Origin of the sequence: Marinobacter sp., from assembly GCF_041687235.1 — a bacterium.
Lineage (GTDB): Bacteria > Pseudomonadota > Gammaproteobacteria > Pseudomonadales > Oleiphilaceae > Marinobacter.
In genome coordinates, this window is sequence record NZ_JAWLCH010000010.1 from 55,750 (window position 1) to 113,420 (window position 57,671).

Annotated in this window: 47 protein-coding genes and 1 tRNA gene (2 of these 48 only partly in view); 32 read left to right on the plus strand and 16 right to left on the minus strand. The window is 57.5% G+C overall.

Annotation, left to right across the window (positions count from 1 at the left end):
- Together ACESMK_RS14225 and ACESMK_RS14230 are read right to left on the minus strand one after the other, a co-directional pair.
- A protein-coding gene (locus ACESMK_RS14225) for a putative bifunctional diguanylate cyclase/phosphodiesterase (protein WP_373000020.1) crosses the window boundary here: on the minus strand, nucleotides 1-1,226 show its 5' portion. 631 nt of this gene lie to the left of the window's left edge; only the first 1,226 of its 1,857 coding nucleotides appear in the window; its start codon is at nucleotides 1,224-1,226; its stop codon lies beyond the left edge, outside the window.
- 127 nt (nucleotides 1,227-1,353) lie between these two features.
- Nucleotides 1,354-2,859: an amidase gene (locus tag ACESMK_RS14230; protein WP_373000023.1), complete on the minus strand. Its 1,506-nt coding sequence runs from the start codon at nucleotides 2,857-2,859 to the stop codon at nucleotides 1,354-1,356.
- 172 nt (nucleotides 2,860-3,031) lie between these two features.
- Between ACESMK_RS14230 and ACESMK_RS14235 the strand changes: the two genes are divergently transcribed.
- Nucleotides 3,032-3,640, plus strand: a complete 609-nt coding sequence (locus ACESMK_RS14235; protein ID WP_373000026.1) for a methyltransferase family protein — start codon at nucleotides 3,032-3,034, stop codon at nucleotides 3,638-3,640.
- A 21-nt stretch (nucleotides 3,641-3,661) separates the two neighbouring features.
- Here the strand turns inward: ACESMK_RS14235 and djlA are convergent, their stop codons facing one another.
- Together djlA and ACESMK_RS14245 are read right to left on the minus strand one after the other, a co-directional pair.
- On the minus strand, nucleotides 3,662-4,441 hold the full coding sequence (gene djlA, locus ACESMK_RS14240; RefSeq protein ID WP_373000029.1) for a co-chaperone DjlA: 780 nt from the start codon (nucleotides 4,439-4,441) through the stop codon (nucleotides 3,662-3,664).
- A gap of 49 nt (nucleotides 4,442-4,490) precedes the next feature.
- A complete protein-coding gene (locus tag ACESMK_RS14245) occupies nucleotides 4,491-7,316 on the minus strand; it encodes an HD domain-containing phosphohydrolase (protein ID WP_373000032.1) in 2,826 nt (941 codons plus the stop codon).
- Between the two features lie 115 nt (nucleotides 7,317-7,431).
- On the opposite strand from ACESMK_RS14245, the gene alkB reads away from it, so the two are divergent.
- Complete coding sequence (gene alkB, locus ACESMK_RS14250; RefSeq protein WP_373000035.1) at nucleotides 7,432-8,082, plus strand: DNA oxidative demethylase AlkB; 651 nt, start codon at nucleotides 7,432-7,434, stop codon at nucleotides 8,080-8,082.
- A 3-nt stretch (nucleotides 8,083-8,085) separates the two neighbouring features.
- Here the strand turns inward: alkB and ACESMK_RS14255 are convergent, their stop codons facing one another.
- The gene (locus ACESMK_RS14255) at nucleotides 8,086-9,366 is read right to left on the minus strand and encodes an MgtC/SapB family protein (RefSeq protein ID WP_373000038.1); all 1,281 of its coding nucleotides are present in this window, start codon (nucleotides 9,364-9,366) and stop codon (nucleotides 8,086-8,088) included.
- Nucleotides 9,367-9,701: 335 nt separating this feature from the next.
- Here ACESMK_RS14255 and ACESMK_RS14260 point away from each other — a divergent pair, with 335 nt between their 5' ends.
- Nucleotides 9,702-11,189 (plus strand): SulP family inorganic anion transporter, encoded by a 1,488-nt coding sequence (locus ACESMK_RS14260; protein ID WP_373000041.1) that lies wholly within the window; start codon nucleotides 9,702-9,704, stop codon nucleotides 11,187-11,189.
- Nucleotides 11,190-11,191: 2 nt separating this feature from the next.
- Nucleotides 11,192-12,118 (plus strand): universal stress protein, encoded by a 927-nt coding sequence (locus ACESMK_RS14265; protein ID WP_373000044.1) that lies wholly within the window; start codon nucleotides 11,192-11,194, stop codon nucleotides 12,116-12,118.
- Here ACESMK_RS14265 and ACESMK_RS14270 read toward each other — a convergent pair.
- Genes ACESMK_RS14270 through ACESMK_RS14280 form a run of 3 tightly spaced genes read right to left on the minus strand, consistent with a single transcriptional unit; the run spans nucleotide 12,115 to nucleotide 14,439 of the window.
- Entirely contained in the window at nucleotides 12,115-13,308 is a 1,194-nt protein-coding gene (locus ACESMK_RS14270; RefSeq protein WP_373000047.1) for an NAD(P)/FAD-dependent oxidoreductase, read from the minus strand. The two genes, ACESMK_RS14265 and ACESMK_RS14270, sit on opposite strands and share 4 nt — an antisense overlap.
- Nucleotides 13,309-13,351: 43 nt before the next feature.
- Nucleotides 13,352-14,158 carry a PhzF family phenazine biosynthesis protein gene (locus ACESMK_RS14275; RefSeq protein ID WP_373000050.1) on the minus strand — a complete coding sequence of 269 codons (807 nt, stop codon included), beginning with the start codon at nucleotides 14,156-14,158 and terminating at the stop codon, nucleotides 13,352-13,354.
- On the minus strand, nucleotides 14,155-14,439 hold the full coding sequence (locus tag ACESMK_RS14280) for a hypothetical protein (RefSeq protein ID WP_373000053.1): 285 nt from the start codon (nucleotides 14,437-14,439) through the stop codon (nucleotides 14,155-14,157). Before ACESMK_RS14280 ends, ACESMK_RS14275 begins: the two co-directional genes overlap by 4 nt.
- Before the next feature lie 213 nt (nucleotides 14,440-14,652).
- On the opposite strand from ACESMK_RS14280, the gene ACESMK_RS14285 reads away from it, so the two are divergent.
- Nucleotides 14,653-16,068, plus strand: a complete 1,416-nt coding sequence (locus ACESMK_RS14285) for a PLP-dependent aminotransferase family protein (RefSeq protein ID WP_064227338.1) — start codon at nucleotides 14,653-14,655, stop codon at nucleotides 16,066-16,068.
- Nucleotides 16,069-16,074: 6 nt separating this feature from the next.
- Here ACESMK_RS14285 and ACESMK_RS14290 read toward each other — a convergent pair whose 3' ends face one another.
- Together ACESMK_RS14290 and ACESMK_RS14295 are read right to left on the minus strand one after the other, a co-directional pair.
- A complete protein-coding gene (locus tag ACESMK_RS14290; protein WP_373000056.1) occupies nucleotides 16,075-16,731 on the minus strand; it encodes a response regulator transcription factor in 657 nt (218 codons plus the stop codon).
- Nucleotides 16,724-18,226, minus strand: a complete 1,503-nt coding sequence (locus ACESMK_RS14295) for a sensor histidine kinase (RefSeq protein ID WP_373000060.1) — start codon at nucleotides 18,224-18,226, stop codon at nucleotides 16,724-16,726. Before ACESMK_RS14295 ends, ACESMK_RS14290 begins: the two co-directional genes overlap by 8 nt.
- A 152-nt stretch (nucleotides 18,227-18,378) precedes the next feature.
- Between ACESMK_RS14295 and ACESMK_RS14300 the strand changes: the two genes are divergently transcribed.
- The 6 genes from ACESMK_RS14300 (at nucleotide 18,379) to ACESMK_RS14325 (ending at nucleotide 25,467) form a co-directional block, all read left to right on the plus strand.
- A complete protein-coding gene (locus ACESMK_RS14300; RefSeq protein ID WP_373000063.1) occupies nucleotides 18,379-20,007 on the plus strand; it encodes an acyl-CoA synthetase in 1,629 nt (542 codons plus the stop codon).
- Between the two features lie 95 nt (nucleotides 20,008-20,102).
- Nucleotides 20,103-21,479, plus strand: a complete 1,377-nt coding sequence (locus ACESMK_RS14305) for a solute carrier family 23 protein (protein ID WP_373000066.1) — start codon at nucleotides 20,103-20,105, stop codon at nucleotides 21,477-21,479.
- A 256-nt stretch (nucleotides 21,480-21,735) separates the two neighbouring features.
- Nucleotides 21,736-22,569 (plus strand): metal-dependent hydrolase, encoded by an 834-nt coding sequence (locus tag ACESMK_RS14310; protein ID WP_373000069.1) that lies wholly within the window; start codon nucleotides 21,736-21,738, stop codon nucleotides 22,567-22,569.
- Nucleotides 22,570-22,679: 110 nt separating this feature from the next.
- Complete coding sequence (locus ACESMK_RS14315; protein ID WP_373000072.1) at nucleotides 22,680-23,630, plus strand: DegV family protein; 951 nt, start codon at nucleotides 22,680-22,682, stop codon at nucleotides 23,628-23,630.
- Between the two features lie 139 nt (nucleotides 23,631-23,769).
- Nucleotides 23,770-24,804 (plus strand): hypothetical protein, encoded by a 1,035-nt coding sequence (locus ACESMK_RS14320; protein ID WP_373000074.1) that lies wholly within the window; start codon nucleotides 23,770-23,772, stop codon nucleotides 24,802-24,804.
- 24 nt (nucleotides 24,805-24,828) lie between these two features.
- Complete coding sequence (locus ACESMK_RS14325) at nucleotides 24,829-25,467, plus strand: LysE family translocator (RefSeq protein WP_373000076.1); 639 nt, start codon at nucleotides 24,829-24,831, stop codon at nucleotides 25,465-25,467.
- Between the two features lie 73 nt (nucleotides 25,468-25,540).
- Here the strand turns inward: ACESMK_RS14325 and fdxA are convergent, their stop codons facing one another.
- Nucleotides 25,541-25,864 carry a ferredoxin FdxA gene (gene fdxA / locus ACESMK_RS14330; protein WP_088828887.1) on the minus strand — a complete coding sequence of 108 codons (324 nt, stop codon included), beginning with the start codon at nucleotides 25,862-25,864 and terminating at the stop codon, nucleotides 25,541-25,543.
- A gap of 149 nt (nucleotides 25,865-26,013) precedes the next feature.
- Nucleotides 26,014-28,644, minus strand: a complete 2,631-nt coding sequence (mutS, locus tag ACESMK_RS14335) for a DNA mismatch repair protein MutS (protein ID WP_373000079.1) — start codon at nucleotides 28,642-28,644, stop codon at nucleotides 26,014-26,016.
- An 82-nt stretch (nucleotides 28,645-28,726) separates the two neighbouring features.
- On the opposite strand from mutS, the gene pncC reads away from it, so the two are divergent.
- Entirely contained in the window at nucleotides 28,727-29,227 is a 501-nt protein-coding gene (gene pncC / locus ACESMK_RS14340) for a nicotinamide-nucleotide amidase (protein WP_373000082.1), read from the plus strand.
- A gap of 164 nt (nucleotides 29,228-29,391) precedes the next feature.
- Complete coding sequence (gene recA / locus ACESMK_RS14345; RefSeq protein WP_104323213.1) at nucleotides 29,392-30,438, plus strand: recombinase RecA; 1,047 nt, start codon at nucleotides 29,392-29,394, stop codon at nucleotides 30,436-30,438.
- On the opposite strand, the gene ACESMK_RS14350 is transcribed toward recA, so the two are convergent.
- Nucleotides 30,435-30,695, minus strand: a complete 261-nt coding sequence (locus ACESMK_RS14350; protein WP_373000085.1) for a hypothetical protein — start codon at nucleotides 30,693-30,695, stop codon at nucleotides 30,435-30,437. The genes recA and ACESMK_RS14350 overlap by 4 nt on opposite strands.
- Nucleotides 30,696-30,928: 233 nt before the next feature.
- On the opposite strand from ACESMK_RS14350, the gene ACESMK_RS14355 reads away from it, so the two are divergent.
- Nucleotides 30,929-31,399 carry a flavodoxin family protein gene (locus ACESMK_RS14355; protein ID WP_373000088.1) on the plus strand — a complete coding sequence of 157 codons (471 nt, stop codon included), beginning with the start codon at nucleotides 30,929-30,931 and terminating at the stop codon, nucleotides 31,397-31,399.
- Nucleotides 31,400-31,413: 14 nt separating this feature from the next.
- Here ACESMK_RS14355 and ACESMK_RS14360 read toward each other — a convergent pair whose 3' ends face one another.
- Complete coding sequence (locus ACESMK_RS14360; protein WP_373000091.1) at nucleotides 31,414-31,791, minus strand: PilZ domain-containing protein; 378 nt, start codon at nucleotides 31,789-31,791, stop codon at nucleotides 31,414-31,416.
- Nucleotides 31,792-32,008: 217 nt separating this feature from the next.
- Here ACESMK_RS14360 and ACESMK_RS14365 point away from each other — a divergent pair, with 217 nt between their 5' ends.
- The 3 genes from ACESMK_RS14365 to ACESMK_RS14375 are packed head-to-tail and all read left to right on the plus strand — an operon-like array spanning nucleotide 32,009 to nucleotide 36,711.
- Nucleotides 32,009-34,417 (plus strand): AAA family ATPase, encoded by a 2,409-nt coding sequence (locus ACESMK_RS14365; protein WP_373000094.1) that lies wholly within the window; start codon nucleotides 32,009-32,011, stop codon nucleotides 34,415-34,417.
- A 39-nt stretch (nucleotides 34,418-34,456) separates the two neighbouring features.
- The gene (gene fixJ / locus ACESMK_RS14370) at nucleotides 34,457-35,083 is read left to right on the plus strand and encodes a response regulator FixJ (RefSeq protein ID WP_373000097.1); all 627 of its coding nucleotides are present in this window, start codon (nucleotides 34,457-34,459) and stop codon (nucleotides 35,081-35,083) included.
- Nucleotides 35,084-35,127: 44 nt separating this feature from the next.
- Entirely contained in the window at nucleotides 35,128-36,711 is a 1,584-nt protein-coding gene (locus ACESMK_RS14375) for a response regulator (RefSeq protein WP_373000100.1), read from the plus strand.
- Here the strand turns inward: ACESMK_RS14375 and ACESMK_RS14380 are convergent.
- Complete coding sequence (locus ACESMK_RS14380; RefSeq protein WP_373000103.1) at nucleotides 36,708-37,583, minus strand: MaoC/PaaZ C-terminal domain-containing protein; 876 nt, start codon at nucleotides 37,581-37,583, stop codon at nucleotides 36,708-36,710. The genes ACESMK_RS14375 and ACESMK_RS14380 overlap by 4 nt on opposite strands.
- Nucleotides 37,584-37,865: 282 nt before the next feature.
- Here ACESMK_RS14380 and ACESMK_RS14385 point away from each other — a divergent pair, with 282 nt between their 5' ends.
- Nucleotides 37,866-38,897, plus strand: coding sequence for an AraC family transcriptional regulator (locus ACESMK_RS14385; protein ID WP_373000106.1), 1,032 nt, complete (start codon nucleotides 37,866-37,868; stop codon nucleotides 38,895-38,897).
- A gap of 138 nt (nucleotides 38,898-39,035) precedes the next feature.
- Nucleotides 39,036-39,112 (plus strand) — tRNA-Asp (locus ACESMK_RS14390).
- Between the two features lie 209 nt (nucleotides 39,113-39,321).
- Here ACESMK_RS14390 and ACESMK_RS14395 read toward each other — a convergent pair.
- Complete coding sequence (locus ACESMK_RS14395; protein WP_373000109.1) at nucleotides 39,322-40,371, minus strand: AraC family transcriptional regulator; 1,050 nt, start codon at nucleotides 40,369-40,371, stop codon at nucleotides 39,322-39,324.
- Between the two features lie 153 nt (nucleotides 40,372-40,524).
- Here ACESMK_RS14395 and ACESMK_RS14400 point away from each other — a divergent pair, with 153 nt between their 5' ends.
- The 13 genes from ACESMK_RS14400 to ACESMK_RS14460 form a co-directional block, all read left to right on the plus strand.
- Nucleotides 40,525-42,594 (plus strand): FAD-dependent oxidoreductase, encoded by a 2,070-nt coding sequence (locus tag ACESMK_RS14400; protein ID WP_373000112.1) that lies wholly within the window; start codon nucleotides 40,525-40,527, stop codon nucleotides 42,592-42,594.
- Between the two features lie 204 nt (nucleotides 42,595-42,798).
- Nucleotides 42,799-44,046 (plus strand): DNA repair protein, encoded by a 1,248-nt coding sequence (locus ACESMK_RS14405; RefSeq protein WP_373000115.1) that lies wholly within the window; start codon nucleotides 42,799-42,801, stop codon nucleotides 44,044-44,046.
- Nucleotides 44,047-44,163: 117 nt separating this feature from the next.
- On the plus strand, nucleotides 44,164-45,048 hold the full coding sequence (locus tag ACESMK_RS14410; protein ID WP_064227361.1) for an NAD(+) kinase: 885 nt from the start codon (nucleotides 44,164-44,166) through the stop codon (nucleotides 45,046-45,048).
- Between the two features lie 2 nt (nucleotides 45,049-45,050).
- The gene (locus ACESMK_RS14415) at nucleotides 45,051-46,064 is read left to right on the plus strand and encodes a metallophosphoesterase (protein WP_373000118.1); all 1,014 of its coding nucleotides are present in this window, start codon (nucleotides 45,051-45,053) and stop codon (nucleotides 46,062-46,064) included.
- Between the two features lie 42 nt (nucleotides 46,065-46,106).
- Nucleotides 46,107-46,967, plus strand: coding sequence for a rhomboid family intramembrane serine protease (locus tag ACESMK_RS14420; protein WP_373000121.1), 861 nt, complete (start codon nucleotides 46,107-46,109; stop codon nucleotides 46,965-46,967).
- A 165-nt stretch (nucleotides 46,968-47,132) separates the two neighbouring features.
- A complete protein-coding gene (locus ACESMK_RS14425) occupies nucleotides 47,133-47,423 on the plus strand; it encodes a YeaC family protein (protein ID WP_373000124.1) in 291 nt (96 codons plus the stop codon).
- Nucleotides 47,420-48,259: a DUF2797 domain-containing protein gene (locus tag ACESMK_RS14430; protein ID WP_373000127.1), complete on the plus strand. Its 840-nt coding sequence runs from the start codon at nucleotides 47,420-47,422 to the stop codon at nucleotides 48,257-48,259. Before ACESMK_RS14425 ends, ACESMK_RS14430 begins: the two co-directional genes overlap by 4 nt.
- A gap of 82 nt (nucleotides 48,260-48,341) precedes the next feature.
- Complete coding sequence (gene pepN / locus ACESMK_RS14435) at nucleotides 48,342-50,984, plus strand: aminopeptidase N (RefSeq protein ID WP_373000130.1); 2,643 nt, start codon at nucleotides 48,342-48,344, stop codon at nucleotides 50,982-50,984.
- Nucleotides 50,985-51,120: 136 nt separating this feature from the next.
- Nucleotides 51,121-52,509, plus strand: coding sequence for a DUF1329 domain-containing protein (locus ACESMK_RS14440; protein WP_373000133.1), 1,389 nt, complete (start codon nucleotides 51,121-51,123; stop codon nucleotides 52,507-52,509).
- Nucleotides 52,510-52,655: 146 nt separating this feature from the next.
- Nucleotides 52,656-53,804 carry a WD40/YVTN/BNR-like repeat-containing protein gene (locus ACESMK_RS14445; RefSeq protein ID WP_373000136.1) on the plus strand — a complete coding sequence of 383 codons (1,149 nt, stop codon included), beginning with the start codon at nucleotides 52,656-52,658 and terminating at the stop codon, nucleotides 53,802-53,804.
- Nucleotides 53,805-53,850: 46 nt separating this feature from the next.
- Nucleotides 53,851-56,235, plus strand: a complete 2,385-nt coding sequence (locus ACESMK_RS14450) for an efflux RND transporter permease subunit (protein ID WP_373000139.1) — start codon at nucleotides 53,851-53,853, stop codon at nucleotides 56,233-56,235.
- Between the two features lie 186 nt (nucleotides 56,236-56,421).
- Nucleotides 56,422-57,405 (plus strand): TAXI family TRAP transporter solute-binding subunit, encoded by a 984-nt coding sequence (locus ACESMK_RS14455; protein ID WP_373000142.1) that lies wholly within the window; start codon nucleotides 56,422-56,424, stop codon nucleotides 57,403-57,405.
- 82 nt (nucleotides 57,406-57,487) lie between these two features.
- On the plus strand, nucleotides 57,488-57,671 hold the beginning of the coding sequence (locus ACESMK_RS14460; protein ID WP_373000145.1) for a TRAP transporter permease. It continues 2,420 nt past the right edge of the window; 184 of the gene's 2,604 nt are visible here — the first part of the coding sequence; it begins with the start codon at nucleotides 57,488-57,490; its stop codon lies off the right edge, out of view.

Below are 57,671 nucleotides of genomic sequence, written 5' to 3' on the forward strand. Positions count from 1 at the left end.
TGTGGGTGCTGCCACCGAACCAGGGCCTCGGCGCTTTCCAGCTGTTCTCCTGTTCGATCCATGATCGGCTGATAGAACACGTCCAGGCCATTGGTTTTCAGTGTTTCCCGCAGTTCGCTTTCCAGGGCAAATCGGGAGCGGGCTGTCATCTGGATTTCTGAATCAAACAGGGTGGAGCGGTCCCGGCCTTGTCTTTTGGCATGGTACATCGCGGCTTCCGCGCCCCGGAGCAGTTCTTCCGGTTCATGGCAGTCACCCGGGAAGTGGCAAATGCCCATACTGGCACTGACGTTCAGATCCTGATCGGATACCCGGATGGGCTGGCGGATCCGGCTCTGGATTTCCCGGGTCACTTCATCGAGGAAGCCAGGCAGGGTGTAATTGCGGATGACCAGTGCAAATTCGTCTCCGCCGATGCGGGCCAGAAAGTCTTTGCCCGCCAGTTGAATCTCTTTCAGCCTGAGGCCAATATCGGCAATGACCTGATCCCCTGCCTGGGGTCCAAGGCCGTCGTTGATGGTTTTCAGGCGGTCAACATCAATCCACAGCAGTGCCAGACTGCCGGTACCCCGTCGTTTGATCTTGCGCACGAGGTGACCGAGCCGGTCGCGAAGGGAATCAATATTGGCAAGGCCGGTGAGGGAGTCGTAACGGCTGACGTACTCCAGGGCCCGCTTGGATCTCAGCCAGGCTTCGTGAGTGTTCATCAGGCTGATGGTGTCAGCGATGGCAACGGCCAGGGAGATGTCCGGGACCGACCACGACCGGCGCACGTCCGATTCCAGACAGATAACACCGCTGAGCCGTTCGCCGTCGAAAATCGGCGCATCCAGCATGGCGTGAATGTTCTGAACAGACAGATATTCGCTATCGAATGAACGGGTGCGGATATCGTTACGGGCGTCTTCCACGGCAATGACCCGTTCTTCCGTAATGGCCCGGAAGTACTCGGGGTGGTCCGAACGGAACAGGTTGAACTCTGACCCTTTCTGCGGCACGCAGCTGTTGCTGCCTGGCTGATCTTCGTCGTGCAGCCACTCGCAGCTGATTCGGTCCCGTTCCGGAGGAAACAGCCAGACGCTTGCCCGCTTCAACCCCAATAGCCGGGTACACAGCTCCATAAGGGCTGACAGTTTCCGGGGGCGGGGCATCTCGATAAAGCTGACGTTGTGGCTCAGCTCCATCAGCGCCTTGTGGTGGGTCACGAGGACTTCACTGTCACGCATGGCCGGGCTCAATGTGTTGTCCCTTTGCTTGAAATACGAACGGCCTGGGCTCTCGGTTCGGCGGAGAAGTCAGGTTATTTCTGAGCTTCCTATAGAATATGGCAGCTGTTTTTATAAGTGTCCAACCTCAGACCGTATTAGCCAGTGAATTGCCGGTGATACGGTTTTCGCTGTCACGGTCCTGGCGATCGAGATCGCGGGCCAGCGGCCAAGGATGGGCGGCTTCCAGGGTGTAAGCAATATCCAGAAGGGTGCGTTCGCCCCCGTGACGCCCCATGAACTGCACGGATACCGGCAGTTGGTCGGGCGTGTGCCCCATGGGAATCGAGATTGCCGGTGCGCCGGTGGCGTTGGCCAGCGGCGTGAAGCTCACATACTGCCGCAGTCGATCGAACAGGGTGTCGAAGGGCACGTCAGGGCTGAGGTGACCAAGGGGTGGCGTTGTGTGACCCAGCACTGGCGTGAGTACCGCATCAAAACCGGCCATGGCGTGTGCATAATCGTGCCAGGACCGCTTCAGCCGCCAGAGTGCGGTGGGCAGGCGCCAGAACTGCCGCCGAAACCTCTGGTCGAGCCCGTTGGTCAGTCCGTCTGTCTGGCGTTTGTCGAACGCTGGATGAAGCAGTTTTTTGCCATTGGCCCTGATGCCGAAGGCCAGCAATGCCCAGTAGAGGGCGAAATCATCCGGGAACGCGCTGTGTACCGGAACGGGAACAGGCTCGATGTGGTGGCCCTGTTTTTCCAGCCTGAGCGCGGTTTCCTCAACCGTCTGGCGGGTAATGTCATCAGTTTTGTGGCCATTAATGGAGTCCAGCACCAGACCGATTTTCAGGGGACGACCCGACGGGCCCTCGATTTTGCCGACCGGCGGCAGCTTTGGATTCCGGTAATAAGTCTCGGCGTGATCGAGAAAGTTGGCGGTATCCCTTACCGAGCGAGTCAATACACCTTCGCTGATAATGTTGATGGGGAGGGAAGCGGCCGCCTCGTTGTCGATCAACCGTCCTCGCGTGGGTTTCAGGCCTACCAGACCGCAGCAAGCCGCGGGGATCCGGATGGAGCCCCCGCCATCATTGGCATGGGCAATTGGAACCACGCCCGCTGCCACCAGGGCCGCTGAACCGCCCGAGGAGGCACCTGATGAGTAAGCCAGATTCCAGGGGTTACGTGTAGCTGGCCCATGGGCAGGTTCGGTGGTGGCGTTGAACCCGAATTCGGGCAGGGTGCTTTTGCCCAGGCAAAGAAAACCCTGGGCCAGCATCTGTCGGGCAAACGGACTGGTCTCGGTTGCCGGTGCTTCCGGCACGGCCAGAGAGCCATGGCGGGTAGTCAGGCCTGCCACGTTGGTGTTGTCTTTTATGTAGGTTGGTACGCCCCGGAAAAAAGGCGACGGAACGGAGCCCTCTTTTGAATCCAGCACCGAAGCTGCATGGATGGCTTCGTCATAGCTTTCTGCGGCTACACCATGGATCAGGGGCTGGGCAGCACGTGCCCTGGCAATGGCTGCCCTGGTGAGTTCCGTAATGGAGATATCCCGATTACGAATCTTCTCGGCCAGGGCTGTGGCGTCATCCCGCCCCATGGCGTCGTTGCTGAACACATGGCAAGACTGTGGAGTTTCAGGGGCGGACATAAACTCATTCTCCGAAAAAAAACACTCAAATACTCTAATGCATTTAAAAACGTGATGACATGTCATTTCAGGTAGGGTGGGCACCTGATCGTCACAACTCCCGGCGCAGACTCTTTTCACAGAGGTTTTCAGATAATAAGCTGTCGACCTTAACCCGTTGTAAGCGATCCTGATGGAATCTATTGAACCCCTGGTACGGCACTTTCTCGGAATTTTCTTCCTGATGATCGGTCTGCAGTTTGCCGGCCGAAGCCTCGGTCTGTTCCAGCGCATGCAGTTTTCTCACATCAACTACGGTCGTCGTGGAAGCGCACCCTGGTGGCATCGGCATATCTTCAACGTGTTCCGGGCGCTCATCCTGGGCATTTGCGTGGTGCGGATTTTTGCGGATATCGACGGCTGGCTGGGCGTTTTCGGCCTGCTTTACGAGTGGCCGGTCTTGCTGGCCGGCATGCTATTGCTGATTGCCTCGTTCACCTCGGTGAATTATCTGCAGGCTTACATGCATGAGGACTGGCGTTCCGGTATTGATCCCCGCAAGGATCAGCGCAAACTGCTGACAAGCGGTCCTTTCGCCCGCTCCCGGAACCCGCTGTTTCTGGCTGTGATGGCTGGGCAACTGGGGTTTTTCCTGGCTCTGCCCAGTGTGTTTTCGCTGGTGTGCCTGGTGGCGGGAGTGCTGGTGATTACCCGCCAGGCCCGGGAGGAAGAGAAGGCGCTGGCGGATAAATTCGGGGAGGAATACGAGCGTTACCGGGTGAGGGTTCCACGCTGGTTCTGATCCGGAAGAGGGGGCTGCGTGTTATGCGGAATTTTTTCGCGCTTCCTTGATGACATCGTAGGCATGACTGATCTCCCGGGTACGCTCCTCCGCCATTTCCCGCATGCTTTCGGGTAGTCCCCGACCCGCAAGCTTGTCCGGGTGGTTCTCGCTCATCAGTTTGCGATAGGCCTTCTTGAGGTCCGCATCACTGGCCGAGGGTGATACGCCGAGTACTTTGTAGGCATCGCTGATCTGGTCTTCTGAAGAGGGTTGGCCAGCCCCGGCCCGATGGGTGTGAGCGCCCCGCAGCATGGCTTCCAACTGGTCAACCTGGCTCTCGGGCAGGCCCAGACCGCGGGCGATCCGCACCAGCATTTCGTGTTCTGCGGGGTGTACAACGCCATCGGCAGCCACGGCCGATACCTGAACCTGAAGAAACATCTGCAGGAAGGCCGGTTGTCGGCCACTGCCCTGCAGGAACCGGTTCAGTTCGGCGTCCAGATCAAAGTCCGGTTCCTTGCCCCGGTTGAAGGCGGCCTTCGCTTTGGCTTTCTGTTCCTCATTGAGGCGGAAGCGTACAAACATGGCTTCCGCCATCTGGATTTCATCCCGGGATATAACGCCGTCTGCCTTGCACAGGGCTCCCATGACCGCAAACACGGATTCGATAAACCCGGACTGGATGCTCTGAAGCTTACCAAGCAGTCGGCGCTTCAGACGGTTGAAGAGAAAGGCGCCAATCGCCGCACCCACCAGAAAACCCGGAAATTTGCCAAAGGCGTAGCCAATCAGCCCGCCAACGATGATTGCAAACAGCATTACTTGGTCCTTAACAGGAATGAATCAGCCGATAGAATATACGTGTTTTTCACTCCGGGTTCATGAACAGGCTTTCATCGACCTGGTCAACCTGGCCGGGTTGCAAGTGCTCCCGGGCGTAGCGTTTGTAAGTGCCGGAGCGGACAAACAGCTCGAACACTGCGCGGTCGATGTGCCCGTCCTCGACCATCCGGGCCATGATTGCGAGCGATTCGGTCAGAGTTTTGCCTTCCTTGTAGGGGCGGTCGACGGCGGTCAAAGCCTCGAACACATCGGCAACCGCCATGATCCTTTCGGGAATCCCCATCTCGGCCGCCGTCAGGCCGTAGGGATAACCCTGGCCGTCCATGCGTTCGTGATGTGTTCCCGCAAGCTTCGGCACATTGGCCAACCGGTCGGGCAGGGGCAGGGCGTCCAGCATGCAGATGGTCTGGACTATGTGTTCGTTAATCTTGAAGCGCTCCTCATCCGTCAGCGTACCTTTGGCTACGGTGAGGTTGTGCAGCTCACCCCGGTTATAGGCGTACTCTGGCAATTTCATGTCGAAGCCCCAGCGATTCCGGGGGTCGTCTTTGCGGACCGGGGGAATGTGTTCGCCCCAGGGCCTCAGATGTTCCGGTTTGTCGGCAAGCAGCTGTTCAGTCGCCGGCAGTGGCGGCTCCGGGCTATCCTGCAGGGCATTTCTCTCGTCCGGCGAGAGTCCGAGCCGGTCACTGAAATGCCGCGACCAGGTTTGCTGGCCGATGCGGTGGATCGTCTCGATGTCTTTTTCGGCCATGAACTCAGTGCCCTGGTTGGCCGTTGCAATCAAACGGAATTCCTCCTGCAGGCGGGCCCGGGTGGACTGGCGTTCCTCATCAGCGGCCGTCTCATCGTCGCCTGCCAGGAGTCGGGACAGGTAACGGATGTCTGCGTCCCGATGCAGGACTTCGAACCGGGTACGGACTTCGTGGATGCGGTTGTGAATGGTTTCCAGCTTGACCGCCTTGTCGACCACATACTCCGGGCTGGTGATCTTCCCACAGTCGTGGAGCCAGGCGGCCAGATGGAATTCCTGGAGCTGCTCTTCGGTCATGGTGAACGAGTCGAAGGCACGGTCGTTGCTGGCGATGGCTTCATCAACCAGCATCTGGGCAAGCTTTGGCACCCGCTCGCAATGGCCACCCGTGTAGGGTGATTTGGCGTCGATGGCATTGGCCACCAGCCGGATGATGCCCTCCAGCAGCGCCTGCTGGCTCTCAATCAGTTCCCGGGTTTCGATGGCTACGGCGGCAGAGCCGGCAATTTCATCCACGAAGATGATAAGGTCATCGCTCAGTTGGGTGTGATCACCCAGCTCCATCTCTATTGCCAGGACACCGATCAGCTGTTTGCGGCGGTTGCGGAGAACCGCGAATACCGGATGTCCGTCGATGTGCTGCCGCAGTAGGCGGATGATGGCACCATCATCAGACTCCGCCGGTACCCCAGAGATGGTTTCGGGCAGCTCAAGAGCCTGTCTCACGGCCAGCGAGAGTTGCTCCTTCTGGCGGGTAAACAGGTAAATGCCGCCACGTTCCTGGCCGACGATGTGAATGATCTGTTTAAGAATATCCCGCAAAAGGTGGTTCAGGTCCTGGCCGCGGTTGAGCACTGATGCGATGCTCTGGAAGCTGCGGATGGTTCTCGCCATGTCGTCCAGCGCCACACTCAACTGGCGGGCTTCGCGGATGTGGGAATCGGACCTTACCGGGGTATCAAACCGGAACCGTGATAGCCGGCTGACCTGATTGGTCAGGTGTTCCAGGGGGCGGCCTACCTGGCGGCCCAGGAACCAGCCAATGACGAGCAACAGCAGGGCGATGAGTCCGGCGATCACCGTTTGCCTCGCCAGCGCCGCCCAGACCTCTGCCAGCAGCTCGTCCGAGGGTATCGCCACCGCGATTGTAAGCCCCTCCTGCTGCAGCGCGCTCAGGGGCTCCGACATTCCATACCAGTCTGCTCCGTCGACACTGAAGCGGTTAACGGCGCTGCCTTCAACGTAGTCACCGGTCTGATCAAGTGCACCAACGATGGCTGGGTCTGGCGTTGTGCGGTTGCCGGAGTCGGCGAGGACTTCCCGATCCTGGTTAACGATGGCAATCCGGGTATTGGGGGTCTGGCGAAGTTCTGCCAGTTGGCTGCTCAAATCGGTCACCGTTACATCGATACCGAAAACGGTACCGGGCCCGCCGGTTTCTTCCGATGCGCGGCGGGACAGCGTTATTCCGGTTTCCTGGGTGGTAAAGAAAGCGTAGGGTGCCGACAGTTCAGTGGAATCCGAGGCCTTGGCCGCGTTGAACCAGGGGCGCGTTCGCGGGTCGAAGTCGTACTCGGGTACCGGTCTTTGCCCGATCATCTGCATGTCGGCGTTGTAGAAACGCCATTGGCCGGGTATTTCACCTCTGCCGTGGGAAATCGTCTGTAGCAAAAACCGGGTTTCTTCCGGGGCGTCCGGAAACTGAAGGGTTCCGGAACTGCGAACCTTCCGCAGGAGAATAAAGTCTCCGTTCGGATAACCGGCATAGACGGCGCTGACGATATCGCTGCTGGCAAGTATGTCTGCCATCACCGGAAGCCGGTCAAGGCGTTGCGGCAGTGTCTGTGCGGCGGCGAGGCTGTCATGGCTGAGCACAGCCAGGGCCGTGGACGGTGGCGCTGTGATGGCGTGAATCCGGTCATCAACGCTGAGTGCCAATTGGCGGGCGGTGGCGCTTGCGGCCGATACTTTGGCTGCCTCCATGCCTCGGAAACTCTGGCCGATCAGCACGATGGTCAGAACCAGCATGGCGAGCGTGATGGCCGATGCAATCAGAAGGGCCAGCGAAACCTGGGCCGACTGGCGTTTTCGATGCATGGATGATCCTTGCGGGTGTAGATTGGCGTAAGACAACAGGGGGAGACCCCTGCCTAGTCAAAGACTAGACGCTGACGTTCAATTTTTCCGTTTTTTTCATGAGAAATCGCAAGTTATGACTCAAGACCTGTTCGGCGAATTGCCACCTCAACAGACCGTTGAGCCTCTGATGGAGGGTGCCGTTGTACTGCGCCAGTTTGCGCTTGCCGATGCGGGGGCGTTGCTGGAAGCCATTGGCCGGGTGACCTCTGAGGCGCCACTCCGGTACATGAAAACGCCTGGTGGCCATGCGATGTCTGCCGCCATGAGCTGTTGCGGGAAGCTGGGTTGGGTCACGGATACCCGAGGGTACCGATATCAGTCGGACGACCCGGAATCCGGCCGGGCGTGGCCCGCCATGCCCTCAATCTTCCGTGAACTGGCCAGGAGGGCAGCGGAAACCGCGGGCTTTGAAGGATTTGAGCCAGATGCCTGCCTGATCAACCGTTACCAGCCCGGCGCAAAAATGGGGCTGCACCAGGACAAGGATGAACAGGATTTCAGTCAGCCGATCGTCTCGGTGTCCCTCGGCCTGCCAATCGTGTTCCAGTTTGGCGGACTTAAACGCAGCGAACGCCCCATCCGGGTTCCGCTTGCCCACGGTGACGTGGTGGTGTGGGGCGGCCCGTCACGGATGCGATATCACGGTGTCCTTACTCTGAAAGCCGGGGAACACCCGATGACTGGTGCGTGCCGTTACAATCTGACGTTCCGGCGCGCCCGATAGAACTCATTGCAACCAGGCGACCAGCAGGCCGGCTGCCAGCGAGAGCACCATAGGGCCGCCGACCAGTAGCCCGGTCTGACGATTACCAACAAACCCCGCAAGAGCCGATTTGACCAGATTGTTGGTGGCGGCGGCGATTACTATTCCGATCACGGCCGTTTCCATGGCCAGGCTGTTGTTGGACATGCGGGTGAGGGACAGGGTAATGGCGTCCACATCCGCAATACCGGAGGTCGCCGCCAGGACATAAATACCCGCATCGCCCAGCCAGCTACCCAGGAACTCGCCCAGTAACAATATCGCTGTCAGCAGCACGCCAAAGACCAGAGCAGAGGTAAGGTCCAGTGGATTCTGGCTCAGAGTCGGCTGGCTGACTTGCAGGTGTTTCTCGTTTCTGCGCCAGATAATCAGCGCGGGCACGTAGAGCAGAAGCGTCATCACGATGACGGGCCAGATAAGATTTGGCAGCAAGTCCCTGTTAATCACCAGGCAGTAAACGAGAATCCGGGGAAACATGGTGCCGCAGGCAATCAGGATGCCGGCGGCGAACTGGGCATTGAGCTCCGGATTCTTTGAGGCCTGACGAGCAAAGTGCAGGGTGAGGGCAGTAGATGAGCTCAGCCCGGCGAACAGGCTGGTAAACAGGATGCCCTTGCGGGTGCCGGCTACCCGTATGGCGAAATAGCCAACAAAGGAAATGGAGGCGATCATCACTACCATCCACCAGATTTCCCGGGGATTCAGAACGCCGCCAGGCCCCATCTTCTCGTTTGGCAGCAACGGCAGCATGACCACGGAGATCAGCAGCAGCTTGAGAGCGGCATCCAGTTCATGTTCCTTCAGCTTGTTGACCCAGCCGTGGATTTCCTGTTTGTTGTCCAGGATAAAGGCAGTAACAACCGCGGCAGCGATGGCAATGACCGGATCCACCGCGACCGCGACGGCGCCGAAACAGAAGGTCAGCACCATACCGACCATACCGGTGATGCTGAAATTGCGGATGTGCTCCAGCCGTTCGCTGTAGGCCACAATGGCCATGGCTACCACACTGATCAAGAGCACGGGAAACGCCCACTCGGTGATTTCCTTGGCCAGTACGGCAGAAATGCCCCCCAGAAGCCCCACCAGAGCAAAGGTCCGGATGCCGGCAATCCGCTCTCCGGATTTCTGTTCCCGGGCATCCCATCCTCGCTCCAGGCCAATAATGGCGCCGAGAAGAAGAGCGACAGCAAGGTTAAGCGTGATCTGGTTTCCGGACAGAAACTGGGAGGCAACATCATCCATGGGTGGGTCAAAGCTCCTCTCATCAAATGGATCATCTGATGATAGCAGGAGAGGCAGTCGATCGTTAGACGTCTAAGAAGTTACCCCTAAGCGCCTTACTTTCCGGCGAGGGGTCTGGTAAGCTTCGCGACCCTGAAATTCGCAGTTACCTGATTTTCATCAACCGTGCAGCAAACCAAAACCGTGACGATCCTTCCGCCCTAGCGCTCAGATTCCTCTCCCTCTGGTTAACTCCCTGAGAAATATGCCTGTAGCCAATGTTTGTCATATTGGGTGCAATCGACGGTTTTGTCTCAGCTTTTCTTATTTCTACAGCAATCCGGAAACCCGACATTATGGTGAATTCCCTAAAAGCCAACTGGCTTTCGAATATCCGTGGCGATGTGCTCGCTGGTATCGTTGTGGCACTGGCACTGATCCCGGAGGCCATCGCCTTCTCGATCATTGCCGGTGTCGATCCCAAAGTGGGTCTTTACGCCTCGTTCTGTATCGCGGTGATCATTGCCTTTGTGGGCGGCCGTCCCGGTATGATTTCGGCCGCCACGGGCGCCATGGCCCTGTTGATGGTGACGCTGGTGAAAGAGCATGGTCTCGAGTACCTCCTTGCTGCGACGCTGCTGACCGGTGTTATTCAGATTGCCGCGGGCTATCTCAAGCTCGGCGGCCTGATGCGGTTCGTTTCGCGCTCGGTGGTAACCGGTTTTGTAAACGCCCTGGCCATCCTTATTTTTATGGCTCAGTTGCCCGAACTGACCAACGTTACCTGGCACGTCTACGCCATGACAGCGGCCGGCCTGGGGATTATCTACCTCTTCCCGCTGCTGCCCCGGATCGGCAAGATCCTGCCTTCACCCCTGGTGTGCATTGTGGTTCTGACCGGCGTTGCCATGTACCTGAACCTCGATATCCGCACGGTCGGTGATATGGGCGAATTGCCCGATACGCTGCCGATCTTCCTGTGGCCGGATGTGCCCCTGAACCTGGAAACCCTGATGATCATCCTGCCTTACTCCGTGGGGCTGGCCGTTGTGGGGCTGCTGGAATCGATGATGACCGCAACCATCGTCGATGACCTGACCGACACCACCAGTGACCGCAACCGTGAGTGCAAGGGTCAGGGCATTGCCAACATCGGCTCCGGCCTGCTTGGTGGTATGGCGGGCTGCGCGATGATCGGGCAGTCCATTATCAATATCAAATCTGGCGGCCGTACCCGGCTGTCGACACTGACGGCCGGTGTGTTCCTGCTGATTATGGTATTGGTGCTGGACAAGTGGCTGGTCCAGATCCCCATGGCGGCCCTTGTTGCTGTGATGATCATGGTGTCGATTGGCACCTTCAGTTGGGGCTCGATCAAGAACCTGCGGGAACATCCGCTTTCAACCAACATCGTGATGGTTGTGACGGTGATTGTAGTGGTTGCCACCCATAACCTGGCGTTTGGCGTACTGGCCGGCGTTCTCCTGGCGGCCCTGTTTTTTGCCAACAAAGTTGGCCATTACATGCTGGTGACTTCCGAGCTGGATGAAGCAACCGATACCCGCACCTACACAGTTGTGGGCCAGGTGTTTTTCAGTTCCTCGGAAAAATTCACGGAATCCTTTGATTTCAAAGAAGCAGTCGATAATGTGGTCATTGACCTTACACGGGCGCACTTCTGGGACATTACCGCGGTTGGTGCCCTGGACAAGGCCGTGATCAAGTTCCGCCGTGAGGGTTCGGAAGTTGAGGTTATCGGGCTGAACGAAGCCAGTGCCACGATCGTTGACCGCTTCGGTGTGCACGACAAGCCGGACGCCGTTGACCAGCTGATGGGGCACTGAACATGACACAGACCAAGGAATCCAACAACGATCGCAGTCAGAATAACAATCACAAGGATCATGAAGGCGAGGTTGAGATGTTACGAGTAGTTGCCTGTATTGATGGCTCCCAGGCGGCGCCAGCGGTTTGCGATTACGCAGCCTGGGCCAGCAAGCACATGGAAACGCCCATGATGCTGCTGCACGTGCTGGACGAGGAACGTTATCCGGCGGAGCCGGATCTGGCTGGCAACATTGGTCTGGGCAGCCGTGAACAGCTGCTCGAAGACCTGGCAGAGCTGGACCGCAAACGCGCCAAGCTGGCACTTGAGCATGGCCACCACATGCTGGACGAAGCGGAAAAGCGGGTCAGCGAAGCCGGTGTCAGTGACGTGGTGCAGCGTCAGCGCCATGGTGACCTGACCGAGTCACTGCTGGCGCTGGAGAACCAGACTCGCCTGCTGGTGATGGGCTTGCACGGCGAGAGCAGCTCCGAGCGTGACACCCACATTGGCAGCCAGCTGGAGACGGTGATCCGCAGCATGCATCGCCCGATTCTCCTGGTCCCGGACGAGTTCACCCAGCCCCGCAGTGCCATGCTGGCCTTTGATGGCAGCGCAACGGCCTTCAAAGGGGTTGAATTGCTGGCCGGAAGTCCGGTTCTGAAAGGCATGCCGTTGCATCTGGTGATGGTTGGGCCGGACACCAGCGACCGCTGGGAGCAGCTCAGGAAAGCCGAAAAAATGCTGGCAGGGCTGGAATCCGAAATCACTCTGGCGATCCGTGCCGGCGATGTGGAACCCGCGTTGCACGCCTACCAGGAAGAACACGATATCGACATCCTGGTGATGGGCGCCTATGGGCACTCCCGCATCCGCCAGTTCCTCGTGGGCAGTACAACCACTACGATGCTGAAAACCGCCAAAAAGCCCCTGGTGGTGCTTCGCTAGGCGTCGTTCCCCGCAGCAACACCGGATGCCCAGGCCCATTGGAAATTATGGCCGCCGAGGTGTCCGGTGACATCGACCACCTCGCCAATGAAATACAGATTTGGTTGCTCCAGAACCGCCATGGTTTTGGAGGAGAGCTGGCGGGTGTCGACACCTCCGAGCGTGACCTCCGCTGTGCGGTACCCTTCGGTGCCAGCCGGCTTGATCGACCATTGGCCAAGAATATCAGCAACCTGCTCAATATCGCTGTTCTTGTAGCCCTGCAAAGGACCGGTCCAGCCCTGCAGCTCGTTGAAGGCCTGGGCAAACCGTTTGGGCAGGTGCTGGGTCAGGTAGTTTGCAATGGTCGATTGCGGGCGGGTTTTCCGGAGGTTCAGCAGGTCATCCTTGATGCGGCAGGCCGGCAGCAGATTGATTGCCAGGCTGTCGCCCGGCTCCCAGAAACTGGAAATCTGGAGCATGGCCGGGCCACTGAGCCCGCGATGGGTGACCAGCATCGGTTCCCGGAAGTGCTGGCCATGGCACTGCACGTCAACGGGGCAACTGACACCGGACAAAGGCGCGAGCTGTTCTTTCAATTCCGGCTGCAGGGTGAAGGGCACCAGGCCCGCGCGGGTGGGAAGTATGTCCAGCCCGAACTGCTCGGCTACCCGGTAACCAAAGGCGGTGGCGCCCATGGTGGGAATCGACAGGCCACCGGTGGCGATCACCAGGGATTCACAGCTGAGATCCCCGGATCCGACGCGCAAACGGTAGCCGCTGTCGGTTTCGGAAATGCGGTCGACCGCTGTCTTCATTCTCACTTCCGCCCCCGCCCACTCGCATTCGGTCAGTAGCATGTTGAGGATGTCCTTGGCGCTGTCCTTGCAGAACAACTGGCCGGGGGCTTTTTCCTCATGCTCAATGCCGTGGCGGTCCACCAGTTCCAGAAAATCCTGGGGCGTGTAGCGCTTGAGCGCGGAAATGCAGTAGTGCGGGTTATCCGACAGGAAGTTGGCGGGCGTGCTGTTCAGATTGGTGAAGTTGCAGCGCCCGCCGCCGGACATGAGGATTTTCTTGCCGGGTTTGTTGGCGTGATCCAGCACCAGCACGCGGCGACCCCGGTACCCGGCGGTTGCTGCACACATCAGGCCCGCTGCGCCGGCGCCGATGATGATTACGTCGTACTGTGATGCTGAACCTGCCGCCATGGTACCCGCCTAAGGAAAGAAAACGGCGGGCAGTATACCAGTCTCAGGGCAGGTAGACGGAGCCTTCCATGTAGAACGCCGCCTGGCCGGCGATGTCTACCCGGTCGCCTTTCAGTTCGCAGCGCAGCACACCGCCTCGGGCCGAAACTTGCCGGGCGTCCAGGTGTGTCTTGTCCAGTTTTTCTGACCAATAGGGCACCAGCACACTGTGAATGGAACCGGTAACCGGGTCTTCATCAATGCCGGCGCCCGGGGCGAAATAACGGCTGACAAAATCGCAGTCGGTGCCAGGTGCGGTGATGATCAGCCCCTGGTTGCCCAGTTGCTTGAGCTTGCGCATATCCGGTTGAGCTGACCGCACAGCGTCCTCATCCCTCAGAACCACCATGTAATTGGTGTCGTTTGGAACGAAAAACGCAGTATCAGGCGCGTTATCCAGGGCTTCCCGAATCAGTGCCGGCGTGCTCTGTTCCTCGAAAGCCAGATTCGGGAAATCCAGTACCAGCCAGCCGTCTGCTGCCTGCCGGACGGAGAGCGGACCACTTTTGGAGCGAAAGCGGATTCGCTCATCATCCCAGCCAAGTTTGTTGAAAATAACCCAGGCACTGGCCAGGGTGGCATGGCCACACAGTGGCACCTCTGTGCCCGGGGTAAACCAGCGGATATGGAAATCGGCGTCCTCGTCGTCCGGAAGACGCACGAGAAAGGCCGTTTCTGAGAGGTTGTTCTCCATGGCAAGCGAGAGCATGACATTGTCCGGTAGCCATTGCTCCAGGGGCATGACCGCGGCCGGGTTGCCACCGAAAATCCTGCTGGTAAAAGCATCAACCTGGTAGAGGGGCTGTGTCATGGTCTTTTCTCCTTGAATGATCGTCTAGCGTAATGATGCGCCCGGTGCCGGGCAAACATCTCCAGTTCTGAAGCGCTATAAAAGTGCAGTTCCGGCAATGGGGCCGAATGCGTCAGTACCCAGTGTTCCCGAGTCGGTTCGTTGATCAAAAACCCCAGGTCTTCGAGCCATCGACGGGTGACGTCCATGCCTTTGAAGAGCGGTGTCGCGCAGGCCTGCAAAGCGAACAGGTCTTTACGGGTTGCTACAGGTGCAGATAGATGCGTGTTGGCGATGCCCATGGTGAAACTCCTTCTTCTGTTTTGACTCCGTTTATTGTCGGCCCCCGCTGACAGTCATTACAGATTCAGATAATCTCATTTTGAACCGGTACAGGATGTGGTTTTTGGGATCTGTGCTGGTCGTATTCGACAGCATCTGTACTGCATGGAAAAGCGCGGTGTCTGGTGCAATAGAGTGGTGACTCCGGAGGTAACAGTGACGAGGGACGGGCAATGGGCATTCTTTACAATCAGGTGGCGGATCAGCTTCAGGAGTTGATTCGGGACGGTGTCTACCGCGACGGTGATCGATTACCGGGCGTGCGAATGCTGAGCCGGCAGTTTGGCGTGAGTATTTCCACCATCCTGCAAGCGCACCAGACCCTGGAAGCACGGGGTTTTTTGCAGGCCCGGGAGCGCAGTGGCTACTTCGTAAGGTTGCCGACCGTGGATGCACCCGAACCGGTGATGCGCCGGCATCGCAGTCGTCCGGTGCCGGTCAGCGCCCGGGAAATGACCCTGGACCTTTGCGCCGACGAGCAGAAGCGCATGGTGCCTCTGGCCACAGCGATTCCCCATCCGGATTACCTTCCGCTCCGGCAGATCCAGCACAGCACGCTCTGGGCTGCACGCCGGGGCCTGGAAACACTGGACTACGCCTTTCCCGGAAAAGAATCGTTCCGGCGGCAAATTGCCCAGCGGATGGCGACCCTCGGGGTTCCGGTAACGCCGGATGACGTGCTCGCCACCAACGGTGCCCAGGAGGCTATCATCCTGGCGCTGCGGGCGGTAACCCAGCCCGGTGACATAGTAGCGGTGGAATCGCCGTCCTTCCCCGGCATTCTTCAGGCCCTGGAAGTGGTCGGGCTGAAGGTCATTGAAATTCCGACGCATCCTTCCGAAGGTCTGAGCCTCGAAGGCTTGCAACTGGCCCTCGAGCAGTGGCCCCTGAAAGCCTGTGTGGTGGTGACCAATCACAGCAATCCCATGGGTGCGCAGATGTCTGACGAGCGCAAGAAGCAGCTGGTCTCCATGCTGGCGGCGGCTGCTGTGCCGCTGATTGAGGACGATATTTATGGGGATCTGCACCACTCCGGGGACCGGCCGCGCCCGGCGAAGGCCTTTGACCGGGCTGATAACGTGATTTACTGCAGCTCCTTCTCGAAGACTATCTCGCCAGGCCTGAGGCTGGGCTGGATGGTGCCGGGGCGGCATATGGCCAGCGCCAGGCAGCACAAGTATTTCGTCAACCTGGCGACCTCTTCGATTCCCCAGATGGCGGTGGCGCATTTTCTGGAGCAGGGCGGTTACGATCGCTATCTGCGGTCGGCGCGCCAGCACTATCGCGAGTCCACCGAGCGAATGCGTACAGCCGTGGCCCGGGCATTTCCGGAAGGTACCGCTGTGAGTCGACCCCAGGGCGGATTTGTCCTCTGGGTGCAGTTGCCGGACGGCGTTTCCGGTACGGAGGTTTACCACAGGGCCAGGGCGGAGGATATCAACGTGGCACCGGGGCTGATGTTCTCCACCGCCGACAAATACGAAAATTGCCTGAGGCTGAACAGCGCCAACCCCTGGAGTGAACGTATAGAGCAGGCTGTGGCCAGACTGGGAGTGTTGGCTCACGATGTTCAGGCTGCGGCGGGTTAGGGCCGTTCAGCTCTTTTCCCTACGCAGGTCCAGCGGGTCGAGCAGCCCGGCGGCAATGGCTGTGCCGGTAACATCCGGCAGGCGATCGGCGCCCAGGCGTTTCATCACCCGGGCCCGGTACAGATCAATCGTCTTGACGCTGACATCCAGCTGCTCGGCGATTTCCCGGCTGGTGTAGCCCTGGGCCAGTGGCAGAAACACATCCCGTTCGCGCCGGGTGAGGGTGGTCAGCAGGGCGTCGGTTGCTTCATCGCCCTGCAGCTGTGTGCCGGATTGCTGGTGTTCCTGAAGGGCCTGTTGAACGCTGTCCAGCAGCAGCTGTTCATTGAAAGGCTTTTCGATGAAATCGAAAGCGCCGGATTTGAACGCCCTGACCACAATGGGCACATCCGCATGGCCGGAGACAAAGATGATGGGCAGGTCCAGCCCTCGCTTCTGAAGCTCCTCCTGAACGTTCAGCCCGCCGAGCCCCGGCATCCTCACATCCAGAACCACGCAGCCGGCTTTGCCGTTGCCAACGGCGTCCAGAAATTTGCGGCCGTCGCTGTAGGCCTGGACGTTCAGGCCCACGGATTCCAGCAACCATTGGGTGGATTCCAGCATGCCTGCGTCGTCGTCAACAACATAGACGGTGGTGGCTTCCGGGGCAGAGTGGTCAGTCATCGGGCTGGTTCTCCGTGGTTGCGGTTCTGTGCTTCTGGTTCTGGCTGGCCGGGAATCGACAGATCAGGGACAGGCCACCGGTCGCGGCGGGGCGGGCATCCAGAAAGCCGCCAAAGCCTTCAATGATCGATCGGCTCATGGACAGGCCAAGGCCCAGTCCCTGGGGCTTGCTGGTGTAGAACGGCTGGAACATCTGCCGGATACCCTGCTCATCCAGGCCCGGGCCTTCATCAGTGACTTCAATCAGAGTTTCGTTCTGATCGTTGATGCAGGTGGTTATGACGATCTGCGCAGGTGCGCTCCGGGTTTCTTTGTGACGGGCTTCGATCGTCGCTTCAATGCCATTTCGGATCAGATTGATCAGTACCTGTTCCAGCAGCACCGGATCGGCGGTGATGACTGGCGCGCAGCAGGCCAGTCTCTCGCGGATCTGCACGTTATTCTTCTCGGCCTCCCACTGACACAGGCGGGCGACGTTGTTTACGACATCATTCAGGGCGAGTGGCGCGGTGCGCTTCTGGCCCTTGCGTAGAAAAGCCCTCAGGCGCTTGATCACTTCCGATGCGCGGTTGGCATGGTGAACAATTTTCTGTAGGCCATCATCCACGCGGTCCAGGCATTCGGGGTGGGTTCGGGCGCTTTTCAGGTAGCGCTGGCTGGCACTGGCGAAGTTCACAATGGTGGCCAGTGGCTGGTTCATCTCGTGGGCAATGCTGGAGGCAAGCTCCCCGAGAGTGGCGAGCCTGGCGGTATGGGCCAGTTCGTCGGCCAGCCTGCGGTTGTTCTCCTCGGATTCCACCCGGGCGGTGATGTCCCGGGATACGCTGATGACCTCAATCACGGCGCCGGTGTAGGTCTCCCGGATGGCCCGGCTGGCAATCTCGAACCAGCGGCGGGATCCGTCCCGGTGGATGATCTCCAGGGTCATGGTGGCGTAGCCGTCATCCCGGAGCAGGTTTCGGGTCTCCGCCAGTTTCTGGGCGACATGGTTGCCGCGAAAGACCTCTTCGAGCGGTTTGCCTCGTAATTCTTCCGGCCAATAACCCAGCAGACGCCATGACGCGGGGGTGGCATCGATAAAGCGCCCGTCCGGAGCGTGGCGGGAGATCAGGTCGGTGGTGTTTTCGGTGATCAACCGGTACAGGCGGTTGGAGCGGGTTGCCTCTTCCTGGGTCAGAATCTCATCTGTGGCGTCTCTCGCTCGTGCCAGAACCCTGCTGCTTCGGACATCAGGGACGAACGTCCACATCAGGATGGTTCCCGGAATACGGGCTTCGACATTCTCGATTGCCCGGTCCTGTTCCAGTGCAGATTTCACAAGTGCCAGAACGTTTACCGGCAGCAGCCCGGACTGGGAGGCCAGGTTCGCCGTCTGGCACAGGTTCCGGCTTGCGCCGTTGCCCTCGAGAACGGCGCCGTCAGCATCCAGGATCAATCCGGGTTGCGGGTCGGCGTCGTGCAAACTAAATACACTTGGAGTGGAAGAATCGTTCATGGCTTATCGGTATAGTAAATTAACTATAATACGTTGGTATAGTTTCTAGTATTTATTCTATCCAATACTATTCTGGCCAGCCCGAAGTATAGCTAGTTTAGCGATATTCCTGAATACGCCATAAGAACAACAGTACTCAAGAGGACCACGCAATGACCTCGATATTTGACCAGGGCCTCGCGCCCGTCGACGCCAACTACGCCGTTCAATCTCCCGTTGATTTCATCGAACGCACTGCCACCGTGTACCCGGAGTACCCCGCGGTTATTCACGGGGCGATCCGTTACAACTGGGCGCAGACCTATGAACGATGCCGCCGTATGGCGTCGGCTCTGAAAGGTCGCGGTATTGGTCGCGGTGATACCGTTGCCGTCATGCTGCCGAATATTCCCGCCATGGTGGAGGCCCATTTCGGGGTGCCCATGATCGGTGCGGTGTTGAACACCCTGAATGTTCGCCTCGATGCCGAAGCCATTGCCTTCATGCTGGAACACGGTGAAGCCAAGGTTGTGATTGCCGACCGTGAATTCGGAGAGGTGGTCAGGGACGCCGTAAGCCGGCTGGACACCAAGCCACTGGTGATTGATGTGGACGATCCCGAGTACGGCGAGGGCGTTCAGGTCAGCGATCTGGATTACGAGGCCTTCCTGCAGGAAGGGGATCCGTCGTTCCAGTGGAGCTTCCCCGACAACGAGTGGGATGCCATCTCCCTGAACTACACATCCGGCACGACCGGCAATCCGAAAGGTGTGGTCTACCATCACCGTGGCGCCTACATCAATGCCATCGGCAACCAGGCAGTCTGGTCCATGGACATGCACCCGGTGTACCTGTGGACCTTGCCGATGTTCCACTGCAACGGCTGGTGTTTCCCCTGGACTATCACCGCCATGGCTGGAACCCACGTCTGCCTGCGCCGGGTTGACCCGGAAAAGATCCTGCAATTGATCCGCGACCATCAGGTTACCCATATGTGCGGCGCACCGATTGTTCTCAACGCGCTGCTGAACGTTCCGGAATCCGCCAAGGCGGGTATCGATCACGAAGTGAAGTCCATGACCGCCGGTGCTGCGCCCCCCGCCCAGGTTATCGGTGCCATCGAAGAGATGGGGATCCAGGTGACTCACGTTTACGGCCTGACCGAAGTTTATGGTCCGGTGACGGTTTGCGCGTGGAAGACCGAGTGGGATGCGCTGCCGCTGCATGATCGCGCCCGCAAGAAGGCTCGCCAGGGCGTTCGTTATCACACCCTGGCTGGCACCATGGTTGGCGACCCGAACACCATGGAGCCGGTGCCCAAAGACGGCAAGACCATCGGTGAAATCTTCCTGCGCGGCAACACCGTGATGAAGGGCTATCTGAAGAACCCCAAGGCGACCGAAGAAGCCTTCCGGGGCGGTTGGTTCCATACCGGCGACCTGGCTGTGTGGCACGAAGACGGCTACATGGAGATCAAGGACCGGCTGAAGGACATCATCATCTCCGGTGGTGAGAACATTTCCACCATTGAGGTTGAGGATACCCTGTATCGCCACCCGGCGGTGCTCGAGGCGGCCGTGGTTGCCCGGCCTGACGAGAAGTGGGGCGAAACCCCCTGTGCCTTCGTCACTCTCAAGCCGGAGGCCGGGCAGGTCAGCGAAGAGGACATCATCAACTTCTGTCGCGAACATCTGGCCCGGTTCAAGGTTCCCAAGACCATCGTCTTCTCGGAGCTGCCCAAGACTTCCACGGGCAAGATCCAGAAGTTCGTGCTGAGGGACCAGGCCAAAGAGCTGGACTGATCCCCCGATCGGCTGCGCCATTCCGGCGCAGCCGGCTTTAACCAGAAAAACAACGCTGTCAGGCCCACGCGCCGCGTGAGCCCGGAGACCTTTTTATGCAAATGTTTCACCGAAAGAACGGGGAAGAGCAGCCGTACTGGCCGGCTGGTCCCTTCAAGGTTCGTCTGCCGTTTGTTCATTACCGCTGGGAATTTGCGGAGATGGTGCAGGCCCTGATCATGTTCGTGGTTAGCCTGGCCATGATTCCCCTGCTTGAGAAATACCTGGGTGTGCCTTACGACGTGGCATTGGCCTACGTGGTGATCTGCGGTATCGGCTTCATGCTGCCGGCGCTGCTGGGTGTGCCCCTGGTGCCGGGCTGGATCACGCCGGGTATCCCTGTGGTACTGCTGTTTCTGAGTGATTATGAACCTGGTCCCGAGGCAATCCAGGCGTTGTTCGCCCTGCAGTTCCTGGTATTCATTATCTTCCTGGTTCTGGGCATTACCCGCCTGGGCAGCAAGCTGGTGGAGCTGATTCCCCGCTCCATGAAGGGCGGGATTATCATCGGCGCCGGTATTGCCGCCCTGATGGGTGAGATCGAAGCGGGTGGCCGCCTGGCTAACACGCCAATCTCCCTGATTATTGGCGGTCTGGTGTGCCTGTACCTTATGTTTTCCGTGTCGTTCAAGGGCTTTGTGGAAAGCAACTCCATCGCCCGCAAGATTGCCAATTACGGCATGGTGCCGGGTATGGTGGTTGCGATTCTGGTTGGCTTTGCCACTGGCGAATACGCCGTGCCCAATGTGGAATGGGGCATTACCAAACCAGCGTTTGATGAGCTGTGGAACTATCTGCCATTCGCCGTTGGTTTCCCGGATGCGAATGTCTTCCTGTACGCGATTCCTACAGCCGTGATCGCCTACGTTATTGCCTTTGGCGACATCGTGGTGGGGCAGTCACTGATGAACCGTGTTGACCACCTCCGCAAAGACGAAGACATCGATAACAGCATCGACCGGGTTCATTTGGTAACCGCTATCCGCAACGGTGGTCATGCTTTCTTTGCGCCTTACCCTGGGCTGGCGGGCCCGATCTGGACGGCCGTCACTGCCACCATGGCCGAGCGTTACAAGTACGGCCGCAACGCCATGGACTCTATCTACAGTGGCGGCGGTACCTTCTGGATTACGGGTTTCATTGCCCTGTTCGTTCTGCCGCTGGTGAGTTTTTTCCAGCCGGTGTTGCCCATTGCCCTGTCGCTGACCCTGCTGCTGACCGGCTATATCTGTCTGATGGTGGGTCTGGAGCAGCTTGAGAACAACACCGAGCGTGGTATTGCCGGCACCATGGGTGTGGTTCTGGCGGTATACGGTGCAGGCTGGGGCCTGGCCACTGGCGCCGTCCTCTATTTCCTGATTGAACGTACCAAATTGCTTGGCTTTACCGCCGACCCGGAAGCGCCGGGCGCCAAAGCCGCAGAAGAGCACTAAACCTGCGTCTTCCGGCTCTGCACCGGAAGGCGCTGACCCCCTGTGTGTCCTTGGGAGGCTCCGTGCCTCCCTTTTTTATGCCTGTATTTTCCCTCAAAATCCGGCCGTTGACAGAATGTCATTTCGTGACAATCTGTCGAATATTTCCCGTGAAGGTATTCCTTCCCGCGGCTTTTCAGGTTTAAACTGCCTTGACTGATGATTTATTGTCCGCTGTTCATTACTGATAACAACATTACAAAAACAGGAGGCAGTCATGACCATCAGCTCCACCCCCGAAGGTGTAACCGTTGAGCCGAGGCACCTGCGGTTTGATATCAGTGAAGATCTGAAAACGCTCTGGCATGGTAATGATGCCTTCCGGACGGCGTTCTTCAACGCCCTTTCCCTGCAGTTCCCCGATGGTGAGCAGCAGTTTATTAATGCCGTGCGACTCTATCGTGACCAGATTGAGGACCCCAAGCTGAAGGCGGAGATTCGCGGTTTTATTGGCCAGGAAGCCCTGCACAGCCGTGAACACAAAGACTACAACGAAGCGCTGAAGGCCAGGGGCTATGATATTGATGCCCTCGATCGGCGGTTCCGCAAGCACATGGAGTGGGTCGGGAATCTGCCGCCAAGCCGGCAACTGGCGGGCACCTGTGGTGCCGAGCATTACACGGCTGTTCTGGCCAACGCGATTCTGAGTCATCCTGAATGGATGGAAGGGGCCACGCCGGCCATGGCTAAGCTCTGGCGCTGGCATGCCATTGAGGAAACCGAACACAAATCCGTTGCCTTTGATGTTTACCGGGAATGTGTCGGTAACGAGCGGCTGCGCCGGATCGTCTTCCTGTTTGTTACCTGGAATTTCTTCAAGTACACCTTCCTGAACACCTGTAGCCTCCTGAAAGCCGATGGAAAGCTGTGGAATCTTCGCACCTGGATTGGTGGCCTGAATTTCCTGTGGGGAAAACCCGGGGTACTTCGCAAATGTCTGCCGGATTTTCTGGCTTATTTCCGCAGGGGCTTTCATCCCTGGCAGCAAGATAACCGTGAGCTTCTCGAGCGTAACCTGAGGGAGCTTGATATGACATCGACTGCAGGATAAGCCGGGGTTGCTGAAATTCTGATCGGGCTATGTAAAACTGTGCGGCATAAAAAATAACGACAATAAAGGGGGCTTCCACTCGAGAAGCTGCCCGGAGCTGGAGGCCCACCATGCGAGTTGGTTTGATTGTCGATTCTGCGTGCGACTTACCCTATGAATTCAGCCGCAAGCACGATCTGTTCATCCTTCCTGTTACTGCTGTAATCGACGGCCAGACGTACATAGACAAGCATGACCCGGTGCGGACCCAGGAGTTCTACCAGAGCGGTCTGTTGCAGAAAGGGCACCAGGCCGAAACCCGGGCGTTCACCGCCGAACAGATCCACGATCTTTTCATGGAGGAGATCGTTACCCAGTTTGATGTCGCCATCTGCGAAACTGTCACAAAAACCCGAAGCCTGATTTTCCAGAATGCCACCGAGGCCATGAACAGTGTCCTGGCGCATTACGAGGGTGCGCGGGAAGCTGCAGGCCGGGACGGCAGGTTCTTCATGCGGGTCATTGACAGCAAACAGATCTTTGCCGGACAGGGCTTGCTGGCAGCGCATACGCTGAAGCTGATCAACCAGAAAGTGTCCAAGAATGCCCTGCGTCACGAGGTAGAAGCCTTCACCGACAAGATCTACACCTGCGTGATTCCCCGGGATCTGCACTACATTCGTGAGCGGGCGAGGCGCCGTGGTGACAAGAGCGTGTCGGCGCTGGTGGCCTTTCTTGGCAAGGCATTGAACATCACCCCGGTGATCTTCGGGCAGGGCGCGGAAGGCCAGCCGGCCGCCAAAACCCGGAGTTTCGATGTGGCAGTGGAGAAGGTGATGAACTATGCCTCCGCCCGGGTGGAAGCCGGGCTTCTGACGCCCTATGTCAGTCTCTCCTGCGGCCTGACCTGGACTGAAATCGAGGATTTGCCCGGTCTCAATCGCCTGCGGGATGCCTGCGAGCGCAATGGTGTCGAGTTGCTGCTCTCCCAGATGGGTATAACCAGCAGTATCTATGTCGGCCCCGGCAGTCTGTGCCTGGCGCTGGCTGCCGAGCCTCATAGTTTCAACGACTTCCAATAGCCCCATCCTGATGCATACGGCTGGATCGGACTGGCCCAGCCGCGCCCCTTGGTCTGTAGTTTTGGCAAACCTGCCAGCCCGGACTTCGTGTTAGCCTCTGGTCAGTGTGTTTCATTCCAACAACAGGACAACTGATGCCATGACCAAAGGCAAAACGGATCTCGCCAACCAGCTGCTGGAGCAGCATGTGAAACATGAGCTGGCCTCGCTCAAGGGGCCGAAGTTGCGCAAGTTTCTGGAGCATGAGCTGAATGAGCTGTGGGGTTATGCCAGTGAAATTACCCTGAGCCGGATCACCTCGGAGGAGCAGGTAATGGGGGTCATCCAGCGCGTTGTTATGGATATGGAGCTGGATGCAGGGATTCCCGAGCTGGCAGCGGAAATGGCAACGGAAGTACTCAACGCAGACGTGCAGTCGAAAACGACTCTGGGCGAGATTATCACCCGTGAACAGGCCACCGGCTTTCTGGAGGAGGCATTGGAACTCAAGCATCAGCGGGAGCGCGTGATCAGTGAGATCATGGCCCATCCGGTCTATCAGGAGCTGGTGTCCAATGTGGTTTACCACGGCCTGGTGAACTACCTCTACGAGGATAACCTGATCACCAAATCTGTACCGGGCGTTGGTTCAATGATGAAGTTCGGCAAGCGCATGGCCAACAGGGCAGTACCGGGACTGGATGAAACTTTTGAACGTCGCCTTAAGACCTGGCTGTCTGACAGCCTGCCCGGATTGATCAGCCGCAGTGAGCAGTTCCTGCATAGTGCCCTGTCTGACGACGAGCTCCGGGACAGCGTCATGGCGGCCTGGGTGTCGCTGGAAGACCGTACCATTGCCGAGTTGCATGAGGGCCTGGGAGATGTTGAGCTGCAAGAGTTTGTGGTGCTGGGGTATGAGTTCTGGCTGCAGTTCCGCAAGACCGGATACTTCGAGAACTGTGCCCGGGCGGTGGTTTCCCATCTGTTCGTAAAATATGGCGAACGCCCGCTCACAGACTTGCTCGGCGATATGGGGGTAAGCCGCGAAGTCGTCATGGCGGAGATTGATGCCTACGCAATTCCGGTTATAGACGTATTGCGGGAAGAGGGCTATGTTGAGGCATTGATTCGCCGGCGGCTTGCACCGTTTTATAAGTCTGCCGCTGCGCGCAAGATTCTCCAGCAGGAAGCCTGATTTCGTTCAAGTGTTTATGAGGGAATGGTTTTGATCTCGGATCTGTTCTGGGCCTATCTCGTCGCAATTACCCTGCTCACCATTACACCGGGTGTTGATACCCTTCTGGTGATGCGTAATACCGGCCGGGGTGGTTTGCGGGATGGCTGTGTCACCAGCGTTGGCATTTGCAGCGGCCTGTTTATTCATGCCACGCTCTCTGCTCTGGGTATTTCCCTTCTGCTGGTGGAAACCGCCTGGGCCTTTTCAGCCCTGAAATGGGCCGGTGCCTGCTACCTGGTGTGGCTGGGCATCGGTTCATTGCGCCAAGCCCTTCGCCGTGGCGACGCACCCGAGGTAAAAGAGGAAAAGGTTGCTCGCCGGAAGGTCACCATGGTGGCGTCATTCCGTGAGGGGCTGTTATCCAACGTTCTGAATCCGAAAACCGCGCTGTTCTATATGGCCCTGCTACCACAGTTTGTGGATCCCGCAGGTAACGCCTTTCAGCAGTCACTGATGCTGGCCGGGGTGCATTTCCTGCTGGCCATGCTTTGGCAGTGTGGTCTGGCCTGGGTGGTGGTCACTTTCCGGAGTCTGGGCGTGAATGCGCGGATGAAACGGATGCTGAACGGCCTGACCGGTGGGTTTTTCGTGGCCATGGGGGCCAAACTCGCCAGTACCTGACCGTTTCTGATGCTCTTCGCACAAAGAAAAAGGGAAGCCGCAGCTTCCCTTTTTCCGTTTCAGCTCTGAAGTCTTACTTCTCCAGATACTGAAGCTTGTTCGGCTTGCCATCCCACTCTTCGGCGTCGGGCAGCGGGTCTTTCTTTTCGGTGATGTTCGGCCATTTTGCGGCCAGCTCGGCATTCAGCTCCACAAACTGGACCTGATCGGCCGGCAGCTCGTCTTCCGAGAAAATGGCTTCGGCCGGGCACTCGGGCTCGCACAGGGCGCAGTCGATACATTCGTCCGGGTCGATTACCAGAAAGTTCGGTCCTTCGTAGAAGCAATCTACCGGACAGACTTCCACGCAGTCTGTGTATTTACACTTGATGCAGTTATCAGTAACGATAAACGCCATAGTCAGATCCCTGGTCCAGTGGTGGTCAGTCTCATCAGGAGCGCCATCGGGCGCCGCCGTTATATTTTAGTGCGCGATATTGTAGGGAGCGACCCGCACAGCCGCAAGCGTTGGGCTGCTATAACCTTATTACACAGATCAATTTTGCGCTATTTCTTCATCAGAGCCTTCAGTTCGTAGAGCTGGTTCATGGCATCTCGGGGTGTTAGCCCATCAAGATCCAGTTCTTTAAGCGCGCCCTCCACGGCACTGGGCTCGATGCTGGCGAACATATCGCCCTGGTAAACCGGTTCGCTGACCTGCGTTGCTGGTTTGGTGCGGGGCGTGTCTTTTTGCGGTTCGCCGCCCGTGTCTGCCGGCGCCTTTGGAGAGGCACTACCTTCCAGATGGGAGAGCTGGGTTTTGGCGTTGCGGATCACATCCTGGGGTACGCCGGCCAGCTTGGCTACCTGCAGCCCGTAGCTCTGGCTTGCCGGGCCATCGTGCACGTTGTGCAGGAACACGATGCTGTCATCGTGTTCGGTGGCAGTCAGATGCACGTTGACGGCATGCTGGAGCTCGTCGGCGAGCTGGGTGAGCTCGAAGTAGTGGGTGGCGAACAGGGTGTAGCAGCGGATTTCCCGGGCCAGGTGCTCGGCAGTCGCCCAGGCCAGTGACAGACCATCAAAGGTGCTGGTGCCGCGACCCACCTCATCCATCAGTACCAGGCTGTGCTCCGTGGCGTTGTGGAGGATGTTGGCGGTTTCGGTCATTTCCACCATGAAGGTGGAGCGGCCGCCTGCGATGTCATCCGAGGAGCCCATTCGGGTGAAAATCCGGTCCACCGGGCCGATCACTGCGCGGTTGGCGGGCACAAAGCTGCCCGTGTAGGCGAGCAGGGCAATCAGGGCAGCCTGGCGCATGTAGGTGGATTTACCGCCCATGTTCGGGCCGGTAATCACCAGCATTCGGCGCTGGGTGTCCATCAGCAGATCATTGGGTACGAAAGGCTCATCCAGCAGTTGTTCCACCACCGGGTGGCGGCCTTCCTCAATGTCGAAACCCGGGGATTCGCTGAATTCCGGCGCCGAAAAACGCAGGGAGGTGGCGCGCTCGGCGAAATTGCTCAGTACGTCCAGCTCTGCCAGTGCCTGAGCGGCATCCTGCAGCGGCGCCAGTTGCCCGGCCACGGTTTCCAGCACCTCATCGTACAGGCCTTTCTCACGGGCTAGTGCCCGGCTTTTGGCGCTCAGGGCCTTGTCTTCAAATTCCTTGAGTTCCGGCGTGATGAAACGCTCGGCATTTTTCAGGGTCTGCCGACGAATGTAGTCCACCGGTGCCTGGTCTGACTGGGCCCGGCTGATTTCGATGTAATAGCCGTGGACCCGGTTGTAACCCACCTTCAGGGTGCTGATGCCGGTGCGGTCCCGCTCCCGGGTTTCCACGTCCAGCAGATACTGGCCGGCGTTCTCGCTGATGTTGCGCAGTTCGTCCAGTTCTTCGTCGAATCCTTCCCGTATGACGCCACCCTCGCGAATGACAACCGGGGGATTGTCGATGATGGACCGCTCCAGCAGGTCGGCCAGTTCCGGGTATTCGCCGATGGTGGTGGCCAGTTTGACGATATGGTGCGAGTTCACCGGCTTCAGAGTCTGCTGAAGCTCCGGCAATGCCTGGAAAGCATCCCGTAACCGGGCCAGATCCCTTGGACGAGCCGAGCGCAGGGCGACCCGGGCCAATACCCGCTCAATGTCGCCTACGGTTTTCAGCAGGTCATGTACCGGCTCGTAATGAAACCCGTCAAGGAGTGCGGAAACCGCCTGTTGGCGCTGGCGAACAATCTCCACATCCCGCAGCGGGCGGTTCAGCCAGCGCCGAAGCTCCCGGCCACCCATGGCGGTGGCGGTGCGGTCCATCACCCAGGCCAGGGTGTACTGGTGGCCGCCCATGAGGTTGGTGTCGATTTCCAGGTTGCGGCGGCTGGCCGCATCCATGATGACAGCTTCATCCCGCCGTTCACGGGTCAGCTTCCGAATGTGGGGCAGGGCGGTGCGCTGGGTCTCCTTTGCATACTGCAGCAGGCAGCCGGCAGCGCAGACGGCCAGATTGAGGTCCTCACAGCCGAAACCGGTCAGATCCCTCACCTGCAACTGCTGGGTGATCACCCGGCGGGCTGTATCGGATTCGAACAGCCAGGGGCCCTGGCGCCGAATTCCAGTAAAGCCCTCTAATACCTCCTGATAGGGAAAATCCTCGCTGATCAGAATTTCCGCCGGGCGCAGCCGCTGGAGCTCCCCCTGCAGGGCTTCCAGATTCTCCAGCTCTGAAACGGCAAAACGGCCGCTGGAGATGTCGAGTGAGGCAAAACCAAACTGTTCCCGGTGGTTATAGATAGCGACCAGCAGATTGTCCCGGCGATCCTCCAGGTAGGCATCGTCGCTCAGTGTGCCCGGTGTAACGATCCTTACCACCTGTCGGTCCACCGGACCCTTGCTGGTGGCCGGGTCACCAATCTGCTCGCAAATGGCGATGGATTGACCTGCCCGAACCAGCCGGGCAATGTAGCCCTCGGAGGAATGATAGGGGATGCCCGCCATGGGGATCGGGTTGCCCCCGGACTGTCCCCGGGCGGTGAGGGTGATGTCCATCAGCTCGGCTGCTTTCTTGGCGTCTTCGTAGAAAAGCTCGTAAAAATCCCCCATGCGGTAGAACACCAGTTCATTAGGGTGCTGGCCCTTGATCTTCAGGTACTGCTGCATCATGGGGGTGTGCTTGGAAAGATCGGTCTGAGCTGCTGACATGAACGGGTCCGGGTAGCCTTGCTTTGGATGAAGGCGTGAATTGTAAGAAAATAACCGTCGTGATGAAACGAAGGAGGTCATTATGCTGGCCAGCGATCAGGAATTGGAAGAGGCGGGCAACCGCCTTGGTGAACAGTTGCTGCGCACCGGCCGTAGTGTATCTACGGCGGAAAGCTGTACCGGTGGCTGGGTTGCCAAGGTACTGACCGACCGGGCCGGGTCCTCGGCTTACGTGCTGGGCGGGCTGGTAACCTACAGCAATGAGGCCAAGCAGGGGTTGCTGGGCGTGACCCGGAAGTCGTTGGATGAACACGGGGCGGTCAGCGAACCGGTGGTGCGGGAAATGGTGGCCGGTGCCCTTGTGGCCACAGACGCGGACGTTGCCGTGGCCATCAGCGGTGTAGCCGGCCCCGGAGGTGGCAGTGAGGATAAGCCTGTGGGCACCGTCTGGTTTGCCTGGGGTAGCAGTCCGGCCTCCACCGTGGCGGTGGTAAAGCACTTTGAGGGTGATCGTGATCAGGTTCGCCGACAAGCCGTTCTCTTTGCGCTTCAAGGGGTTAATGATTTTGTCAGCGAACTCTGACGGCTTTCACATCCGGAGGGGTTGGTCTCCTTTGCGGGTTATGTTTTAATACTGTTCAAATATACAGGGAATTCGCTGGTTAAGCTGTACGGATTCCCGATCTACTATTTCGCTACCGGCCTTTATCTGAGGTTGGTGGCCCGGGCGACAGAGGGTTTGCACTGATGGAAGACAACCGCAAGAAAGCATTGAGCGCAGCACTTGGGCAGATCGAGCGCCAGTTTGGCAAGGGCGCTGTCATGAAAATGGGCGATCAGCCCCGCGAAGCCATTCCTGCGGTCTCCACCGGTTCCCTGGGGCTGGACGTAGCCCTGGGTATTGGTGGTCTTCCCTATGGTCGGATCTGCGAAATCTACGGTCCGGAGAGTTCCGGTAAGACCACGCTTACCCTGCAGGTGATCGCGGAGGCCCAGAAGGCTGGCAAAACCTGTGCGTTTGTAGATGCCGAGCATGCACTCGATCCGGTCTACGCTGAGAAGCTGGGTGTCAATGTGGACGATTTGCTGGTGTCCCAGCCGGATACCGGCGAGCAGGCCCTGGAAATCGCCGATATGCTGGTCCGCTCAAACGCGGTTGACGTTATCATCGTTGACTCCGTGGCGGCCCTGACGCCGAAGGCGGAGATTGAGGGTGAAATGGGCGACAGCCACGTTGGTCTGCAGGCCCGGCTGATGTCCCAGGCGCTGCGGAAACTGACGGGTAACGTCAAGCACGCCAACTGCCTGATGATCTTCATCAACCAGATCCGCATGAAAATCGGTGTTATGTTCGGCAGCCCGGAAACCACCACTGGTGGCAACGCACTGAAATTCTACGCCTCTGTGCGTCTCGATATCCGTCGAATCGGTTCGGTCAAGGACGGCGATGAAGTGGTTGGTAACGAAACCCGCGTTAAAGTGGTCAAGAACAAGGTTTCGCCGCCGTTCAAACAGGCGGAGTTCCAGATCATGTACGGTAAGGGCATCTACCACATGGCAGAAGTGCTGGACATGGGCGTCAAGGAAGGCTTTGTGGACAAGTCCGGCGCCTGGTACGCCTACAACGGTGACAAGATCGGCCAGGGCAAGGCCAACGCCTGCAAGTTCCTGGAAGAAAACATGGACATTGCCAACGAGATCGAAGCCAAGGTTCGGGACAAATTGATGCCCAAGCCTGTCTCCAAGAAAGAGGCGGAAGAGGCGCCGGCAGAAGCGAACGGCGAGCTGCTTTAAACCTTCCTGAGCAAAGTACCAAGGGGCGGCAGGCGTAAATTCAGGCCTGCCGCACTTTTGCCGCCCTCCGATTTCTCTGCGGGTATCAGCCGCTCCTCCAGTTCTCTCCTGAAGTACCCCGGCTCGGCGCCAATGTCGACCTCCAGGCGCTTGAGGTAATCTTCGCCCCCAGCTTGCTGTAACTGGTTCTTGATCCACCGCCTGTACTTCATTCTACGGTAGAGCTCATGTAGTTTTTTTACATTGAGATCGCGCATCGTCTCCTCCTCCTGTGCTGTCTGACCCATAGTAGGGAGAAATCGATGCGGGGTATCGGTTCAGATGGCCTGAAAGTGCTCGTAACAGATCGCCTGATTTCAGTTCTGTGCTGCTCGAAAAAAGGAGCAACTGTGCTTGCTGCCTCGTTCGTTGGTTTGAGCTGGTATTGGAATACGGTCATACTCGCTCCGTGCTCAGTTTCTTTGCTCTACAGCGACAAGCCAGACACAGTATGGAAGCAAAAAAGACATTGTTGATCGTCGCCCATGCGCCTTCCCCGAATACTCTCAAGCTTCGGGAAGCGGTCGAGCAGGGTGCCCGGCATGAAGACATCGAAAGCGTCAAGGTAAGAGTGCTGGCGCCCCTGGAAGCAGGTCCTGAAGATGTTCTCGCCTGTGATGCGATCATTCTGGGGACAACCGAGAATCTGGGGTATATGAGCGGTGCTTTGAAGGATTTCTTCGATCGCAGCTACTATCCATGCCTGGAAAAAACCCAGGGGTTGCCCTTTGCCTACTACGTTCGTGCAGGTCATGACGGCACAGGTACCCATAGGGCCATTGAAAGCATTACCACCGGCCTGCGCTGGAAGCGTATTCAGGAACCCCTGATTTGCCGCGGTGAGTATCGGGACGATTTTGAAGATCAGTGCCGTGAGCTGGGGATGTATGTGGCCGCGAGCCTGGATGCCGGGCTAGTATAGGGGCAGTGCCCGGTTTAACTGGCGAACCGGTTATAGAAGCCTTCAATTCGCGACAGGGCATTGTCAACCGTACGGGAATACCTTTTCTTGTCGAGGCAATAACTGAACTGGACGCTCACCCGGAAGCCGGTCTGGTATGGCTGGCAATCCACCACCAGGGCGCAAACCCGCGATTCGCTGATGTATTTGCCGTCAAAATCCAGGAACAGACGGGCACCTGGTTCCACAGGCCTGGGACAGAGTACGGCCATGCCGTATCGGTTCAGATCCAGGCAGGTAACCGGCGTGGCGTGCTTCCCCCGGCCAAAAAAGCCACGCTCCCGAAGTTGGACCTTCAGGCAGGAGGCTGGGTAGCGATCCTTGATTCTGCGTTCTGCGGAATCACTGGTCATACGCTGGCATCCGTTGCGTGCATTGTATTTGTTGTCGGGAGGTGAAGTGTAGTCCCGGAAAGACTGGCTGAAAAATGAACGGCGGTGAATTTGTGAACTGCCTAGCAAAATCCCGCGCACTGTGCGCAACGCCAGAAATCTTCGTGCCGAACGCGACAGAGCCGACTGCAGAATCTACAATGACCGGCCAATGTGTCAACCGTTACAGGACCGAACCTTGAAGTCACTGTCCCTGCACCAGCTTTACAAAGCCTGTGTTCTGAAAGATCTGCCATTCAAAACCACCAAGCAACTGGAGCCCCTGGCCGAAATCGTTGGCCAGAACCGCGCCCAGGAAGCTGTGCGTTTTGCTCTGGCAATGCCCCACGGCGGTTACAACGTCTATGCCGTTGGCCGAAATGGCCTGGGCAAGCGCACCATGATGTTGCGGTACCTCGAGCATCATGTGGATACCGATCAGCAGAGCCATGACTGGTGCTACGTGGCCAACTTCGAAGAGCCGCGTATTCCCAAGCTGCTGCAGCTTCCGGCAGGCAAGGGCACCCAGCTCAAACAGGATATGGAAAAGCTGATGAGTCGCCTGGTCAAGGTGATTCCCCAGACCTTCGACAGCGACAGTTTCCTGGAACGTTCGGAACAGTTGAAGAACGAATACGGCAAGAAGCAGGAAGACGAGCTGGAAAAAGTGGCGGCCCAGGCCAGGCGCAAAAAAGTCAGTCTGACCGTGACCACGCCAGGTGGTTACCGGCTGGTTGCCATGAATGGTGACGAGCCCCATACCGCTGAATCCTTCCAGGCGCTGACTGACGAGCAGCGCGACAAGTTTGAGGATGCCATCAACAAGCTTGAGAAAAAGCTCCGGCAGGCCCTGCGCAAACTGGCGGACTGGGAGCAGGAGTATGCCGATAAACAACAGGCGCTGAACCAGGAAACCCTCGAAGGCATCTCTGGTCACCAGATTGACGAGCTGATTGAGAAATACAAGGATCTGCCGGATGTGGTTGCCTATTTTGAGGCGGTTCGGGCGGATCTGGTGGAGAATCTCGAGATATTTCTCGATGATAACGAAGAGCAGGCGGCGATCGCCTACGCATCCCTCGACAAGAAGATGCCTCGCCGGTACCTGGTCAACGTTCTGGTTCACCAGAAAACCAATGAGGTGCCGATGGTGGTGGAGGATAACCCCACTTATCACAACCTGTTTGGCTATGTGGAGAACGTTACCTACAAGGGCACCGTGTTTACGGATTTCTCCCTTATCCGGCCGGGCAGCCTGCATCGGGCCAATGGTGGCTACCTGTTAATGGACGCTATCAAGGTGCTGGAGCAGCCTTTTGTATGGGATGGGCTGAAGCGTGCCCTGCGTTCGAAGTCGATACAGATCAACTCCCTCGAGCGGGAACTGACGCTTTCAGGAACTATCTCCATCGAACCGGAATCGGTACCCCTGGATGTCAAAATTGTTCTGTTCGGCGATCGGGAAACCTGGATGCTTCTGCAGGAGTACGATTCGGAGTTTGCCGAGCTGTTTCGTGTCACAGCGGATTTTGAGAACGAGATGTACCGCTCGGATGACAGTCAGTTGCTCTACGCCAAGTTTATTGCAAGCCTTGTGAGTGAGAAGAAACTGCTGCATTGTTCGAACAAGGCGGTTGCCCGGATTATTGAGCACAGTGCCCGAATGGCCGAGCATCAGGACCGGCTTTCCCTGCATGCTGCGGACATTGCCAATCTTCTGCGGGAGTCGGATTTCTGGGCTCGGCAGGCCGGCGCCCGGCTGATTCAGGATCTCCATGTGGAACGCGCGCTGGAAAGTGCGAAATACCGTAGCAGCCGGATCCGGGATCAGTTCTACGATTCCATCCGCGATGGCTCGACGCTCGTAACAACCAGTGGTAAGTATGTTGGCCAGGTTAATGCGCTGTCGGTACTGTCCACGGGCGGTTTTGAGTTCGGGCTTTCGAACCGCGTCACGGCTACCTGCTATTATGGAGATGGCGCGGTGATGGATATTGAGCGAGATGTGAAGCTCGGCGGGAATATCCATTCCAAGGGCGTAATGATCCTGAGTTCCTGGCTCGCCTCCCATTTTGCGGTCAATGACCCGATGCACCTGTCAGCCAGCCTGACATTCGAGCAGAACTACGGTGAGGTTGATGGTGACAGTGCCTCCCTGGCAGAGCTGTGCGCGCTGATTTCGTCCCTGTCGGGTATTCCGGTGCGGCAGGATCTGGCCATTACAGGCTCTGTAAACCAGTTTGGCGAGGTTCAGCCCATTGGTGGCGTGAACGAAAAGGTGGAAGGCTTTTTCACCACCTGTCAGCTCAAGGGTGGGCTTTCGGGTACTCAGGGTGTCATTGTGCCAACGACCAACGTGCAGAACCTGATGCTCGACAGCGAAGTCGTGCAGGCTGTGCGCAAAGGGCAGTTTTCGGTGTATGCGGTTGCCCGGGTGGAAGAGGCCATAACCCTGCTGCTTGGCAAGCCTGCGGGCAAGGCCGACGACAAAGGCAGGTACCCGAAGCAGAGCGTTTTTGGCATTATCCAGCAACGGCTTGAGAAAATGCGGGAACACGAGCGCCAGGAACATGCCCGTGATGACCATAAAGACCCGTCGATTCACTGACCGGCGATCATAAGAAAACGGACAGGAGAGAACACACCCATGACTGATATCCAGCAAACCGTGTACGTGGTAGAGGACGATGAAGCAGTCCGCGATTCCCTGGAGCTGCTGCTGAAATCCGACGGCAAGCCGGTCCAGACCTATGAGAGTGCCAATGCTTTCCTGAAGGACTATTCCGACAAGATGGCAGGCTGCATTGTGCTGGATATCCGCATGCCAGGCATGGACGGTATGGAACTTCAGAAAAAGCTCAATGAAAAGCACTCCATCCTGCCGATTATCTTTGTAACCGGACACGGCGATGTACCCATGGCGGTAGATGCCATGAAAGAGGGGGCGGTGGACTTTATCCAGAAGCCATACCGTGAAGAGGCTTTGCTGGAAAAGATCGAGGCGGCGCTGAAGCAGGATCTGGAGCAGCGTAAATCCCTGGATGAAAAGCAGGAGATCATTCGCCGCATCAAGAGCCTGACTCCCCGGGAACACGAAATCATGGACCGGATGATTGCCGGCCAGGCCAACAAGGTGATCGCCATTGAGCTGGAGATAAGCCAGCGCACGGTAGAGATCCACCGCTCCCGCGTTATGCACAAGATGGGTACCCACTCCCTGGCACATCTCGTACGTATGGTCCTGTCCGTAAAGGACCTTATCGACGCAGGGTGATCCCGGCGGCATCATACGGTTACTTTTTTAACCGGCCCGAAACTATGACTGAAGCTGTCAGCGAGAACTCGGAGGTGACGGTTCTGCTTGTCGACGACAACCCGCAGAACCTGAAAGTCCTCTATGAGACCCTGAAAGATAAAGGTTACCGGCTGCTGATTGCCAACGAAGGCGAAAAGGCCCTGGATCTTGCGCACCGTCATCAGCCTGAAGTGATTCTCCTGGATATCATGATGCCGGAGATGGATGGCTATGAAGTCTGTGAGCGACTGAAGGCCGATCCACAAACATCAGACTGTGCCGTTGTGTTTCTGTCCGCACTGGACGATCTGCAGGCGAAGGTCAAAGGCTTTTCCCTTGGGGGCGCGGATTACATCTCCAAGCCATTTCAGTCCCAGGAAGTGATTGCACGGGTGAAAACCCACGCCAGTGTCATTCGCCTCGAGAGGGAGTTGCAGGCTCGCAACCGTGAGCTCCAGAGCGATCAGGCTCGAATTCTTAATTCCATCAGCGAGGGCATTTACGGCCTCGATGAGAACGGCGTGATTGAGTTTGCGAACCCGGCGGCCGCCTCCATTGTCGGTTGCCCGGTGGAAGAACTGATCGGCCGAAACTTCTTCGAAACCCATTTCGCCACCGCCGGTGACAACCCGGACAGCCTTCCGGTGAAGGCTACCTGTCAGCAGGGTGTTGCCGAGAACCAGCGCGATATTCGCATGCTGCGTGCTGACGGAACCGGTTTTCCGGCGGAGTATCGCTCTACACCAAAGCTTGACGCAGACGAACTTCACGGTGCCGTTGTGGTGTTCCGGGACATCACCGCAGAACTGGATAACGAAAAGGCGCTGGAGGATGCCCGGCAACTTGTGCAGGAACAGCGGGACCAATTGGCTCATACCTCTCGCCTGACCACTATGGGAGAAATGGCCGCCGGCGTAGCCCACGAGGTGAACCAGCCGCTGACAGCCATCACCAATTATGCCCGCGTTGCCAAGCGGATGATGGCGAAGGAAAATGCGGACATGGGCCTGCTTCAGGAAACTCTGGACAAGATCGAGGCCCAGTCCCATCGGGCCAGTGAGATCATTCGCCGGATCCGGCGATTCATGAAAAAACCTGCCACCGGCAAGGAAGTACTTTCGGTCTCTGCGTTGCTCGAGGACACCCGACAGTTCGCCGAGGTGGATATGCGGAACAACAAGGGTGCCATCGAGCTTTCGGTGCCCGAGGACATGCCGGAAGTTCTGGCAGACCCGGTGCAGGTGCAGCAGGTGGCCCTTAATCTGATCCGTAACGCTCTGGAAGCCACCAGCAGCGTTGATTCAAATGCTCCGGTTGAAGTTACGGCCAGTCTTCAGGGAGACACCTGCGTTCGTATTCAGGTACGTGACCATGGTGTTGGGCTTTCGGACGACGCGGAAGAAAAGCTGTTCCTGCCGTTCTTCACCACCAAGGATGAGGGCATGGGGATTGGGCTATCAACCTGCCGCTCCCTGATTCAGGCCCAGGGTGGAGATATCGGCTTCGAACGTCCTGAAGACGGTGGCGCCTGTTTCTACTTTACGCTCCCGATTGCCGGCGCACAGGGGGCCCCCTGTGCACCTGAAAGTCAGGCTTCCGAAGGCTAAAGCCAGTCGATGCGCCCGGTCAGGTGGGGCGCATCGCCTTTGGCGTTCAAGACCTGGTAGTCCCAGCCCTTCTCCCCCGAGTTCCAGTTCAACTGGGCTGTGCCTGGAAGAAACAGTGGTTTCTTGAACTGGCAACTGACGCGCAGGGCGTCGCTTTGCCAGCCCGCCTGTTGCTCCAGTAGCGCGAGTGCATGGGCCTTGGTCCACATGCCATGGGCGATGGCCTTTGGAAAGCCGAACGCCTTGGCGCTGAGGGCGTGCATGTGGATCGGGTTGCTGTCACCGGATACCCGGGCATATTGCCGGCCAATGGACTCGGGCGCCTTCAGGTTCTCGGTGTTCGGATAGCGTGTCAGCTTTGGCGGTGCCTTTTTGCCCGAGGATTTGTCCTCACCATCCGGTTGTCGGTACAGCGTTGTACTGGCCTCTTCCCAGACAAGTCTGCCCGCCGAGCGGGCCTCTGTAATCAGATCGAATTCCACGCCGCGGCCACTCTTGATGGTATTCCCCAGGCTCACGTGAAGATCCAGGCTCTCCCCGCTACCGATCGGTCTGTGTTGGGTAATCGAGTTTCTCAGGTGGACCAGGCCAAGCAGCGGCAGGGGAAAGTTTTTCTCCGTGAGCAGCTTTAGGTGCAAAGGAAACGCCAGCACGTGAGGCCAGGTAACTGGCAGATGACTGTGAGCCACGAAGCCACATACTTCCTGGTAGCGCTTCAGGTTCTTACCGGCGGTGCTGACACCGAGCAGGCTCGCTGAGAGAGTCGGGATGCTGACATCGCCGCCCGTTTGCATCTGCTTTGGCAGCAGCGCTCTGCCATACATTGGCAACAAGGCAGGCGGCGTGTTGTGGTAAACGAGGGTCTCTGACATTGCTGTTCTCCTTGGCGGCCCGGACTATCAATTCCGGCATTACCTGAACGGATAGCTTTGAAGCAAAGGGCATGCTTTTTTTTACATTTTGGTACAACTCGGCGTCTGTGGCCTGATATGCTCTAATATAAGACGATTGTCTAACAGGGTGCGTTTCATAGGCCCCTTGAGTCTGACGAACCTCTGGAGTCTGGCAAACCACTCCAGATCAGGCATTGACCTGGCGTGCCACAGTGGCTGTCGGGAAGGTCACAGCAGTAAACCAATAAAAAGCGGAATCTTATGCAGGAACTTCGTGACGCGGGAGTGATGTTGCGCCTGATTTATGAGGCGATGAAAAAGAAGGGAATCGATACAAATGCCATTTTCAGCCGCCTGGGCGTGGATGAGAATTACGTTTATACCGAGCAGCTTCGAACCCCCCACAGTGCCCAGATGTATTTCTGGCAGGCTGTAGAAGACGTTTCCGGTGATCCGGATATAGGGCTGCACCTTGGGCAATTACTGCCTGCCTACAAGGGCCAGGTACTGGAATACCTTTTTCTCAGCAGCCCGACCTTCGGAGAAGGTCTGAGGCGGGCTCAGAATTATCAGCGTTTGTTGAGTGATGCAGCAAATACCGACTTCTTTATCGAAGGTGACGATGCCTGCATGGTTCTGGATACGGCGTCTGATGATGTTCGCAGGCTCAAACACTTCAACGAATGTTTCGTGCAAGGATTGATCACCTTTTTCCGTTCGATTACCGATGACAGTTTCCACCCCTCACGGATCGAATTCGAGCACGAACGGGCCGAGGGTCAGGATCATGTCCGTGAGATCCTGGGCTGCGATGTCACCTTCGGTGCCGAGGAAAACCGACTTTACTTCCCCGCAAAGCTGCTTTCCCATGCTTCGCCACATGCGGAGCCTGAGCTGCTGGACCTGCATGAGCGTTTTGCCAGTGAGCAGGTGGCCCGGCTGGAGAAAAAGGATATCGTTGGCCAGGTGGAGCGGATTGTTGCGGAGCTTCTGGACAGCGGGGAAGTCACTCTGGATGCTGTGGCTGAACGTCTTGGTATCAAGCCGAGAACTCTGCGTACACGGCTGACAGAAGCGGAGACCAGCTTCAATCAGGTGTTGGCTGATTTTCGTTATCGGCTGGCCCGTCAGTTGTTGGCAACCACCGATGAATCCATTGACGAAATCGTCTATCTCACCGGCTTCTCCGAGCCCAGTACGTTTTACCGCGCATTCAAGCGCTGGTCGGGTATGACACCGATCGAATACCGAAAAACCGCGCAGGGCAAGGACGCCATGGTCGATGCCATGTAACAGGACGCTTTTTCTGAATTTTTTTCAGAAAAAGCGTTGACATAACAGGGCGCCTCTTTATAATGCGCCCTCGTTGTCACAGAGCAGTCACACCCCTGACTGCACCGCCTGCCAAAGGCGAATTGTGTCAAACCGCACGGAGCGGTAGTTCAGTTGGTTAGAATACCGGCCTGTCACGCCGGGGGTCGCGGGTTCGAGTCCCGTCCGCTCCGCCATTTTTATCCCCTGTTGAATCTCCCCGTTTTTCTGGATTTAACCAGTCCGGAACTCTGTCATTATTCTGTCATTGACTCGCTCTAGTCTGTTGCTGAAAGATCAGGAACAGGACGACACCGATGCGTGATTACGAAGAAGAATTGATCGAAAGCCAGTTTGAAGAATTCGAAGACGATGACGGCTGGGACGACGCCACCGAGCTCTGAGCTCAGGAATGCCGCAAGTACTTTCTATGCTCTCCCGGACTCACGCTGAACCACCGCCGATAAGCCTTGTGAAAGGCCGCGGGATTGGCAAAGCCCAGAAGCCAGGCAATTTCTGCCAGTGACGTGTCGGTTTCACGAATGTAGTCCCGGGCCAATTGTTTCCGGGTTTCATCAACCAGCTCCCTGAACCCGGTGCCCTCCGTCGCCAGCTTTCTCTGTAGTGTCCAGGGCGCGGTACCAAGCTTCATTGCGATGGTCTCCAGGCTGGGCGTTTCGCCCCGGAACATGGGCGTCAGAAGGTTTTTTACCCGGTCTCCCGTTGTCCATCCCCGCCTGATTTGCTGCATTTCCCGCTCGCAGAGTTCTGTCAGTTTTTCGTGCATGGCCGGCTGGGCCTGTCGGCTCTCGCTCTCCCAGATGTCCTTTCGCACGGTGAGACTGTTTGTAGAGGCTCCGAACTGCACCGGACAGCGGAACCAGCTCTCGAACAGTTCATCCAGGCCGATGGAGCGGTACTCAATAGTGACCCTCTCCAGGACGTCATAGCGCCCGGTGATGGTTCGCAGGAACTGGGTCCAGGCCGCCAGAACGGAATCCACTACGAAATAGTTGAAACCATTGTAAGGGCGGATCGAGTAGAACAGCGCCTGGCGGGTGTCCGATCGGACCATCGGAACGCCACGGCTGTTGCGGCTGGTCAGCAGGGCGTAGCGGATGAGTGTGCGAATCGCCGCACCAGCCGTGCTGGCGGATTCGCCGGCGAGCCCGGCAATGCCGGCGTCGACAGGGCGCGACAGCGCTCCCATCCGCAATCCCAGGGCCGGATTCCCGGTTTCGTTGATCGCCGCGTGTCCCAGACGCATGAATCTTGGAATGCTGATACGTGCTTCCGGCGATGTCAGTGTCTGTCGGTCAAGCTGGAAACGGGATACCAGTTCGGCGGTATCGGCGCCTTCGGCCTGGGCCGCCCTCATGAGCGCAGAAACGTAAAGGACACTGATGTCGCCGAGTGAGTTTCGGTTTTTGCGGGGCGTTGCTCGCGGGTCGCTCATTGAAGTCTTTGTCTGACATGTTATCCATAGATAATAAAATGTTATTCCTGGATATTGTCGATAGCAAGGGTGACGCGTACTTTAAGTTTCAACAATGAACGGGGCCCGGTATTTGCGGGCGTCCCGCCGAAGATCACGATGAGGAGGCCGAACATGACTGCGAGCACCACGCCTGGCGTTGCCAAATACCCGAACCTGCTTGAACCGCTGGACCTTGGTTTTACCAGGCTGCGTAACCGCACCCTGATGGGGTCCATGCACACTGGGCTGGAAGAGGCCAAAAACGGCTTTGAACGGCTGGCGGCATTCTATGCAGAGCGTGCCCGTGGTGGTGCCGGCCTGATTGTTACCGGCGGTATTGCCCCGAATGTGGAAGGGGGGGTGTTCCAGCACGCAGCCAAGATGACCACCGAAGAGGAGTCCGACAAGCATCGGATCATCACCGACGCGGTGCACGAAGCGGATGGTAAAATCTGCATGCAGATTCTCCATGCGGGTCGCTACGCGTACTCTCCCGAGTTGGTGGCACCTTCTGCCATTCAGGCGCCGATCAATCCGTTCAAGCCAAAAGAACTGGACGAGGCGGGCATCGAAAAACAGATCCAGGACTACGCCGATTGTGCGGCGCTGGCGCAACGGGCGGGCTATGACGGCGTCGAGGTCATGGGCTCGGAAGGTTATTTCATTAACCAGTTTATCGTTTCCCACACCAACCACCGGACCGACCGCTGGGGTGGCAGTTACGAAAACCGGATTCGCCTGCCCATCGAAATCGTGCGTCGGGTGCGTGAACGGGTGGGTGAGAACTTTATCCTGATCTACCGCCTGTCCATGCTGGACCTGATCGAAGACGGCAGCACCTGGGAAGAGGTTGTGCATCTGGCCAAGGAGATCGAGAAGGCGGGTGCAACCATCATCAATACTGGCATCGGCTGGCATGAGGCCCGGGTGCCCACCATTGCCACCTCGGTTCCCCGTGGCGCCTTTACCAAGGTCACGGCGCGCCTGAAAGGTGAGGTAAGTATTCCTCTGGTCACCACCAACCGGATTAACATGCCGGACGTGGCCGAGAAGATTCTGGCCGAAGGTGATGCCGATATGGTTTCCATGGCCCGGCCGTTCCTGGCAGATGCCGATCTGGTGCTGAAGGCAGCGGAAGATCGCGCCGATGAGATCAATACCTGCATTGGTTGTAACCAGGCGTGTCTTGATCACACCTTCAGCGGCAAGCTGACCTCCTGCCTCGTGAATCCCCGTGCCTGCCATGAAACCGAACTGACCTACGTCAAAACAGCCGCTCCCAAATCTATCGCAGTGGTCGGAGCCGGGCCGGCGGGCCTCGCATTTGCCACGGTAGCTGCGGAGCGGGGGCACAAGGTCACCCTGTTTGATGCTGGCAGTGAGGTTGGCGGCCAGTTCAACGTTGCCAAGCTGATTCCGGGCAAGGAAGAATTCTACGAAACCCTGCGTTATTTCCGGGTGATGCTTGACAAGCATCAGGTGGATGTCCGCCTTAACACCCGTGTCAGTGCTGAAGATCTCAAGGCCGGCGGCTTTGATGAGGTTATTCTGGCGACGGGCGTCAAGCCGCGCACTCCCGAAATCGAGGGCATCGATCATCCGAAAGTCATCGGTTATCTGGACGCCCTGCTGGAACGCAAGCCGGTCGGGCAGAGAGTGGCAGTGATCGGCGCCGGCGGTATCGGTTTCGACGTCTCCGAGTTTATCGTCCACAAGGGCACGTCGGCCGCCATGGACACCGATCACTTCATGCGTGAGTGGGGCGTGGATCTGAGCGTTGAGCACCGAGGTGGCATTCAGGGTATGAAGCCGGATGTGCCAGAGCCTGCCCGCGAGGTTTACCTGCTTCAGCGTAAAGCTTCCAAAGTCGGGAAGAATCTGGGTAAAACCACTGGCTGGATTCATCGAACCTCACTGAAGAACCGCCAGGTTCAGATGGTGCCCGGTGTGACCTATCGCAAGATCGATGACGAGGGGCTTCACATAACGGTCACGCCAAAAGGGGCGGAACAGGGCGAGGATCGGCTGCTACCGGTGGATACCATTATCGTGTGCGCGGGTCAGGAACCGCTGCGCGAGCTGCAGAGCGATCTGGAAGCGGCGGGCCTGTCCGTTCATCTGATCGGAGGTTCAGACGTGGCCGCAGAGCTTGATGCCAAGCGGGCCATAAACCAGGGTAGTCGTCTGGCTGCGGAGCTTTAAGCGCAAACGCGATCACAAATCGTTGCAGTTTTTCCCTGTGCAGAAACGATTGTCTGGCTAGACTAATAACTTTGAGTCTGTCAGCTTGCCTCTTCGCCTTTGTCCTGTGAGGGCAGGGTGGAGAGGCCCGCACCGATATCCGATGGAACATCTTCGGGGTTTCCATCGTGTGGTGTCGAGTCGTTGAACTTTGGAGAATTTGCAATGGTGTCTGCCGACCAGGCAACCGATGGTTATTCGGCGGTATTTTTTGTGGAGGGGAGTCAGGTGGCCCGGGAGATGCGGGCTAATGAGTTCGGGGCCTTCCTGGATGGCTATGTGGGCCTGTCCGATCTTGCCGAAACCGATGTCAGGGCTGTTCTGGTCGAGCTCAGTGGTGATCTTCGGGTTCAGGCTCTGGTGTTCTTCCGGATCTGGTTTGATGAGGAAGGTCGGGCCGACAGTCACTGGAATGTGCCAATTGAAGAGCTGGCCAGAATGGGTGCCAAAGGGCCGGACATGGGCGGCGGTGCGATCCGTCTGGTTTGCCGGAGCCAATGCCCCGACCCCAAGTTCAAGGAGGATTTGTGGGACCCGGACATGACGCCCGGCAACAACCATTTCCAGGCAATCCGCAAAGCGGTTGAGGCGAACAGCCTCAAATTCCGGAAAATGGAGCCGGTTCAGGAAGAGAATATTCCGGTTCTCAGTGACCAGGCCGAAGATCCGGCTGACCGGCAAGAGTCCGCAGCAGCGGCGGACCGTTCCCGCCTTGCGCAGTTGATCCGGGAGCAGCGTCTGCGGATCAAGACCCTGCAGAGTGTTCATCGCGATGCCCTGTCGGATTTACAGCGGGAACATCGGCTGGAAATTCAGGGGTTGCGCAGTGATCTTGCGGATCTCGAGCAGAAGTACGAACGCCAACGCCTGAGTAATGAGCAGCTCAAAAAGCGTCTGTCGGAACGAAACGAACAATACCTCGCCATGCAGGAGCAGATGGCCGCTGTTGGTGAGGAAAAACAGCGTGAGGATTCAAACGCGGGTGCTGAGCTCCTGTTGCTCCGGGAACAGCTGGAACGGCGCCAGCGTGAGCTGGAGTTGCGGGACGAGAAGATTGTTGCCCTTGAAGAGGAAAACCACGAGCTCCGCAATCGCGAACCGCCGGAAGATTCCATACTCGATCACCTCAAGCGCCAATCCGTTTTTCTGGTGGCCTACCAACCTGGCGTCGGCCACGTGACACTGCCTTTCAAAGATATTGACACCTACTTCAGCAACCCCACGGCGTATGCAGCCGAACGTTGCGGTATGAACGAACCTGCCTATCGGGAGTGGCTCGAACACTACGAGAACCCTGTCTGCGCCCATGAAAACGAAGATGGCGAGCAATGTGGTGAGCCAATTCTTCGAATCAGTCAGCCATCGGAGTTCCGCCCGGGCGTTGATGACCGGTGTGAGAAGCACCAGGGCTAGGGCGATTTCCCAACTTTTTTCAGTATCTGGGTGACTTTCGTTAAACTGTACGCCAGATTGTCACCGGGATGACCGTTTCGTTCGTCCCCGCCGCATCCCGACACCACAGGAAACTTCATGGATCAGTTCAGGAACATTGGTGTGATTGGCCGGATGGGCAGCGTGAAAGTGGTTGAATCACTGCGCCAGCTCAAACAGTACCTGATCGCCAACAACTACCACGTCATTCTTGAGGAAGACACAGCCAGCATGCTGCCCGGCCACGGCCTGCAGGTGGCGAGCAAAAAGCTGCTGGGCGAGATCTGTGATCTGGTTATCGTGGTCGGAGGTGATGGCAGTCTGCTGGGTGCGGCCCGTGAGCTGGCCAAGTCCAAGATTCCTCTGCTTGGGGTCAACCGGGGCCGGTTGGGCTTCCTGACTGATATTTCCCCTTCCGATCTCGAGGAGCGCCTCGGCAAGGTTCTGGAAGGTGAATACATGGAAGAAACCCGGTTTCTTCTGGATGGCAACGTTGAGCGCAACGGCCAACCCCTGGGGTTTGGTACCGCTCTGAACGATGTGGTGCTGCACCCGGGTAAATCCACCCGGATGATCGGATTTGATCTGTTCATTGACGGCCATTTCGTTTACAGCCAGCGTTCGGATGGCCTGATCGTCTCCACCCCGACTGGTTCTACCGCTTACTCACTGTCGGCCGGTGGCCCGATCATGCACCCCAAGCTGGATGCCATTGTTCTGGTGCCTATGTTCCCCCACACTCTCAGTAGCCGGCCGATCGTTGTCGACGGCAAGAGTGAGATCAAACTGGTGATCGGGGAAACCAATGAAACCTATCCGCAAATCAGTTTTGACGGCCAGATGAATATCGCCTGTGCGCCCGGCGATATCATCCGAATTACCAAAAAGCCGTTCAAGATCCGGTTGATTCACCCCACGGACCATAATTTCTACGCCACCTGCCGTGACAAGCTTGGCTGGGCTAGTGAAATATCAGCGAGTTGATCATGGCTGCAACGAAACCGACCGCAAGCCGCGGTTACGACATCATTGGCGATATACACGGTTGTGCCAACACCCTTGCCAGATTGCTGGATCAGATGGGGTACCGCAGGATCAATGGCGTCTATCAGCACCCCCGTCGCCAGGCGATTTTCATCGGCGATATCATTGATCGCGGCCCGCGTATCCGCGAGGCGCTGCATCTGGTGCGAGATATGGTGGAGCATGGTTCGGCCCGTATCGTCATGGGCAACCATGAGTACAATGCGCTCGGTTACTGCACGCGAGCACGTCCCGGCAGTGGCAAGACGTTTTTGCGTGAGCACAACGCGCGTCATGATCGTCTGATCCGCGAGACGCTCGAACAGTTCGATGCTCATCCCTACGAGTGGAACGAATTTCTCGAGTGGTTCTACACCATACCGCTGTTTATCGACGACGAGGATTTTCGGGTTGTCCACGCCTGCTGGGATGGAGACCTGATCGAGAAGTTTAAACGGGTGCAGGGCGGTGCCTGTATTGATGAAGACTTCCTGCACGCCTCTGCCGCTATCGAGTCCTTTGCCGGGCAGGTCATGGACACGCTGTTACGGGGGACGGATCTCAGGCTCCCAGAGGGCATGGCCATCACCGGTCGGGACGGCTATGTCCGTGAGTTCTTCCGCACCAAGTTCTGGGCGGACGATCCTCACACCTACGCTGATGTGGTGTTCCAGCCAGACCCGCTGCCGCCGGAGGTGGCAAACCGTGTCTTGACCGAAGATGAACGCAAACAGCTGATCAGTTATCCCCTGGATGCGCCGCCGGTGTTCGTCGGGCATTACTGGATGGAAGGCGAACCGGCGCCGCTCAAGCCCAACGTAGCTTGCATCGATTACAGTGCCGTGAAGTATGGCCGCCTGGTGGCTTATCGGATGGATGGTGAGCGGGCACTTTCCCGTGACAAGTTTGTCTGGGTAGATGTGGAACGGCCGGAGCAGCCGGACTATCCCACCAGCGAAGACAGCGTTGCGCGCTGAACCGTAAAAGCAGCTGAATCATTTCCGGAGGCGGAGTAAGCGGTGTACCGAGTCAAACAGTTGGATACCACGGTGAACCTGGCCGGCTTCAGCCGCTGGCTGAACGGACAGGGTGTGACCCACCGCATCACCGAAGAGGGTGGGTTTCAGGTGCTCTGGCTGGAAGACCCGGCGCATGCAGAGCCCGTTCTGGCCGCCCTGGACCGATTCATGGCGGAGCCGGAAATCCGGGAGGCCGTGGACCACCAGAATCGCTCGCCAGTGTTCGTGGGCGGGCGTTGGCAACCCTCACCCCGTCACGCGCCACTGGTGCTCGGCATCATCGTGTTTGCTGTGGCGATGGTCTGGCTCACCGCCATGGGTCAGAATGAGCTTGCGGCCAGCCTGATGATGATTGATCCCCGTGACTATGACTGGACCACCCTGGCCGGTCGGGTCGAGGCACTAACTGCGACCCTGGCCAGTGGCCAGATATGGCGGCTACTGACACCGGATTTTCTTCACTTCAGCTGGACCCACATAATTTTCAATTCGGTCATGCTGTGGTTTCTGGGCAGTCAGATCGAGTGGTTTGATGGCCGGGCACGGCTGATCACCCTGTTTTTGGTCACAAGCCTGATCTCCAACGGCTTGCAGTATTTTGTTTCCGGGCCTTTGTTTGGTGGGCTGTCTGGCGTTGTTTATGGAATTCTTGGTTACTGTTGGCTTAGCCAGCGATCTGCGCCAAGGTTTCAGTTTCCACCGGCGCTGGTTACTTTTGCAGTTGCGTGGATGGTTATCGGGTTTACGCCCCTCCCGGAAATGCTCGGGCTCGGCCGGATGGCCAACGAGGCGCACCTGGGAGGATTCGTGGCCGGATTGGCCCTGGCGGTGGTTTTGCCCGTAAGACGTCAGCGGGCATAAAAAAGCCCCGCCAGAGGCGGGGCGTGAAAAGAGCTTTTAGCTCCTGATGAGAGAGACCAAATGATACGACCGTTGTCATTTGGTGAGTTAATGATAATTATTATCGTTTGCCTCTGTCAAACGATTCCAACAGTTTTTTGATGAACGTTTTTTCAGGAGAGCGGGATGACCTACGAAGAACTGATCGAGCGACTGGACCCCAATGTCTATCGGAGCCTCCGACAGTCAATCGAACTGGGTAAATGGCCCGATGGCCGCAAGCTGACGCCCGAACAACGTGAAATCAGCCTGGAAGCGGTGATTTACTATGAAAACCTGCACAACATCCCTGAAGAGGAGCGCACCGGCTACCTCGACAGGGGCAGCAAGGCAGGCACCGCCTGCGATCCCTCGGTACAGCGCGGCGAGGGTAGCGGCGATGTGGACCCGGACCAGTTTGTTGAGGTCAAGTCTTGAGCGAACTGATTGATGTATCCGGCCGGCTAAGGAAAATGCCGGCGGAGGCAGGCGACCCGGTTGCCTATTCCATTGCCGTTGGCGATACCCGCATTCCGCTGAACGAATTGATCGGCAGACCGTTGCGTCTGGACTTCGACGGCGTGATCCGTTGCATTCACTGCGACCGGAAGACCAACAAGAGCTTTAATCAGGGCTTCTGTTATCCCTGTTTCCGTAAGCTGGCCGCTTGCGACAGTTGCATCATGAGTCCGGAGAAGTGCCACTATCATCTTGGCACATGCCGCGAGCCACAGTGGGGCGAAACCCATTGCATGGTGGAGCATGTGGTCTATCTGGCTAACTCTTCCGGGCTGAAGGTTGGCATTACCCGGGCATCCCAGGTGCCGACACGCTGGATTGACCAGGGGGCGGTGGATGCTATCCCCATGGTTCGCGTTGCAACCCGCTATATCGCTGGTCTGGTGGAAGTCGCCTGCAAGGCCCACGTTGCCGACCGGACCAACTGGCGGGCGATGCTCAAGGGTGATGTTCCGGAGCTGGACCTGGTGCACGAGCGCCAGCGCATGCTTGGACTGATCGCCAGGGATCTTGAGGCACTGAGGCAGACCCATGGCCAGGACTCTATTCGGGAAGTGGACGAGCAGGGGCTTGGTTTGAGCTACCCGGTCCAGGTCTGGCCAGCGAAGATCAAAACCCATAACCTCGACAAAACGCCGGAAGTTGAAGGCGTCCTCGAGGGGATAAAGGGGCAATACCTTATTCTGGATACCGGTGTGATCAATATTCGGAAATTCACCGGTTATGAGGTCCGTTTCCGGGTCATGGAAGACTGACAACGCCGTGCCCGGCCAACCTTTTTACGTCTGCGGGGCCTGATTAATTGCACCCGTCGGCCGCGAACTATGGAGAAAACCAATGCGTACCAGCCAACCACAGACCATTTATCTGAGTGATTACAAGGTACCTGCGTATCTGGTCGACACCGTAGACCTGCGGTTCGAGCTTTTTGAGGATGGCGCCCGGGTACACAGCACGCTTGAGCTTCGTCGAAATCCGGAATCCGAAGAAACGGCTGCTCCTCTGGAGCTGGATGGCGACAGCCTGAAGCTGGAATCCGTTGCCCTGGATGGCGCGGCACTGGCGGAAGGCGAGTACGAGGATCGGGGCGACCAACTGGTGGTCCGCTCGGTACCTGAGAAGTTCACCCTGACTGTGGTGACCTGGATCGAGCCACAGAACAATACCCGGCTGGAAGGTCTGTATAAATCCTCTGGCATGTTCTGTACCCAGTGCGAGGCGGAGGGCTTCCGATGCATCACGTTCTTCCCGGACCGTCCAGATGTGATGGCACGTTTCCGGACCCGCATCGAGGCCAACAAGGACGCCTATCCGGTGCTGCTGTCCAATGGCAATGATGTGGATAAAGGCGAGCTGGAAAACGGCCGGCATTTCGTGACCTGGGAAGACCCATTCCCGAAACCCTGCTACCTCTTTGCCCTGGTGGCTGGTGATCTGGTGGAAAAACGGGATACCTTTTCCACGTGCTCGGATCGTGAGATCGACCTGCGCATGTACGTGGAGCCCCGCAACGCCGAGAAGTGTGAGCACGCCATGGACTCCCTGAAACGGTCCATGCGCTGGGATGAGGAAATCTATGGTCGTGAGTACGACCTTGATATCTTCATGATTGTGGCGGTGGACGATTTCAATATGGGCGCCATGGAAAACAAGGGGCTCAACATCTTCAATTCTTCCTGCGTGCTGGCCAGCCAGGAAACCGCTACCGACCTGGCGTTCCAGCGTATCGAAGCCATTGTTGCCCACGAGTATTTTCACAACTGGTCTGGGAACCGTGTCACCTGCCGGGACTGGTTCCAGCTGAGCCTGAAAGAAGGCTTCACCGTATTCCGGGATTCGCAGTTCTCGGCGGATATGGGGTCGCCAACGGTCAAGCGCATTGAGGATGTGACGCTGCTCCGCACTGCCCAGTTTGCAGAGGACGGTGGTCCTATGGCGCATCCGGTCCGTCCGGCTTCCTACATGGAAATTTCCAACTTCTATACCCTGACCATTTACGAAAAAGGTGCAGAAGTTGTACGCATGATTCACACCCTGTTGGGGCCCGACATGTTCCGCAAGGGCAGCGATCTGTATTTTGATCGCCATGATGGCCAGGCGGTAACAACCGACGATTTTGTAAAAGCCATGGAGGATGCCTCAGGTCGTGATCTGAGCCAGTTCCGTTTGTGGTATGAGCAGGCCGGCACGCCGGTCCTCAGTGTGTCGGATGATTTTGACGCTGACAGGGGCGTGTATCGACTGACCGTGGAGCAGAGCATTCCGGATACACCGGGCCAGACCAACAAAAAACCGCAGCATATTCCGTTTGCGCTTGGTCTGCTGGGGCAAGATGGCCAACCGCTGCCGCTGCAGCTTGAGTCGGGTGAGGCGAGCGCGCCAACGGAACGGGTACTTGAGCTTACCGACGCGGTGCATACATTTGAGTTTCATGGCATCGACTCCAGGCCGGTTCCCTCGCTGTTGCGGCACTTTTCTGCTCCGGTTCGGGTCCGCTACCCCTGGACCCGCGAGCAGTTGCTCTTCCTGATGAGCCACGACCCGGACGGATTCAATCGCTGGGATGCGGGCCAGAGACTGGCAGTGGATGTTATTCAGTCACTGGTTGGTGCGCCTGATGGCGCAGACATCGAACCGAGACTGGTTGAGGCCTATCGCAAGCTGATTTCCGACACCGATCTGGACCAGGCTCTGGTGGCAAAAATGCTGCAGCTTCCCTCCGAGGCATACCTGGTCGAACTGTCGGATAACGCCGATGTGCCAGCCATACATCGGGCTCGTGACGCAGTGCTCCGGCATCTGGCGAACGCCCTGAAAGGCGAGCTGCTCGACTGTTATCAGCGCCAACAGGGCAGTGGCCCCTACGAGGTGACGCCGGAGGCCATTGCCCGTCGCAGTCTGCGCAATACCGCGCTGGCCTGGTTGTTGATGATCGACGACGAAGAAGGGCGGTCCCTGGCCGTCAGTCAGTTGAACACGGCTGACAATATGACCGATCGGATGGGTGCCTTGCGTGCCCTGGTCAATTCAGGCTTTGAGGCTGATCGGCAGCAGGCGCTGGACGACTTCTACGATCAGTTCCAGGACGACCCGCAGGTTGTTGAGCAGTGGTTTTCCGTCCAGGCGGCCAGTGACCAGGCGGGGCAGTTGTCGGATATTCGTAAACTTCTGGAACATCCTGCCTTCGATTGGAAAAACCCCAACAAGATTCGCTCTGTGGTGGGCGCATTTGCGGGCCAGAATCTGGCGGCTTTCCACAATCCGGATGGCTCCGGTTACGACTTCCTCGCGGAGCAGGTCTGCCGGCTCGATGACAGTAACCCGCAGATTGCCGCGCGACTGGTGACTCCACTGACCCGGTGGAGAAAGTTTGCGCCTTCATACAGTACCCGGATGAAATCTGCCCTGGAGCGTATCCGCGACAAATCCGGATTATCCCGGGATGTCTATGAGGTGGTGCACAAGAGTCTTGCCGATTGAAGGCAGATACAAAATCGCACTTTCGGTCGATAGACTTTAGTCTGGGATCGGGTAATCTGGAGTAAGGTCTGCAATTCCATCAGACGACAATAAAAAAGCCTCCGCAGAGGCTTCCAGACGCACTTAAGGTTTAACAATGATGTATAACAAAAATGCGATTCTCGGCGGCCTGCTGGCTCTCTCCGTGGCATCCTCGCCTGCGTGGGCAGCTGTTTCCGCCAGTGAGGCGGCCCGTCTGGGCCAGGAGTTGACACCCTTTGGCTCACCCAAGGCCGGCAACAGTGCCGGTACCATCCCGGCCTGGACCGGTGGCCTGACAGAGCCACCCTCCGGTTATGAGGGCAGCGGCCAGCACCACATTAATCCGTTCCCGGATGACGAAGTCCTGTTCACCATCACGCCTGCTAACATGGAGCAGTACGAGGACTATCTCACTGATGGTGTGAAGGCCATGTTGGAGACCTATCCGACAACCTTCCGTGTGCCTGTGTATCAGTCTCGCCGTACCCATGCGATTCCAGATTGGGTGGCCGAGAATACCCGTAAGAACGCGGTGAGCGCAGAGATTGTCGGTCAGGGTGAAGGTCTTGATGGAGCCTTTGGCGGCTATCCCTTTCCTATCCTGCATGGCAATGACGAGCAGAAAGCATGGCAGGCGGTCTGGAACCACCTGACCCGTTGGCGCGGGGTATCTGTGACCCGGCGCTCCAGTGAAGTGGCGGTCCAGACAAACGGTGACTACTCGCTGGTAACCTCCCAGCAGGAAGCCTTCTTTAATTACTACAACCCCGAAGGCGGTGAAGAAGATCTGGACAACGTGATCTTCTACTACCTGTCTTTTACCCAGTCGCCGCCCCGGCTGGCCGGTGGTGCCATTCTGATTCACGAAACCCTGAATCAGATTATCAATCCGCGAAATGGCTGGGGCTATAACGCCGGGCAGCGCCGGGTGCGCCGGGCGCCAAACCTCGGTTATGATTCTCCGATTGCAGCGGCTGACAACCTCCGTACCGCAGACGATACCGATATTTTCAACGGTGCCCTGGACCGCTACAACTGGAATTACGAGGGCAAGCGGGAAATCTATATCCCCTATAACAACTATCGGATCGGAGAAAAGGGTACCCCCTACGAGGATATCCTGGGAATTTCCCACCTGAATCCTGATCTGACGCGTTGGGAGTTGCACCGGGTCCACATTGTGGAGGCCACGCTGAAAGACGGCGAGCGGCACATCTACGGGAAGCGTCGTTTCTATATCGACGAGGACAGCTGGAACACGGTTCTGCTGGATCAGTACGATGGCCGCGGCGAACTCTGGCGAGTGACCATGGGGCTGCCGAAAAATTATTATGAACTTCCGGGTGTGTGGACGGTTCTTGACGTCTATCATGATCTTCAGGCGCGTCGTTATCACGTACTCGGTCTGGACACAGAAGAGGCTAACACCCGCGTGTTCACAGACGATGTGCCGAACAAGCGTTACTTCTCGCCGGCGTCCCTGCGCCGCAGGAGTGTTCGCTAACGCACTGTTGGTCGAGGGATGCTTCCCCGCCCACAGGAAGTGGCGACCCGACATACCGGCCTCCGAGAGGTGGCCGGTATGTTCACAGTTATTCCCGGCTTTGCCGGTCAGAGACACAGTTAAATACAACACAATAGGCAATCTGAATGGCTAAAAGGTTGATGTGCAAGACTCTGGGCGCTGCCTGCCTTGGACTTTCCATGGTCTGGTCTGCCCCTGCGGCGTTTGCGCTTGCAGATATCATCGAAACCCCGGCCCGGCCGACGGATCTGGCTCCGGAAAACCTCCTTACCGATGCAACCCGAATCGGCGACCGCATTGTGGCCGTTGGCGAGCGCGGCCATATCATCTACTCGGATGACGAAGGCAAAACCTGGGCGCAGGGCGAGGTTCCGGTTTCGGTTACCCTTACCGGGGTCGATTTCGGTTCCGAGACTCATGGCTGGGCTGTAGGCCATAGTGGCGTTGTGTTGCATACAAGTGATGCCGGGGCTACCTGGAGTCTCCAGATTGACGGAATCCGGGCAATGGAATTGGCCATTGAGAGCCGGGAGGAACAGATCGCCGCCATGGAAGAGCGCGTGGAAGAAGCGCCCGAATCTGAAAAAGCCGACCTGGAGTGGGCGCTGGACGACCTTTACTTCGCCCTTGAGAACATTCAGGCGGATATGGACATTGGTCCTGTGAACCCGTTGCTGGATGTCTGGTTCGAGAATGAGAATCGGGGTTTTGTCGTTGGTGCCTACGGGATGTTCCTGCGCACTATGGACGGGGGCAAAACCTGGAAGGACTGGGCGCCCAGGGTAGATAACGCGCAGAATTTCCATCTGAACGGCATTACCCGGATCACGGGTGGTGCCCTTGTCGTGGTTGGTGAAGCGGGTCAGATACATGTGTCCGTAGACGATGGAGAGACCTTTGAGCGCCGTGAGGCGCCCTATGAGGGCTCCCTGTTCGGAGTAATCGGCACAGGTCAGGTCAATGAAATTCTGGCCTTCGGTCTTCGGGGCAACATGCTGTTTTCAACGGACCTGGGTAAAAGCTGGCGAATGGTTCCGAACTCAGCCGGGGCGACGCTCAACAGTGGCGTGGTTGCGGACGACGGCCGGATCACTCTGGTGGGCAATGGCGGAACTGTCCTGCTCAGCACCAATGGGGCGGAATCCTTCCGAGAGCACTTCCGCAGCGATCGTGAAGGCGTCATGAGTGTGGTGCCCATCTCAGGTACAGACCTGTTGCTTATCGGCGAAGGTGGCGTTAAGACCACAGATGCCCGCGGCAGAAACCTTCAATAACGCCCTGATGTGGCAACAACCGAACGAATAATAGAGGGGCTTTTGAATGTCCAACCCTAAGCATGACAGGGGCGAGCACTATCTGACCACGCCCAAGGCGGAACCCTTTCTCGAAAGGCTGATCTTCAACAACCGGCCAATCATTCTTGTTTTCTTTGCCGTGTTGACGCTGTTTCTCGGGTACAACGCCGTCAAGATCCAGCCAGACGCCAGTTTCGAGCGGATGATTCCGCTCGAGCATCCCTACATTGTGAATATGCTCGAGCACCGTGATGACCTGGAAAATCTCGGCAACTTCGTTCGTATCGCCGTCGAAGTAAAAGAAGGTGATATTTTCACGCAGGAGTATATGGAAACCCTGAAGCAGATCACCGACGAGGTGTTTTACCTCAATGGTGTGGATCGGTCGGGGCTGAAATCTCTCTGGACGTCGAACGTACGCTGGGTTGAGGTGACCGAACAGGGTTTCCAGGGCGGCACGGTAATCCCTGACGGCTATGACGGCTCCCGGGACAGTCTTGAGCAACTTCGTCAGAACGTTCTACGGTCCAACGAAGTGGGGCGTCTGATTTCCGATAACTTCAAGTCAACGATCGTATACGCACCCCTGTACGAGAATAATCCGGAGACTGGTGAGGCTCTGGATTACGGTGAATTTTCCCGTCAGCTTGAAGAAAAGATTCGTAACAAGTACGAAGAGCAGAATCCGAACGTCCAGATTCACATAGTCGGTTTCGCCAAGAAGGTTGGTGATCTGATCGAGGGCATCGGTTCCATCGCCTGGTTTGCGGGCATTACCATCCTGCTGACCACGCTGCTGCTGTTCTGGTACTCCCGGGCAATTGCCGGGACTCTGGTTCCCGTCTTTACCTCAATCGTGGCCGTTTTCCTGCAGTTGGGAACGTTGCGTCTGCTGGGGTACGGTCTTGATCCTTACTCGGTTCTTGTGCCCTTCCTGGTGTTCGCGATCGGTATCAGTCACGGTGTTCAGATTGTGAACGCGATGGCTGTTGAGGCTGCCAAGGGCTTTGACGCGGTCACCGCGGCGCGACTGGCTTTTCGGGCTCTTTACATACCGGGCATGCTGGCGCTGATTTCCGACGCCTTTGGTTTCCTGACCCTGTTCTTCATCGAGATCGATGTTATCAGGGACCTGGCGGTTGCCGCAGGTATCGGTGTGGCGTTCGTAATCCTCACCAATCTTGTGCTGCACGTACTGATCATGTCCTATGTCGGGATTTCCAAGGGCGGTATCCGTCACGTGCAGAATCACGGCGAAAAGCAGGATCGGAAGTGGCGTGTCATGTCCTACTTCTCGCATCCTGGTGTGGCGCCCATCTCGCTGCTGATCGCGGTGATTGGCCTCGGGCTGGGTCTGTATTACAAGCAGGATCTCAAGATTGGGGACCTGGATCAGGGTGCGCCCGAGCTTCGTGCAGATTCCCGCTATAACAAGGACAACGCGTACATCATCAACAACTACTCCACAAGCGCGGATGTATTGGTGGTGATGGTCAAGACACCCGAAGAGCAGTGCACCCAGTACAATGTTCTGCGAGCCATGGACACTCTGCAGTGGGAGCTTCAGAACACGCCGGGCGTGCAGTCCTCGGCATCCCTGGCGGATGTGTCCAAGATGGTGACCAAAGCCCTGAACGAGGGCAACTGGAAGTGGTATGAGATCTCCCGCAACCAAACCATCATCAATGCGTCCATTCGTGAGGCACCGGCCGGGCTGATCAATACCAACTGTAGCCTGACGCCGGTGCTGGTGTTCCTGGAGGACCACAAGGCAGAAACCCTGAAAACCGTCGTTGAGCGGGTTGAGCAGTTTGCCGGTAACAACAGCAATGAGGAACACACGTTCCTGCTGGCGGCTGGTAACGCAGGTGTCGAGGCCGCCACAAACGAGGTTATCTCCGGCGCCAAGGACAAGATGCTGATACTTGTCTACAGCGTGGTGAGCTTGCTGTGCTTCGTCACCTTCCGTTCGATTCGCGCAGTACTGTGTATCGTGATTCCGCTGGGGCTGACCTCCATCCTCTGTGAGGCAATCATGGCGGTATCCGGTATTGGTATCAAAGTGGCCACCCTGCCGGTTATTGCTCTTGGCGTGGGTATCGGTGTCGACTATGGCATCTATATCTACAGTAAGCTGGAGAAATATCTGCTTGAGGGCAAAACGCTTCAGGAAGCCTATTATGAGACCCTGCGTTCCACCGGTAAGGCGGTTATGTTCACTGGTGTGACCCTGGGTCTGGGTGTTGTCACCTGGATCTTCTCGCCCATCAAGTTCCAGGCAGACATGGGCTTCCTGCTGTTCTTCATGTTCCTCTGGAACATGGTTGGTGCCATCTGGCTGCTTCCGGCTCTGGCCCGGTTCCTGTTGCGGCCGGATCAGATGGTTGCCAAGGCCCGCGCTGCGAAATAACATTCGCACCGACCTGCAAAAAAGCCCGCAACGCGGGCTTTTTTGTTGTCTGGTCAACCGGTTAGCGAGCTAATCCATACTTTATTTATGGTGTGAAGTGGTCTATGTTCTAAGACGACCATGTTGTCTGTCCGTCGTAATAAACGGGCAGTTGATTATAACGATCAGAAAAAAGGAAGAATTCACATGACACTGAAACTCAAAGCCTCCGCATTCGCTGTTGCTGCCGCGGTCAGCCTGGGCGCTGCCTCCACCTCCGTTTCCGCTCAGGAGCAGCGCTTCGTGACCATCGGTACCGGCGGTGTAACCGGTGTTTACTATCCGGCCGGCGGTGCGATCTGTCGTCTGGTGAACATGGACCGTAAAGAGCATGGTATTCGCTGCTCCGTAGAAAGCACCGGTGGTTCGGTCTACAACCTGAACGCGATTCGTCAGGGTGAACTTGATCTGGCGGTCGCCCAGTCTGACTGGCAGTACCATGCCTACAACGGCACCAGCCAGTTCAAGGACGACGGCGCTAACAAGGATCTTCGCGCGGTATTCTCTCTGCACCCGGAACCGTTCACCGTGGTAGCCAGCAAAGGGTCCGGCATCAAGACCTTTGAGGACCTTGAGGGCAAGCGTGTATCCGTGGGCAATCCCGGTTCAGGCCAGCGTGCCACCGCAGAAGTCCTGATGGATGAAATGGGTTGGACCCTGGACAAGTTCTCACTGGCCGCTGAGATCAAGGCGGCAGAGCAGTCCCAGGCCCTGTGCGACGGTAACATTGATGCCTTCTTCTACACCGTTGGTCACCCGTCCGGTGCTATCAAGGAAGCGACGACCTCCTGTGACAGCGTGCTGGTTAACGTGGATAACACGGCCACCAAGAAACTGATCGACGATAACCCGTACTATCGTAAGGCGGTTATTCCTGGCGGCATGTATCGTGGCAGCGACAACGATGTCACCACCTTTGGTGTTGCAGCGACCTTCGTTTCCTCTACCGATGTGCCTGATGACGTTGTTTATGCCGTTGTGAAGGCTGTCTTCGAGAACTTCGACAGCTTCAAGCGCCTGCACCCTGCCTTTGCCAACCTGAACAAGGAAGAAATGGTTTCTGATGCCCTGAGTGCACCGCTGCACCCGGGCGCTGCCAAGTATTACAAGGAAGCGGGCCTGATCGACTGATCTGTCTGCACTGCGACACAGTGGGCTTCGACCCGCTGTGTCGTCTTCTCGGAAAATCATCTTTCACGTACGGGATTCATTTATGGCGACGAGCGATCCGGCTAACGGAGCTGGTGCCGGTGGTAGTGGTAATGTAGACCAGATCCTGCAGACTGAAACCGGGGGCAGGGCGACTAGCGGGTACGCAGCGGTTATTCTGTTTATCATTCCCCTCATGTGGTCGCTGTTTCAGCTCTGGATTGCGTCACCGCTCCCCTACATTTTCA

Coding starts and splice junctions, on each gene's coding strand:
- ACESMK_RS14230 (WP_373000023.1), bottom strand. CDS start 2,859: ATGTCCGCCCCTGAAACTCCACAGTCTTGCCATGTGTTCAGCAACGAC.
- ACESMK_RS14235 (WP_373000026.1), top strand. CDS start 3,032: ATGGAATCTATTGAACCCCTGGTACGGCACTTTCTCGGAATTTTCTTC.
- djlA (WP_373000029.1), bottom strand. CDS start 4,441: ATGCTGTTTGCAATCATCGTTGGCGGGCTGATTGGCTACGCCTTTGGC.
- ACESMK_RS14245 (WP_373000032.1), bottom strand. CDS start 7,316: ATGCATCGAAAACGCCAGTCGGCCCAGGTTTCGCTGGCCCTTCTGATT.
- alkB (WP_373000035.1), top strand. CDS start 7,432: ATGACTCAAGACCTGTTCGGCGAATTGCCACCTCAACAGACCGTTGAG.
- ACESMK_RS14255 (WP_373000038.1), bottom strand. CDS start 9,366: ATGGATGATGTTGCCTCCCAGTTTCTGTCCGGAAACCAGATCACGCTT.
- ACESMK_RS14260 (WP_373000041.1), top strand. CDS start 9,702: ATGGTGAATTCCCTAAAAGCCAACTGGCTTTCGAATATCCGTGGCGAT.
- ACESMK_RS14265 (WP_373000044.1), top strand. CDS start 11,192: ATGACACAGACCAAGGAATCCAACAACGATCGCAGTCAGAATAACAAT.
- ACESMK_RS14270 (WP_373000047.1), bottom strand. CDS start 13,308: ATGGCGGCAGGTTCAGCATCACAGTACGACGTAATCATCATCGGCGCC.
- ACESMK_RS14275 (WP_373000050.1), bottom strand. CDS start 14,158: ATGACACAGCCCCTCTACCAGGTTGATGCTTTTACCAGCAGGATTTTC.
- ACESMK_RS14280 (WP_373000053.1), bottom strand. CDS start 14,439: ATGGGCATCGCCAACACGCATCTATCTGCACCTGTAGCAACCCGTAAA.
- ACESMK_RS14285 (WP_064227338.1), top strand. CDS start 14,653: ATGGGCATTCTTTACAATCAGGTGGCGGATCAGCTTCAGGAGTTGATT.
- ACESMK_RS14290 (WP_373000056.1), bottom strand. CDS start 16,731: ATGACTGACCACTCTGCCCCGGAAGCCACCACCGTCTATGTTGTTGAC.
- ACESMK_RS14295 (WP_373000060.1), bottom strand. CDS start 18,226: ATGAACGATTCTTCCACTCCAAGTGTATTTAGTTTGCACGACGCCGAC.
- ACESMK_RS14300 (WP_373000063.1), top strand. CDS start 18,379: ATGACCTCGATATTTGACCAGGGCCTCGCGCCCGTCGACGCCAACTAC.
- ACESMK_RS14305 (WP_373000066.1), top strand. CDS start 20,103: ATGCAAATGTTTCACCGAAAGAACGGGGAAGAGCAGCCGTACTGGCCG.
- ACESMK_RS14310 (WP_373000069.1), top strand. CDS start 21,736: ATGACCATCAGCTCCACCCCCGAAGGTGTAACCGTTGAGCCGAGGCAC.
- ACESMK_RS14315 (WP_373000072.1), top strand. CDS start 22,680: ATGCGAGTTGGTTTGATTGTCGATTCTGCGTGCGACTTACCCTATGAA.
- ACESMK_RS14320 (WP_373000074.1), top strand. CDS start 23,770: ATGACCAAAGGCAAAACGGATCTCGCCAACCAGCTGCTGGAGCAGCAT.
- ACESMK_RS14325 (WP_373000076.1), top strand. CDS start 24,829: ATGGTTTTGATCTCGGATCTGTTCTGGGCCTATCTCGTCGCAATTACC.
- fdxA (WP_088828887.1), bottom strand. CDS start 25,864: ATGGCGTTTATCGTTACTGATAACTGCATCAAGTGTAAATACACAGAC.
- mutS (WP_373000079.1), bottom strand. CDS start 28,644: ATGTCAGCAGCTCAGACCGATCTTTCCAAGCACACCCCCATGATGCAG.
- pncC (WP_373000082.1), top strand. CDS start 28,727: ATGCTGGCCAGCGATCAGGAATTGGAAGAGGCGGGCAACCGCCTTGGT.
- recA (WP_104323213.1), top strand. CDS start 29,392: ATGGAAGACAACCGCAAGAAAGCATTGAGCGCAGCACTTGGGCAGATC.
- ACESMK_RS14350 (WP_373000085.1), bottom strand. CDS start 30,695: ATGCGCGATCTCAATGTAAAAAAACTACATGAGCTCTACCGTAGAATG.
- ACESMK_RS14355 (WP_373000088.1), top strand. CDS start 30,929: ATGGAAGCAAAAAAGACATTGTTGATCGTCGCCCATGCGCCTTCCCCG.
- ACESMK_RS14360 (WP_373000091.1), bottom strand. CDS start 31,791: ATGACCAGTGATTCCGCAGAACGCAGAATCAAGGATCGCTACCCAGCC.
- fixJ (WP_373000097.1), top strand. CDS start 34,457: ATGACTGATATCCAGCAAACCGTGTACGTGGTAGAGGACGATGAAGCA.
- ACESMK_RS14375 (WP_373000100.1), top strand. CDS start 35,128: ATGACTGAAGCTGTCAGCGAGAACTCGGAGGTGACGGTTCTGCTTGTC.
- ACESMK_RS14380 (WP_373000103.1), bottom strand. CDS start 37,583: ATGTCAGAGACCCTCGTTTACCACAACACGCCGCCTGCCTTGTTGCCA.
- ACESMK_RS14385 (WP_373000106.1), top strand. CDS start 37,866: ATGCAGGAACTTCGTGACGCGGGAGTGATGTTGCGCCTGATTTATGAG.
- ACESMK_RS14395 (WP_373000109.1), bottom strand. CDS start 40,371: ATGAGCGACCCGCGAGCAACGCCCCGCAAAAACCGAAACTCACTCGGC.
- ACESMK_RS14400 (WP_373000112.1), top strand. CDS start 40,525: ATGACTGCGAGCACCACGCCTGGCGTTGCCAAATACCCGAACCTGCTT.
- ACESMK_RS14405 (WP_373000115.1), top strand. CDS start 42,799: ATGGTGTCTGCCGACCAGGCAACCGATGGTTATTCGGCGGTATTTTTT.
- ACESMK_RS14410 (WP_064227361.1), top strand. CDS start 44,164: ATGGATCAGTTCAGGAACATTGGTGTGATTGGCCGGATGGGCAGCGTG.
- ACESMK_RS14415 (WP_373000118.1), top strand. CDS start 45,051: ATGGCTGCAACGAAACCGACCGCAAGCCGCGGTTACGACATCATTGGC.
- ACESMK_RS14425 (WP_373000124.1), top strand. CDS start 47,133: ATGACCTACGAAGAACTGATCGAGCGACTGGACCCCAATGTCTATCGG.
- pepN (WP_373000130.1), top strand. CDS start 48,342: ATGCGTACCAGCCAACCACAGACCATTTATCTGAGTGATTACAAGGTA.
- ACESMK_RS14440 (WP_373000133.1), top strand. CDS start 51,121: ATGATGTATAACAAAAATGCGATTCTCGGCGGCCTGCTGGCTCTCTCC.
- ACESMK_RS14445 (WP_373000136.1), top strand. CDS start 52,656: ATGGCTAAAAGGTTGATGTGCAAGACTCTGGGCGCTGCCTGCCTTGGA.
- ACESMK_RS14450 (WP_373000139.1), top strand. CDS start 53,851: ATGTCCAACCCTAAGCATGACAGGGGCGAGCACTATCTGACCACGCCC.
- ACESMK_RS14455 (WP_373000142.1), top strand. CDS start 56,422: ATGACACTGAAACTCAAAGCCTCCGCATTCGCTGTTGCTGCCGCGGTC.